The following is a 57671-nucleotide window of genomic DNA, read 5'->3' on the forward strand; positions in this document are numbered from 1 at the left end:
TCTCCATGCCCAACCCGAGCATGTCAACCGGATAACCCGTCTTCTCCGAAACGATCGCCAGCACAACCTCACCCGCCGGCGGACCAGCCGGAGCCGCAACGGGTACGGGGACCGGTGCGGCGACAGGAGGTGCGGGTACCGCGACGGGAGCGGCCACCGCGACGGGCGCTGGCGCTACCGGCGCAGGTGCAACGGGGGCGGGCGGCATCGGGGCGGGCGCCATCGGCGCCACTGGCGTAGCGACGACGGGTGCGGGCGCGATCGGGGTCAACACCTGTTGTGGCGTAACGCTCGGCAGCGCCCTCGGGGCCTGCGCAACACTTGTCGGCTCGCCGACGATGTGCGCCATCATCTCCGTGGACATATCCAGGAACGCCTGGTGGCTCTTCGTCACCACATCCATATAGCGCTGATGCTGCTCGGCAGTCTCCTTCTGGATGCTGTCGACGATGCTCCAGACATCGCCGGACAGCGGCGCCTCGATGACCTCCGCCTGTTGAAGAACCACCGGCGCCTGCTGCTGAACGACCGGTGCCTGCACCTGCGCTACTGGCGCCGGCGTGTGCACGGCGGGCGCCTCCATCCGCTGAACCGCGGGGGCCGGCGCGGGCGACTGTACGACTGCGGGCGGCGCGGACTTCACGCTCACCTGAGCGCGCTTCGGCTTGATCGACACCTTGCCGTCGACCGGCGGATAAGGCTTGCCAAGGTTCGCTCCTCCAACCTTGACGGCGTGCTTCGGTGCCGGAACGAACTTCTGCGGCTCGGCGTAGTGGTCGAACAGTGCAACAAGATCCAGCGCTACACCGTCGGCCGCAAGCGCAGCCAGGCCGCGATGCCAACCGCGCAGACCATCGGCCTTCGGGTCATCAAGGGCCACCGCCATGTGCGCCGAGTCGCCCAGGATCTTCCCGACCAACCCGGTCAGGACCCGACTGGGACCAACCTCGATGAAGCGGGTGACCCCGTCGCGGGCCATCGCCTCGATCATTTCGCGGAACCGGACCACCTGCTGAACCTGATCGCCGAGCTGAATGGCGACATCCTCGGTGTAGACCTGCGCAGTCGCGTTCGCGTAGACGGGGAAGTTCGGCTGCCCGATCTTCAGCGTCTTCAGATACGCGGTCAACGGCGCGCTGCTCGCGGCCACGATCTCCGAGTGGAACGCCGAGGCCACGGGCAGGCGGACTGCCGTCCAACCCTTCGACTTCGCCGCGGTCTGTGCCCATTCGATATCGGACGTGTATCCAGCCAGCACCACTTGGGTGGGCGCATTGTCGTTGGCGACGACCAGCGATCCCGACTCCGGCTGGGTATCCAGTAGCGCCCGCACGTCGTCGGCGGTCGCCGACACTGCCAGCATCGCGCCGTCCTTGCCTTGGCCCGCTTCGTTCATCAGCGTGCCGCGGGTGCGAGCCGTTTCGACCAGACTCTCGGTCGGCAGCACGCCCGCTGCCGCCAGCGCGGTGACTTCACCGAAGCTGTGGCCGGCGGCCGCTGTCGCGCTGACGCCGAGAACGTCGAGCAGCGCAAGTTGCGCGAGGCTGGTCGCGGCGATGGCCGGTTGAGCGTTGGCCATCGCGGTGAGCTCTGTCTTCTGTGCGTCCACCGCGGACGCGTCGAAGACCGGCTCCGGGAAGACGACGCCTGGCAGATCGGTGAGATCACCCTCGAGCCCGTCCCACACCGCGAGCGCCTCGGGGAAGGTGAGTGCGAGATCGCCACCCATCCCGACGTACTGGCTGCCCTGTCCGGGGAACAGGAAGGCTGTCTTGCCTTCGCGAGCCGGTCCGAAACCGACGGCGATGTTGGCGTCCTTGAGCTCAGCGGCCTTACCGTCAGCCAGCGCGCTGCACAGCCGGTCCGCCACTGCCGCAAGGGATTCGGCATCTGTCGCGACCAGACCCGCACGTGCGTGCTGCGAGACATCGAACGCTTCTGCGGCCTCGAATGCGATGCGGGCAAGGCTCTCGCCTGAGCGCGCAGCGGCGACGATGTCCGCGGCCCGCTTCTGCAGGTCGGCCTCGGACCCCGCGCTGAGCACCACGAGTTCGCTGGGCAGTGTCCGCAGCCGCTTGGCGCGATGCTCACCCTGGTACTCCTCGAGCGTCACGTGGAAGTTGCTGCCGCCGAAGCCGAATGAGCTGACCGAGGCACGTCGCGGCTGGTCACTCTTGCGCACCCAGGGCCGGGTCTGCGCATTGACGTAGAACGGCGAGTCCTCAATCCCCATTGCGGGGTTGGGTCGATCCACCTTCAGCGTCCCGGGCAGTGTCGAATGCTGCAGCGCCAGTACCGCTTTGATGAGTCCGGCAGCGCCGGCAGCGGCCTTGGTGTGGCCGATCTGGGACTTCACGGATCCAATCGCGATGCGCGCAGAACTGTCGGTGAACACCGACTTCAGTCCGGCGAACTCGGCCACGTCACCCGCTTTGGTCGCGGTGCCGTGGGCTTCGACGAGTTCAACAGTCGACGGGTCGTAGCCGGCGCGCTCGTAGGCGCGGCGCAGTGCCTTGGCCTGTCCTTCGGAACGAGGCGCGTAAACGCTGGATGCCTTCCCGTCAGAGGAAGAGCCCAGGCCACGAATGACCGCGTGGATCTGGTCGCCGTCACGCTCGGCGTCGGCGAGCCGCTTGAGGGCCACCATGCCCACGCCCTCGCCGATGATCGTGCCGTCGGCACCTGCGGAGAACGGACGACAGTCACCAGTCGCGGAGAATGCCGGCGTCTTGGAGAAGCACATGAACATCATCACGTCGTTCAGCGCATCCACGCCGCCGGTCAGCACCATGTCCGACTCGTGCAGATACAGCCTGTGCAATGCCGACTGCAGCGCCGAAAGCGAACTGGCGCAAGCGGCGTCGGTTACGAAGTTGGCGCCGCCGAGGTTGAGTCGGTTGGCGACGCGGCCGGCGATGACATTACCGAGCAGGCCCGGGAAGGTGCTTTCCTGCCACGGCACATAGTGATCCGCGATGTCCTGGCAGATCTCGTCCGCCTCGTCTTCCGGTAACCCGTTCTCCAGCATCGCTTTACGCCAGATCGGCCGCTGCATCCGCGAGCCCATCTGCACAACGAGTTCGGTCGTCGAGGCAACTCCGAGAACCACGTCAACACGGTCCAGGTCGACTTCGGCGCCTTCACGTTGCACCTGATCAAGCAGCTGCCTGGCTGCGATCAAGGCGAGGATCTGTCCGGTGTCGGTCGACGGTAATGCGTTGGGCGGCAAACCGAATTGCACCGGATCGAAGTTCACCGGGTCGATGAAGCCGCCGCGCTTGCAGTAGGTCTTGTCCGGCGCCTTGGGGTCGGCGTCGAAGTAATCCTCGATCAGCCAGTGTGAGGGCGGTACCTCGGTGATGGCGTCACGGCCGGCGGTGATGGTGCGCCAGAAGCCAGTTAGCCCCGACTCGCCAGGGTAGATCGCCGACATGGCGACCACCGCGATAGGAGTGGCAGTGGGCTGGTGCGTGTTGTCAGTCAAGAGATAACCCTTATCCGAGAGGACGTGGACGGAAATCAAAGGCGGAAGCCGGCATTGCGACGCCTGCGGAGCGAAGTTGTCCGGCGCGGGTCACGGTTGCAGCTCCCTCAAGTAGGTTGAGCGCAATCTGACGAACCGTGCGCGCCTCCACCGGTTCGAGGAAACTCCCCCGCACCCATTGGTTGAAGGCACCCATAGCCGGGCCGCACCAAATCTGGTAGTCGGCGCGGCGCGCAGTATTACCATCGCGGGCCCATTGCGAGCCCGTAAACAGATACCACCGGAATACAAGAGCCATCCGGTGTTTCGGATCCGCGGCCGCACGTTCCACCTGCCGCGGGTCGCTATTGGCGAAGAAGGCCTCAGTGTCCGCCCAGATATCGGCCACACTGCGCCCAAGCACCGACGTTTCCAGGTTCGCAAGCTCCTCCGGTGGCGCCTCCTCCAGCGAGGAATAGCGGCGGTAGAAGTCAGCCAGCCGGTGGCCGCGCTGAGCGAACATCGTGCCGCGCTTGAGGACCTGCACGGTCACGCCCATCTCGAACATGTCGGCGGCCGGCGCCATCGCCACGTCGGTGGATTCGGCCAGCCCCAGCAGCGTTCGCGCATCCGGCGACAAGCCGCTTTCCACCGCGGACTGATTGACCGAACCAGTCAGCACATAGGCAGCTCCGGCGGCGAACGCGGCCGCAACGGCCGCGGGCGTCCCCAGGCCACCTGCCGCACCGACGCGGGGCAGGACCGGGTAGCCATAGGCGGAAGCGATTTCGTCGCGCAGGCTGATGAGACGAGGGAGCAGCACAGACAACGCGCGGTTGTCGGTATGACCGCCCGAATCCGCTTCAGCTGTGATGTCCTCAGCGATCGGGATTTGGCTGGCCAACGTGGCTTCCTCGTTGGTCAGGCGCCCTTCGGCTACCAGTGCGCGCAACATTTCTTCCGGCGCCGGCGAGAGAAACTGTCGCGCGACCTCGTCTCGCGACACCTTGGCGAAAATGTGTCCAGCCCGGACCACCTGTCCGTTGGCATCGCGGCGCAGGCCCTTTGCGGCATACAGCACGATCGCGGGGGTGAGGCGCATGAAAGCCGAAGCCGAAACGTAACGAACACCCAGGCGGTGGAAAAGATCGACCGTCGCCATTTCCACGCCGTCGCTCTGGATGTTGTGGATCAGATTGGCGCCCCACCCGATGGAATCCCGTCCGAGAGCGCTCTGAATCTCCAGTACACCCGCTTCAACAGTGGCCAAATCCAGTCCGGCGCTGCCGTAGAAACCCATCACCCCGGCGCGCACAGCTTCGACGGTCATCATCGGTGTGGCAATGCCGCGGGCCATCTCGCCAACCACGTACGGGAATCGCACGCCGTGCGCCGCGGTGAAACTGCGCTCGCCCAGCCATTCGGGGTACATCGCCGGCAGGACGGCGATCAAGTCCTGGCGAAGGATCTCCGGCGTCAAGCCCGCTGCGTCGAGCACGATGGGGCGCGGCCCTTGAGCCGACGCCACGACAGCAACTGGGGTACGAATGAAAGCGAGCGCCTCGGCGACGTCCGATCTATTGGACAATGCAGTCGAGGCGCCGTTTGCCGGAGGAGATGTAGCCAACGAAGCGCGCATGGTGCGGCACTCTAATGCGTCACACCGTGCCAAGTCCCGGTTTTTGACGTTGCCGTCGATATTGGCAACTACCTTGGCTTGATCTCACAGCTCGCGTTGCTGGCTACTGGTTGAACGGTTGTTTTCGCTAAGTATCAAGTACACGCGCCACACGCGGTGATCCTTCGTGTATACACCCGATACGCGGCGGACGCCGCCGCTTGAGCGTGTGTCTGTGCAAGTGATCGAACCGCCGCCGGCCCGACAGAACCGCCAGGAATTGAACCAAGCCCATGGCCTGCAGTTCAGACACCAAGGTTGACGGTCTATTCGGGCGCCCGGCGATCAGATCAGCCGAGTACAGGCGTCACCGACGAAACAAAACCGCAGTCGACAGGCCCAAAGGCCAAAAATTTTTGGTAGTAGACCTTACCTTTGCCGAGCTCCGTGCCGAGCCAGCGCGAGCAAGCTTGATCTCATTATGTTCAGCCGCGGCTGCAGAACCCTGCCGACCAATGAGCGCTTCAGCGGTGAGCGTCGAACCACCAGCAGCGCACTGTCTCTCGGGCCCCAAACGTCTGTACCGCCGTTACAGCAGGGCGCAATGGTGTCCGAGTTAGTGTGCAACCCCGGACACTGCGCGGGGCCGGTTGCCACGTTGCTCGATCTGCACGTCAGCGCGTCGCAAAATTTACCTGAAACGTTAATTTCGGCCGTCGTCGGCTGTATGGTTCCCAAACGGCACAGGCACCTACGAGATAACGGCGGATGTCGATGAATCAAGTTCGAGGCAAGAGTGGCATGTTGGTCGGCGCGTTAGCCGTCAGCACGCTCGCGACCGGGACCCTTAACGGAGTCCCAAACGCTAACGCATCGTGCTTTTCTGCCTTCGGGCTCGGCAACGGCAACGGCTGCACCAGCAGCCTGACCACCATCGCGATCGGTATCGGTGACAACGCCGCAGCCGACGCTGCCAATGGTTTATTCGATGCTTCGATCGCAATCGGCAACAATGCCAACGCCAGCAATGGCGTCACCGCGTTCACCACGGCACTGGCCCTCGGTGACAACGCTACGGCAGCAGCGCTCGTCTCTGTACTCGGAATGGTCGCACAACTAGGGCCAGGCCAGGCGAGCAGCATCGGCCCGCTCAATCTCACTGTGGGTATCTCGACCACCGGCACTGGGACAGCACAGGCCAGCACCATCGGTATCGGCAACATCGCCGTGCAACTGGGTCCGGGCACTTCAGCAGCACTCGGCGCCCTCAGCGCCGCCCTCGGTACCTCGACTGGCGTAAACGGGACGGACACCACTGGCACTTCAGGCATCGGCAACCTTGCCCTCCAAATCGGGCCAGGCTCGGCCCAGACGATCGGCCTCATCAATGCCGCCATCGGCCTTGCGCCCGACGGCACCGGGCAGCAAAAGACCATCGCCGGCCTCTTCGCCACCCTCGGTCTCAACTTTCTCGGGGACAGCACAGTGCAGACGCAGGCCTTCTTCGGTGTCGCCGCGAACCTACTGGGTGTCAGCAGCAACGTATTAGCGGGCGGGATCTTGGCTGCCGCGGCGAACATTCTGGGCAGCAACAACACTGTTCAGACTGTCGGCACCGCCAGCACCAATATTTTGGATGGGGCGTTGGCCCTCGTCGGGAACGGCAACACCGTGACCGCCGGCCCCGGTCCGCTTGCGCTCGCCGCCTCGTTCCTTCAGGTCGCTTCCAATGTCCTCCAAAACGTCCCGGGCCTGAACTTCAACGGAAATAGCACCAGCTTGGCAGCAGCGGTCAACACCGCCGCCACCAAAACCACCGCTGCCGTGGTCCCCATGACCTCGACCGCCGCCACCTCGACCGCCGCCGAGTCGACCGCCGCCACCAAAACCACCGCTGCCGTCGTCCCCATGACCTCGACCGCCGCCACCTCGACCGCCGCCGAGTCGACCGCCGCCACCCCGACCGCCGCCACCGTGCCAGCGACGACCGCCAGCAGCGACACCAAGACCACTGCCGCGGCGACCTCAAACGACAGCAAAACCACCCAGACGACCCCGCACGTGGCCACCAAGAGTTCGACGGAACTGGCAAACTCGAGCGACACCAGCGGCAACGCCCCGGAGTCGGCCAGCTCAAGCGGGTCGAACGGCACCACCAACGGTGCGGCCGCCTCGACGAACTCCAAGTCCACCGGCAAGTCGATCGCCGGCGGAGCAAATTCCCACGTGGCTCCCAACAAAACCGTGGGTAAGGGTAACTCCAACGCCACCGGCCCCAAGCACGCGAAAAAGTAGCCAAATCGACGAAGCATCATAAGGAAGTCAGGGACAAGCGATGGCGCCCAAACACAGTGCAGCGAAACGAGCAAAGACTCAAGCACGCCGCACCAAGCCCCGGCACGCCGCTGAGCCGCAGTCCAGCAAAGTTGACACACTGCTCGGGATGGGCGCCATCGTCGGCGTCAGCATCGGCGTGTCGTTCGCAACCGGACCCGTGATCGCGCACGCTGCGCCCTCCACTGGCTCAGGTTCCACAGGTTCTGGTTCTACCGGCTCCGGCTCCACCGGTTCTGGTTCCACAGGCTCCGGCTCGACTGGCTCCAAGACAGGCTCCACCGGCTCGAAGACGGGAACCTCCGGTTCGACGTCGTCTGGCTCCACCGGCTCAACTTCCTCTGGCTCCACCGGCACGGGTTCGACGTCAACATCCGGGACTACTGGCACAGGTTCGACGTCCACTGGCACCACGCACGCACCAACGACCGGGACCACAAGCACCGCTACTACGCACTCACCAACTACCGGCACCGCCACCGCGTCGACTGGCACCGCCTCGACAGGCACCACGTCCACCGGCACGGCGGCAACCGGCACCACGGCGAAGAGTTCGACTAGCGCGGCCCTGGCACCACTGCTTGCAGTAGCCGCCGCCACCACTGGAGCCTCCACCACGGATGCTTCCACCAGCGCTGCAAGCACCAGCGCGTCACCCACCACCAGCGCCGCGACAACCAGCGCATCCCCCACAACCAGCGCCGCGTCAAGCACCAGCGCTGCCAGCACGAGCGCCGCAAGCACCAGCGCATCACCCACCAGCGGCGCTAGCGCACTTGCCGCCGTCACTTCAGCAAGTGCCTTGGCCGCGACGACGAGTGCATCGACCACGACGACCACCTACGTCCGTCCCCTCATCGGCAATGGTGCCGACGGGACCGCGTCCAGCCCGGACGGCCAGCCTGGTGGATGGCTCATCGGCAATGGCGGCGCGGGCTACTCGCCACCAGCGGGTTCCGGCCTGGCCGCCGGCAACGGCGGCGCCAGCGGTCTCATCGGCAACGGCGGAGACGGCGGTAACGGCGTTGACGGCGGTAACGGTGGAAATGGTGGGGCGGCAAGTTTGTGGGGCTCCGGCGGCAAGGGCGGGTCAGGCGGGAACGCCACCACAGCCGGCGGGTCCGGCGGCAACGGCGGAAACGGCGGCCAGGGTGGGTTGCTCGGCGGAGGAAATGGCGGCGTCGGCGGCGCCGGCGGGAATGGTCTGAGCGGAGGCAACGGAGGAAACGGCGGCACCGGCGGCACCGCCGGATATCTCAGCGCACCCGGCAATGGCGGCGCTGGCGGTAACAGCGACACCGGCACCGGTGGCAACGGCGGGATGGGCGGCAACGGCCTAATGGCCGGCGGAACCGGTGGAGCGGGTGGAACCGGCGCCAACGGCGGGGCCGGCGGCGAAGGCGGCACTGCAGACAACTTCGGATTTGGCAACGTCGTCGGCGGGAACGGCGGCCAGGGCGGTATCGGCACCGCCGGGTTCGGCGGGGCCGGCGGTGAAGGCGGCAACGCCATCATGGGGGTCTATGACTTCACGCTCGGCGGAAACCTTCCATCTCCGTGGGGTACGGCCACCGGCGGAAACGGGGGCGCTGGAGGTACCGGTACCACCATCGGTGGCGCCGGCGGCAAGGGCGGCAGCGCTTACAACTTCCAAACCGACGGCACACCCACCACCATCGGTGGCGCGGGCGGCGCCGGAGGCCAGGGCGGCACTGGCGCCGGAGGCAACGGCGGCCAAGGCGGCGGCGCGTTCGCAGCTCTGGTCGCGACTACGACGGCCGGGGCCGGCGGGGCAGCTGGCCCGGCCGGCACCGGCGCGGCCGGTTTGGTTGGAGCGACGGGCATAACCGGCACAATCACCGACCTCACCTCACCGCCCACCACTGTCACCAACACCGTGACCACGACGCCACCCACCGTGACGAGCACGGTCACTACGACGCCACCCACCGTGACGAGCACGGTCACCACCACACCACCGACGGTGACCAACACCCAAACCACGACCGCGACCGTCACGGCCCCACCGGTCACCACGACGGTGACCGCACCGCCAGTGACAACCACTGAAACCACGACGGCTCCGCCCGTCACCACGACCGCGACTGTCACGGCACCTCCGGTGACCAGTACGGAAACCACCACTGCCACAGCACCTCCGGTGACCAGTACGGAAACCACCACCGCGACGGTGACCGCACCACCAGTGACAACCACTGAAACCACGACGGCTCCGCCCGTCACCACGACCGCGACTGTCACGGCACCTCCGGTGACCAGTACGGAAACCACCACTGCCACAGCACCTCCGGTGACCACGACCGAAACCACGACCGCAACCTCAACAGTGACCTCGACGCCGCCTCCGGTGACCACCACCGAAACCACAACGGCGACAAGCACTGTCACCACAACCGAGACCGCACCTCCTGTGACAGTCACGGTGACCGTGACCACCACGCCGGGCCCCTAGCGGTCGAAGGGCAGCGGGCAAAGGGACACGCGCCCGTCGTACGCCTGCGTTGACCCTGCGCTGCAGGCGACAAATCCCTAGTGGGGTGCCGCCGTGGCCGCAGAGTCAATACGGGTTGTCTGGTCGATCCTCATATGGGGGCCCCTCTGTCACGGGGCAGGGTGAAGCGGCGGCCGTAACCGCCGTCAGGGCCGCCGCTTCGTTGTTGCCAGCACGCACCCGTCAATTGGTGCGGCGTGTCGATGGTGTTGGTCGACGAGAGGGGTCATGTCTCAAATACGGGGTTGGTTACCGCAGGCAGGACGGGACTTTCGGCAGAAGTGCACGACCTCTGCGAAGAATGAGCAGCAACCATCGTTGCATAGCAATCCTGTTGCGCAGCAATATGATTGGCTCAACAGGATCATCGCGTGTCAGTGGTGTCTTCCGCGTACCGAACTGGCACCGCTAATGATTCTGCGGCCAGGGCGACGTCCCCTCGACGTTTGCCGCCCTCACCGGAATTCAAGCATCCAAGCGGGCGAATTCTTTGCGCTGGTACTGCTGTCCGCACAGAGCCCTGCGGATCTTGCCGCTGGTGGTGACCGGAACCGAGCCCGGCGCTACCAGGACCAGATCCCCGACAGCAATGCCGTGCGCAGTGGAGATCGCCGACGTGACGTCACGCTTGATGGCGTTGAGCTTTTCCTTCACCTCGTCTTCGGAGTCGCCACGCTTCCTGACTTCCATCACAACGACAAGCTGCTCGATGCCGTCGTCCGGAACGGCGACCGCGGCGCACCGGCCGCCGGTGATGTCCGAGACCGTCCCCTCGATGTCTTCGGGGGCATGGTTGCGGCCATAGATGATCAGGAGGTCCTTGATCCGGCCCACCACGAACAGCTCCCCCTCCGAGAAGAAGCCAATGTCGCCAGTCCTCAGCCAGGGGCCTTCCGGTGTGTCCTCCGACGGATCCACAACCATGCCGCCGAAAGTGCGCGCGGTCTCCTCGGGTTTTTGCCAGTAGCCTTCACTCACGTTGTCGCCGCGCACCCAGATCTCGCCGGTCGTGCCCGCCGGGCACTCGGTGCGGGTCTCTGGATCAACGATCCGCAAAAGCGGTGACAACGCCGTTATGGGCCCGTCATAGCTGACCAGCGGTGTCCCATCGTCGCCGTCGCTTCGCTTGGCCTGGCCGGCACCCAGCGCATCGGTGTCGAAGTAGACGACCTTTATCGGGTCCTCCGGCCGTGGCGTCGACATGTACAGCGTCGCCTCGGCCATGCCATACGACGGCTGTATCACCTCTTCGCGAAGGTTGAAGCGGGCGAACCGATCGGTAAAGCGCTTGATCGTCACGGGCTGGACCCGCTCGGCACCGCTTTGGATGGTGTGCACACCGCCGAGGTCGAGCCCAGCCATGTCCTCGTCAGTGGTCTTCTTTGCCGCCAGCTCGAAAGCGAAGTTCGGCGCTGCCGTAAATGCACAGGGATTGGTTGCCAGCAGCTGCATCCAGCGTGCAGGTCGCTGGAGGAACGAGACCGGGCTGGTGAGCACAGCGGGAGTCCCCAACACAATCGGTGAGCAAACTCCCAAGATCAATCCCAAGTCGTGAAAGAACGGCAGCCACGACACAAACGTCAAGTCCGGCGGGGTGACCCCGCCATGCCTCGAGTAATCGGTTGTGATCTGTTGGAGATTGGTCAGAAGGTTTGTATAGGAAATCATTACGCCGGCCGGCGAACGGGTCGACCCGGACGTGTACTGCAAATACGCGGTGGCCCGGGGATCGTCGGAAAGGCAGTCTTCCGCGTCATCGAAGCTGACCCGGGCGTCCAGATCCAGCAAATCAACCTCGACGAGCGATGGCGCAGCCTGCCCGGGTTGCGGCGTAATGCTGCGGGCGGTCTCGGTCGCAACGGACGATGTCGTGAGAACGGCCACCGGCGACGCATCGCGCATTACCGAATCAACACGCTCATCGGTGACGCCGCCCATCGGGACAGAAAGCGGAACCGGAATGACTCCGGCCTGCAATGCACCCAGAAAGCCCAGGATGTATTCCAGCCCCTGTGGCGCGATGATCATGGCGCGATCACCGGGTGATGCACACAGCCTGAGCTCGCGCGCGACGTTGAGCACCCGTCGATACAACTGCGGCCATGTCAGGCTTAGCGGAACCCCGGCCCAGTCCTGCTCGTAGTCGAGAAACGTGTACGCCGTGTCGTCCGGTTGCAGACTGGCGCGTTCGCGCAGCAGCGCTGGTATAGAGGACTGAATCACCTGTGTCACGCCGTGCAAGTTACCGTAGCCGCCGCATCCGTCGCGGCCATATCTTCGGAATCGTCAATTTTGACCGCCGGCGAGATCCGCAGGCCAGTCGATCAACTGAGCCCACCAACGGCAGGCCGAGGCGGTGTCGTCCTACATGGGCGACTTCAAGCATTCCGCCCACGTAGCTACGGTGACTGCTAAATTGACGCCGGCGAAGGCATCGCCGGCGAGCGAGGGCGCCCGCGCGTCTGTCAAGCACCGGCGAGTCGTTGCTGTGAGGAGTCTAGATGGTTTCATTCGATGGTCGGCCGAGCGACTCGGGCTCGGCAAATCTCGAGCCCACGCCGAACATCAAGTCGACCACTCCAGTCGCTGTCATCGGAATGGCCTGCCGACTTCCCGGCGGTATCGACTCCCCCGAGCAACTCTGGGAGGCGTTGCTGCGGGGCGACGACCTGATCGCCGAAGTTCCGCGCGACCGCTGGGACAACGACGATTACTACGACCCCGAGCCAGGTGTGCCGGGTCGGACGGCATCGAAGTGGGGTGCCTTCCTTGACGACGTCGCCGGCTTCGATTCCGAATTCTTCGGGCTCGACGAGAGCGAGGCGACCGCGCTCGATCCACAGCACCGCCTGCTGCTGGAGGCCTCGTGGGAAGCGGTGGAGCACGCCGGTCTCACGCCCGACGCACTGCGCGGCTCACTGACCGGCGTGTTCATGGGACTTTCGCATCTCGACTATCAATTGATCAACGCCGACTCCGAAGTGATGGAGGGGCCATACGGCTTCCAGGGCAACGCACTGGCCATGGCGGCCGGGCGTATCGCCTCCACCCTCGGACTCCACGGTCCCGCGCTGGCGCTTGACACCGCAGGTTCCTCCGGCCTGTTCGCGGTGCACACGGCATGCCGCAGTCTGGGCGACGGCGAAAGCGATCTCGCGCTGGCCGGTGGCGCGTATGTCATGTTGGACCCGCGGAAGTACGTCGCGGGGACGGCGGCAGGACAGCTGTCTCCGACTGGGCGCTGCCATTCGTTCGACGCCGCAGCCGACGGATATGTGAGTGGCGAGGCTTCCGCGGTGGTGCTGCTCAAGCGCCTGCCTGACGCACTGCGGGACGGCGATCGGATCCTGGCCGTGGTGCGTGGCACGGCCGCCAACCAAAACGGCCACACTGCGGATACCTCGACACCGTCGGTGACCGCGCAGACCGCGGTGTACCGGGCGGCGCTGCAGGCAGCGGGCGTGGATGCGGGCAGCGTCGGCATGGTTGAGGCGCACGGTCCCGGCACCCCGCAGGGCGATCTCATCGAATACGCCAGCCTGAGTGAGGTATACGGCGTCGACGGCCCATGTGCGCTCGCGTCGGTGAAAACCAACTTCGGCCATACCCAGTCGGCCTCCGGAGTCCTCGGATTGATGAAGGCGGTCCTCGCACTACAGCACGGCGCCATTCCGCGGAATCTGCACTTCAGCCAGCTGCCAGATGAAATGGCCCGCATCGACACGAAACTTTTTGTGCCACAGGCAACTACAGACTGGCCGACGAACGGTCAGCATCCCCGCCGGGCAGCGGTGTCGTCGTATGGAGTGTCGGGAACCAATGTCCACGCCATTGTGGAGGCAGCTCCCGAGTCTGCGGAAACGGCTGCCGAAGCCCCAACATCGTTGACGCAACTGCTTTTCCCGCTTTCCGCGACCTCGGCCGCGGAACTGCGCCGCACCGCCGGCCGACTCGCCGACTGGGTGCAAGCACATGATGACGCCGCGTTGCCGGACCTCGCCTACACCCTGGCCCGTCGGCGCGCGCACCGCTCGGTACGCACCGCCGTCACTGCGGGCAACCGGCCCGAGCTTGCCAGCACTTTGCGCGAGGTCGCCGACGGTGATACCGCGTATCAGGCCACGTCCGGACAAGACGAGCGCGGACCGGTGTGGGTGTTCTCGGGACAGGGTTCGCAGTGGGCCCGCATGGGTGCCGACCTGCTCGCAAACGAACCGGTATTCGCAGCCACTGTCGCGCAGGTCGAGCCGCTCATCGCCCGCGAGTCCGGATTCTCGGTGACCGAGGCGATAACGGCGCCGGAGGTGGTTGCCGGCGATGACCGGTTGCAGCCGGCCGTGTTCACCATGCAGGTCGCGCTGGCGGCCACCCTGAAGTCGTACGGCGCACGTCCGGGCGCGGTTATCGGATATTCGATGGGTGAGGTCGCCGCGGCGGTGGTCTCCGGAGCGCTGTCATTGGAAGACGGGGTGCGCGTCATCTGCCGGCGTTCGCGGCTGATGTCCACCATCGCCGGTTGCGGCATCATGGCGTCGGTCCAACTGCCTGCCAAGCAGGTGCTTTCGGAACTGACGATGGGCGGCATCAAGGACGCCGTCGCCGGGGTGGTGGCCTCGCCGCAGACCACGGTGATCAGCGGTGCCACCGACACTGTTCGCGATCTGATGGCGGCGTGGGAACAGCGTGATCTGACGACCCGTCAGGTCGACATCGATGTTGCCGCGCATTCGCCTCTGGTCGATCCGATCCTCACCGAGCTGGCCGAAGTTCTCGCGGAGATCAAGCCGCTGACGCCGGAGATCCCCTTCTACTCGGCGACCGGCTTCGACCCGCGCGAGGAGCCGGTGTGCAACGGCAAATACTGGGTGAAAAATCTTCGCAACACGGTGCGGTTTGCCGCGGCGGTGCGGGCCGCCGCGGAGGACGGGTATCGGGTCTTCGCCGAGCTGGCACCACACCCCATGCTCACTGAGGCTGTTCAACAGACCGCTGTGAGTTTGGACGTGCCGCTGGCCAACTTCGCCAGCATGCACCGCGGACAGGAACTACCGGACGGACTGCGCGGCCTGGTAGCGGATCTATACAGTGCGGGCGCCGCGCTCGACTTCTCCGCGCTGTATCCGAATGGGCGGCTGTTGGATGCGCCGCTGCCGACCTGGGCGCACCACCGGCTGTGGTTGAGCCCCAATGACGGGAAAGCCCCCGCACATGGCGGCGCCACCGTTTCAGTGCATCCGCTGCTGGGCCAGCATGTGCACTTGCATGAGGAACCCGAGCGCCACATCTGGCAGGCCGACATCGGCACCGCCACTCAGCCCTGGCTGGACGATCACCGGATCCGCGATGTGGCTGTGCTCCCGGCAGCGGCTTACTGCGAGATGGCGCTGTCGGCCGCGGACATTGTGCTGGGGGAAGCTTCTGAGGTCCGCGACATCAGCTTCGAGCGGGCGCTGCTGATCGACGAGCAGACCCCGGTCGGCGCCTCGACGTCGCTGTCGTCACCTGGTGTCGTCGACTTCGTCGTCGACACCAACCAGGGGGGCGACCAGGCACGCCACGCTGTCGCAGTCCTGTACGCCGCAGAGGATGTGCCCCCGCCCGCTTACGACGTGCCCGCGCTACTCGCCGCGCATCCGCATCGCGAGGACGGCACCGAACTGCGCAAGGACCTAGACCAGCGTGGCGTTCAGTGCGGTCCGGCGTTCACCGGTCTGGCAGGCGTGCGGATTGGCGAGCAGCAAGCCGACACCGTGCTGGCCGAGGTCGCCCTGCCCAGCCGAATGCGTTCGCAACAGGGCGCTTACACCATTCACCCGGCACTGCTGGATGCATGTTTCCAATCGGTGGGAACCAGTCCGCACATCCAGGCCCTTGGCGACCAGGTACAGGGCTTGCCATTGGGCGTTCGACGACTGCGCTCCTACGGGCCTTCCCGCAACGCCTACTACTGCTACACGCGGGTGACCAGAGTCGATACCTCCGGGTTCGAGGCCGACCTCGACGTGCTCGACCAGGACGGGATGGTCCTGCTGAGGGTGCAGGGCCTGTTGTGCGGAACCGGCTTGTCCGAAACCGCCCAGAAGGATCGGCTCCTGAGCGAGCGGTTGTTGACCATCGAGTGGCAGCAGCGCGAATTACCCGAGGCGGGCGAGATCGATGCCGGAAACTGGCTGCTGATCAACACCACCACCCCGGACGTGGTGGCCACCAGTTTGAGCGACGCCTTGAAAAGCCATGGCGCACAATGCACTTCCATGTGCTGGCCACTACAAGACAGTGACCCGACGCCGTACGCAGACAAACTGGCCGGCGAATTCACCGGAGTGGCGATCCTCACGGGGCCGAAAACCGAAGGCGCCGTGGACCAGTCCCCGCGGCTGGGCAGCGAGTATGTGCAACATCTGGTGCGCATCGCCAGCGAATTACTACAGCTCCCGGGCAAGCTGCCGCAACTTGTCGTGGTGACCCGCGGCGCCCAGACTGTGCTGCCCGGTGATATAGCCAATCTGGAGCAGGGCGGGCTGCGTGGCTTGGTACGGGTGATCGGCGCCGAGTACCCGCAGTTGCACACCACTCAGATCGACGTGGACGACACCACCGATGCCGACCAGTTGGCAGGGCAACTTCTCAGCGTATCCGACGAAGACGAGACCGCCTGGCGAGACGGCTCGTGGTACGTGGCACGGCTGTGCACCGCTCCGCTGGCCCCCGAGGAACGCCGCATCACCGTCGCCGACCACGAGCGCGACGGTATGCGCTTGCAGATCCGCACACCAGGCGATCTGGAAACCCTGGAACTTATTGGCTTCGAACGGGTTTCACCGGGACCAGGACAGATCGAGGTCGCGGTCAGCGCATCCAGCATCAATTTCGCCGACGTTCTGGTCGCGATGGGCCTGTTCCCCAGCATCGAAGGGGACCTGCCCGAACTGGGTATGGACTTTGCCGGGGTGGTCACCGCCGTCGGTCCGGATGTCAACGACCATCACGTCGGTGACCGCGTCGGCGGGTTCTCGCCGAACGGCTGTTGGGGCACGTTCGTCACGTGTGACGCGCACCTTGCCGTCACCCTCCCGGAAAGCCTGAGCGACCACCAAGCCGTCGCGGTCTCCACCGCCACCGCCACCGCCTGGTACGGCCTGCATGAGCAGGCCCGGATCGCATCGGGCGACCGGGTCTTGATCCACTCCGCGACCGGCGGCGTCGGCCAGGCGGCCATCGCGATCGCCAAGGCCGCAGGAGCGGAAATCTTTGCCACCGCAGGTAACGAAGATCGTCGACAGTTGTTGCGCGACATGGGAATCAAGCATGTCTACGACTCACGCAGCACCGAGTTCGCCCAGCAGATCCGGCGCGACACCGACGGGTATGGCGTGGATGTCGTGCTCAACTCGCTGCCCGGCGCCGCGCAGCGTGCCGGATTCGAATTGCTGGCCATCGGCGGGCGTTTCATCGAGATCGGCAAACGCGACGTCTATGGCAACACCAGGCTGGGGCTCTTGCCGTTCCACCGCAATCTGACGTTCTACTACCTGGACCTGGCGCTGATGTCGCTCAGCCACCCCCAACGCGTTGGAGAGTTGCTGCGCACCGTGTTCCGGCTCGCGGCAGAGGGCGAGCTTCCGCCTGCGGAGTGTACCTCCTACCCGCTGGCCGACGCTGCCACCGCGGTCCGGGTGATGGGTGCGGCGCAGCACACCGGCAAACTCATTCTCGAGGTGCCCGGCGTCGGGCACAGCAGCGTGGTGATGCCACCGGAGCAGTCTCCGGCCTTCCGCCGCGACGGCGCTTACCTCATCACAGGCGGGCTCGGTAGTCTCGGATTGTTCTTGGCCGAGAAGCTGGCCACGGCCGGCTGCGGCCGCATCGTGCTCACCTCCCGTTCGCAGCCGACTCTCAAAGCGCTGGAAACTATCGAACTGATCCGGTCGATGGGTACCGACGTCGTGGTGCACTGCGGTGACATCGCCGAGCCCAGCACCGCACAGCAGCTGGTGGCCGCTGCAACCGCCACCGATCTGCCGCTGCGCGGTGTGCTGCATGCCGCGGCGGTGGTCGAAGACGCCACATTGCCGAACATCACTGGCGACATCGTCGAACGCGACTGGGCACCAAAGGTTTACGGTGCGTGGAACTTGCACTGCGCCCTTGAGGAAGCCGAGGCCGGCCAGCAGTTGGACTGGTTCTGCTCGTTCTCCTCGGCGGCCGCGCTGGTGGGCTCGCCGGGGCAGGGAGCCTACGCCGCAGCCAACGGCTGGCTGGACGCCTTCACGCGGTGGCGACGGGCCAACGGCCGCCCGGCCACCTCGATCGCCTGGGGCACATGGGGCCAGATCGGCTCCGGCGCCGTCCTCGCAGAGGACACCGGCGTTGCCATCGCTCCCGACGACGGCGCGTACGCACTCGAAGCGCTGCTACGGTACGACCGCGCCTACACCGGGTATGCACAGATCATCGGCACACCGTGGTTGACCACGTTCGCCCTGCGCAGCACCTTCGCCGAAGCCTTCCGCGCCACAGATCAAAACGCAACGGGCACAAGCAAACTGCGCGCGGAACTTGATGCGCTGCCCCACGACGAATGGCCCACTCGACTGCGGCTGCTGGTCGCCGACCAAATCAGCCTGATCCTGCGTCGCAATGTCGAGCCCGACCGGCCTCTCGCCGAGTACGGCGTTGACTCGCTCGGAGCCCTCGAACTACGCACCCGCATAGAGGCCGAAACGGGAATACGCCTCACTCCGAGTGATGTCGCCGTTGGCACCGTGCGTGGTTTGGCGGAGGTGCTATACGAAAAGTTGGCACCTACAGACAGCGACGCGTCAGCCTAGCCGGCATCCATGACGCCGACCGCCGACGGGGCATCATCGCCATGCGATGCGAGACAGAAAGTTTGGGAGGATCATGAACGCCATTCTTAGAGTGAGCGCGTTGGGCTTCGGCCAGCTCGTCACGATCGGGTTGCTGCTATTCATACCGGCAGGCAAGGTCAACTACGGGCAGGCATGGGCGTTCCTGGCGATTTTCGCGCTGACGGCCTGGCTACCCAGCATCTACCTGCAGGTCACCAATCCCGTTGCCCTGCAACGGCGGATGCGGAGCGGTCCGATCGCTGAAGGCCGGGCGGTGCAGAAGATTGTCATGCTGGGCCTCTACGGATCGCTGGTGGCTATATGCGTGGTCAGCGCTCTTGACCATCGCTTCGGCTGGTCGTCGGTACCGTTGGCGCTCTGCGTGATCGGCAATGTGCTGGCAGGTGCCGGCCTGCTTGTGGCGGTTGTGGTCGCCGTTCAGAACACCTACGCGTCCACAACCGTTCAGGTGGAGTCGGGCCAAAAGGTCGTCAGCACCGGCCTCTATGGTCTCGTGCGGCACCCCATGTACACCGGCAACGTAATGATATTGGTAGGCCTGCCCCTAGCCCTTGGCTCTTTGTGGGCACTCGCCTTCGTCATCCCTGGGGTTGCCGTACTCGCCGCACGTATCCAGGATGAGGAGAAGCTGCTCGGCGCCGAGTTGGCCGGATATGACGAATACACCCAGAAGGTCCGTTCACGCCTGATCCCACAGGTGTGGTGAGGGCTCGACTCCTACTCGAAATGTGCTGGGCCGATTGAGTCGGTGTAGCCGACCAGTACCGGCCGCGACCGGCCGGCTGTGCGCGCTAATGTCTTCGCACGCCGGGAAGTGTCTCGCCTCATTCCCGCCAAGTACGTAGCGGCACGAAGTTAACGCACCTGAGGCGAATCACTCGAAGCCAGGGATACTGACAAACCCGCGGGTGTACTTAATGAGAAGTGCGCGAAGCGATTCGTCGTCCATCGCGGTGGATGCCGGATGGATGACCGCCATGCTGATTGCACCAGAGATCATCGCGGCGGCGATGCGGCCCTCATCGTCCCGTTCGCCGACCAGCGCGCAGTAAAGGCGTTCGATGAACTGTTGGAACGGAGAATATTCAGACAACAGACGTGCAATGACCGGGTCGAACTGCAGGGAACTCGCTCGTCCACGCTCGGCGACAGCCAGATCGATGACGGTTGTCAAGAGCATTGCCTGAGCACGCGGGAGACCTTCTGACAGCTCCGCCACGATCAGCGCATCCTCGAGCTTACCCAGCTGCCGCGCGACCAGTGCTATGACGAGATCTTCCTTCGCCTTGAATTGACGGTATACCGCCCCTTTCGTGATGCCGAGCGCGTCGGCGATCATTTGATACGAAGTGGCGGCCACACCGTGAACTGCGATGAGGTCCAGCGCAGCGTCGAGAATTCGCATCTGGGGTGCACTGGCTGGCACAGAGAAACACCGCACGGGCGCCTCGTCAGTACGACTCATTGTCCAAACATACTTGGCGCGCCAACAGCGAAGACAACTTCTGGCGGCGTCGAACGCAGAACCACCGGACCGGTCCGAAATATCTGCAAGATCGATTTGCCGAAACTCCGTGCGGTATGTGCTCGTCAGCTTTACAGTCTACGACTGTGTACCGAACTGTAGCCGTGCGTCAGTTCGGCTACCGTTGGATGTCGAGGTCGCGACTCGATGACTTGCCGCAACTGCTGGCGCCGTCGGAAGCAGCTCAGAGGGGATCTCCGGTTCCGACGGGCAGTGCTCACGCGTTCCGTGGCGGAGGCGGTCGAATCCGCCGGTGGTCTGATTTGTTATCGGGCGACGGCGGCTGGGGCGTGACCGTGATTCGCCCCGCTCAGCAAGCTCAGGTAAGAAAGGTGCAATTCAGGTGACGGATCTGCAAGTGCGGAAGCTGCGATTCGGTTTCGATGAGTATCCCGTTCCTTTCATCTGGAATCCGTCCGATGCGGCCTTCTCCTGCGCAGGCAACATGCTGTCCTTCATGTTTCTCGCTATCGAGAAGATGATCACCGCAACGGTCCACGAGGCGATGCCCAAGATCACTGACCCCGAGGTCGCGGAAGAGGCTCTGGCGTTCGTCCGCCAAGAAGGCCAGCACAGCATGGCGCACCGTCAGCATGTGAAGGGGCTGATCAAGGCCTACCCCGTCCTGCGGGAGACCCTCGATGAGGTGGTGGCAATTTATGACGATCTGACCGCCAACACGCCGTTGAAGTATCGGTTGGCTTATATCGCCGATCTGGAGGCAACGTTCACACCGACGTTCACCATGATGCTCAACAACGCCCACAAATTGTTCGCCCCCGGCGACGATCGCGTGGCCTCGTTGTTCCTATGGCATTTCGTCGAGGAAATCGAGCACCGCAGCTCTGCCCTGATCATCTATGACGACGTCGTCGGCGACCGGTGGTATCGCATGCGGGTCGCACCGTCGGTTTTCCAACACGGCGCGGCAGCGATGGTGACAGTCGTCGACAGCTTCAACAAAAACATCCCGGTCGAGCAACGAAAAGTCGACGCGACATCGATGTTCGGGCGAGAGGTCAAACTTATACTCACGCAGCGGTTTCCATGCCTGAAGGGGTTCCGGCGGTTCGACATCCCCGACTACGGACCGGTCCCGAAAATGTATCCGCATATACCGCGCCGAGAGCAGGCAGCCACCGCAATCAGGGTTATGCGCACCCAGATTCCAGGTCACAGTCCCGGCAAACACAAACTACCTCCCCTCGCTGTTGAATGGCTTGCCCGCTACCATGCCGGCTACGACGTCACCCGGTGGTACACCACAGCACGGGACCACGCGTCATAAGGTTGGTGCGCGCGACCAGCCGGCTCAAGGTGTTCACGGTCGGGGCGGCATCATCGGCATACGGTACGGGACAAAAGGTTTGGGAAGATTGTGAACGCCGTCCTTAAAGTGATGGCCTTGGGCCTTGGCCAACTCGTCTCGATCGGGCTGCTGTTGTTCTTGTCGGCAGGAACGTTCGATTACTGGCAGGCATGGGCGTTCCTGGCGGTGCTCGCACTTTCGGCCGTGATACCCAGCATCTACTTGCAGCTCACAAATCCCGCCGCGCTCGAGCGACGGATGCGTGGCGGGCCGGCGGCAGAGGCCCGAACTGTGCAAAAGATCGTCATGGCCGGCTTGTACCTATCGCTCGCGGCGATGTGCGTGGTCAGCGCCCTGGACCATCGATTCGGCTGGTCGGCGGTACCGACGGCAATCTGCTTGGTCGGTGATGCTCTGGTAGCCGCCGGCCTAGCTGTGGTCGTCCTGGTGGTCACTCAAAACAGCTATGCGTCCACAACCGTCCAGGTGGAAGCAGGCCAGAACGTCGTCTCCACCGGTCTGTATGGGCTGGTCAGGCACCCCATGTATACCGGCAATACGATTGTGCTGGTGGGCCTGCCTCTCGCACTCGGTTCGTACTGGGCGCTCGCCCTCATCGTGCCTGGCCTCTTGGTGCTCGCCACCCGCATCCGCGACGAGGAGAGGCTGCTCCAGGAAGAGTTGATGGGCTACCGCGAGTACACGCAGGCGGTTCGCCATCGCCTCGTACCGTGTGTCTGGTAGCAGCTACAAGGCGCGCCGAACCCACTGCGGGAACGTCTTTCACTCAGTCGGCACATCCGCGCACTCGCCGGCTGAGGCTTCTGACCGTCGGTGCGTCGAACACATTGGTGACCGCGAGGTGGGTTCCCAGGGCCGCGTTGATCGCGGCGACCGCACGCATCGCGGACAGTGAATCGCCACCCAGATCGAAGAAGGATTGATCGACCCCGACCCGCTCCGCCCCCAGCAGTCGGGTGTAGATGTCTGCCACGATCCGCTCCGCCTCGCTGGCCGGGGGCCGATTCGCATCGGCGACGTCGCAATGCCCGGATGCGATCGCCGACTCAGCTGCCGGCATCGCCTTGCGGACCTGCCCTTCCCAGACCCCGATGGATGCCAACGGCTGATTCGGTTCGGCGGTCATGGCCTCCAGCACTTGCTCGAATCGTTGCATCAGTATCTCGATACTGGCGGCCTCGAATACGTCAGTACGGAATTGGACGTGAAGAACCAGTTCCGGGCCCGGCACGGCTTGGATCGTGAGCGGGTAGTGGTAACAGTCGCGGCTGTCGACGTCGGTGATGGTCAGGTCGTCGGTGCTGGACATGATGGCGGTGTCGATGGGGTAGTTCTCGTAGACGAAGGCAGTGTCGAACAGCTTTGCCTGACCGACCGCTCGGTGAATCTCGTTAAGCCCCAGGTGTTCGTGGTCGAGTGTCTGATTATGCACCTTGTGCAACTGATCGAGCAGATCAGCGGTGGTGGTCGTCGGCTCAATCCTCGCGCGCATCGGCACCGTGTTGATCAACAAACCGATCATCGCATCTGCGCCGGCCACCTCTGCCGGCCGACCCGACACCACCACGCCGAAGGCGACATCACGTTGACCGGTGATAGCCATCAACAGCTGTGCCCAGGCAGCCTGCAGGACGGTGCTCACCGTGGTGTGGTGGGTACGCGCCAGTTCGTTCAACGCCAGCGTGGTCTGCTCCGGAACCCGCAGCGAGGTAACGTTTCGCGGACCCAACCCCAGGTCTGGCGGACCGACCAAGGTCGGAGTGTCGAAGCCCGCCAACACTTCTCGCCACGCATCGCGGGCAGCATCGAGGTCACGCTCGGCCAGCCAATCGACGAAGCGGCGGAACGGCACCGGTGCCGGCAGGCGCTGGCGGTAGTAGCCGGCGAACACCTCCCCCAACACGATCGGCAACGACCACCCGTCGAGCACGATGTGATGACTGGTCAACACCAACCGATGCTCATCGACACCGGTACGGATCAACACCGCCCGCATCGGGGACTCATTCGCCAGATCACATACCGCCGCACGCTCACCCGCACACAACCGCTCCATCCGCTCATCGCGGTCCTGGGCCTCACGGCCGACATCGACATACTGCCAAGGCAATTCGGCATCCGTCAGGATCACTTGGACCGGTTCGTCGAAGTAGATTCGCGGGTCCTGCCCACCGGCCGGCTCACAGAACCGCGCGACCAGATTGGGATGACGTTGGACGGCCGCCTGCACGGCCTCCTGCAGCCGGTACCGGTCGAGCCGGCCGTTCAACGTGACACCTATCTGCACCGCGTACACGTCATCGCCACAACTGTGAGCGACGTTGGCGTGGAACAACAATCCCTGCTGCAAAGGTGTCAGCGGCAGAACGTCGGCGACCTCGTGTGTCTGGCGCAGGTCATCGATCTGGTGCTGAGTCAGCCGCGCAGGGGCGATATCCGACGGGGTCAATCCCCCACCGCCGTCGCGCACATGCGCGCAGATGCCGGCCAGGGCGTCGAACCACAGCCCGGACAGCCGGGTGACCTGCGCGTGGTCCAGTGCCGAGAGCGCCCACGTCCACCCCGCCCGCAAACGGGGACCACCGACAGTGTCCACGGTGCCGGCATTGAGTTCGACGGTGTGCGCCAACGGCATCGGGACCGCCGCGGCCACACCGGTGAGCGCCCCACCGTCCTGGGCAACCCGCCACAACTCAGCAGAGACCTCACCGGCACCCATCCGGCCCAGATAGTTGAACCCGATCGCCGGGTCGGCGCCGGCCAGATCGACATCACAGTTCAGGTAGCGCAACAGCCCGTACGTCACGCCGTCCGGCAACGCCCGTAGTTGCTCCTTGGCGCCCTTGACGATCGGCCCCAAGTTCACATCACCGGCAAGCACCCGTTCCCAGTCCAACCCACCGACCGTGAGAGATACCGGGTACTTGGTGGTGAACCAGCCCACCGTCCGCGACAAATCGACAACGTCCCCACCGTCGGACAACTCTTCTTGGCGCCCATGGCCTTCGGCGTCGATGACAACCGGAGAGCCTGCGCTGCCGAGGAATTCGGTCAGCGCCAGCCCGAACGCAATCAACAGAATGTCATTTATCCCGGCGTGAAACGCCGCCGGAACCTCCCCCAGCAGCATCCGGGTCGTCTCGACATCCAACTCCACCGACAGACTGCCGGCGTTGGCATAAGTGTCCACCTCCGGGCGCACCGCCGGCAACGCGGCGGGCACCGCTGCGATCTGCCGCCACGCCTTAGCCGTGCTCACGACCTCCGGGCGATACGCATGCTCAACCAGGACCTGCGCCCACCGGGCGAAGGATGTCCGCGGCGCAGGTAACGCCACCGGCTGACCCCCACGATGCTGAGCCCACGCGAGATTGAAGTCCTCCAACAGGATTCGCCACGACACCCCATCAACCGCCAGATGATGCACGATCACCAACAACTGACCATCACAGGGCACCCACAGCGCGCTGACCATCGCCCCTGCCGCGGGGTTCAGCCGTGCTCGGGCCTTGGTGACCGCATCGTCGGTCAACACGTCGACGGTGTGCAGGCACGTGCGGGCATCCACCGCCCCCGGCTCGGGCACGCTCAGCGACCAACGACCGGCACCCGCTTGCGCGTCTTGGGCGGAGACGCGCAGCCGCAACATGGCATGTCGATCCAACACCGCCTGCAACACCACCACGACATCAGCCTCGGTCACCCCAACCGGCGCCTGAATCAACACGCTCTGGTTGAACTCATCAACCAGGCCCTGAAAATCGCGCAGCCACTGGATGATTGGCGTCGCCGACACCGGCCCGATGCCTTCGTCGACCACCTCATCATCACCGTCGACGACCATCGCAACCCGAGCCAAACCGGCCACCGACTGCTCAACGAACACATCCCGCGGCCGGAACACCACCCCCGCCGCACGGGCCCGCGCCACCACCTGCATCGACAAAATGCTGTCGCCGCCGAGTTCGAAGAACGAATCGTTCACCCCGACCCGCTCCACGCCCAGCACATGCGCGAAGATTCCGGCCACGATCTCCTCGACCGCATCCGAGGGTTCCCGATATACATCGGTAGCCCGATACTCCGGCGCCGGCAACGCTTTTCGATCAAGTTTGCCGTTGACCGTCAACGGCAACTCCTCCAACACCACCACCGTGGCAGGAACCATGAACTCGGGCAACCGATCTGCCAGTGCGGTACGCGCCGCCACCGGGTCCACATCGCCGGTCACATACCCCACCAGACGCTTGTCCCCCGGACGGTCTTCGCGGGCGATCACCACCGCCTGCTCGACACCATCCACGTCGCTGAGCGCGGCCTGGATTTCGCCGAGTTCGATGCGATACCCGCGAACCTTGACCTGCTCATCGGCGCGCCCCAGATACCGCAACTGACCATCGGCACCCCACGACACCAAATCTCCGGTGCGATACATCCGCGACCCCGGCGCCCCGAACGGACATGCCACGAACCGCGATCCGGTCAACGGCGCCCGCCGCCAATATCCCACTCCCACACCAGCACCGGCGATATACAACTCCCCGACCACACCGGCGGGCACCGGACGCAACCACCCGTCGAGCACGAACAACGCCGCCCCCGCCACCGGCGACCCGATCGGCGGAACACCCGAGCCGGCCGCCAGCGGCGCACTGATAGTGGCATACACCGTGGTCTCGGTCGGCCCGTAACCGTTGACCATCACCCGCCCCGGCGCCCACCGATCCACGACGTCGACGGGGCAGGTCTCACCGGCCACCATCAACGCCACCGAACCTAACCCAGCCGGCTCCAACGCCCCCGCCGCCGAGGGCGTCTGACTCAACACCGTCACACCCTCGGCCACCAACAACTCCTGCAGATCCCGCGGCGAGCGCACCACCTCGTCGGGTACCACCACCAGCCGGCCGCCATGGAGCAACGCCCCGAAGATCTCCCACACCGAATAGTCGAACGCCAACGACGAGCACTGCGACCACACTTGCCCCGGCGCCAATTCCACGCCGGCGTCGAGTCGATCGAACAACTGGGTCACATTCGCGTGGGTGACCGCCACTCCTTTCGGCACCCCGGTGGTGCCCGAGGTGTAAATCAGATGCGCGATGTCATCGGGCGCCGGCACCGACAGCGGCGTGCAGAGTTGGCTATCGATAGCGGGGTCGTCGACATCGATGACAAGCACATGGCGGCCGTCGAGCCGGTTGGCCAACCCGGCGCTGGTGATCGCGGCGATTGGTGCGGCATCGGCGAGCATGAACTCGACCCGTGCCTGCGGCAGTGCGGGGTCGATCGGCAGATAGGCTGCCCCAGCCTTGAGTATCGCCAACATCGCCACGATCGCCTCGGCCGACCGTTCCAGCAGCAGCGCCACACACCCGCCTGGGCCCGCACCACACCCAGTCAGCAAGTGCGCCAACCGATTCGATGCGTCGTCCAGTTCACGATAGGTCATGGAGCGGTCGTCAAAGGTCAGCGCCGCCGCCTGCGGCGTTCGAGCGACCTGCGCGGCGAACACCTCGGGCACCGAGACCGGCTCCCGCGGGGTTTGCGTCAGTATCGCCCGGTTGCCCAAGTCATCGAGACGGGCGTGCTCATCCTCGTCAAGCACATCCACCGACGACAACGGTTGCGCCGGGTCGGTGGTCATCGCCACCAACACCCGCTCCAACCGCCGGGCCAACGATTCAACGGAAGCTTCGTCGAACACATCCGTGCGGTATTCGACCCGACCACCGATGCCGGCCGGATCACCAGCCTCGGTCCGGTGTTCCGCCAACGAGAGCGACAGGTCCATCCGAGCGGTTTGGGTGTTCACCGGCATCGAAGAGATGGCCAGATCACCCGACGCCACCCCCACGCTCGAGGAATCGTTGGTACCGGCGGGCAGGTTCTGCCAGGCCAACATCACCTGAACCAACGGATGATGCGTCAACGACCGGGCCGGATTGAGCCGCTCCACAACCACTTCGAAGGGCACATCCTGATGCTCGTAAGCGGCCAAGCTTCGCGAGCGCACCTGGCCCAAGAGCTCGTCGACGGTGGGATCACCGGTTAAGTCGACGCGCAACACCAAGGTGTTAACGAAGAAACCCACCAACTCATCGAGCGCCGGATCACGCCGACCCGCGATCGGAAAACCCACCGCCACATCAGAACTCGCGCTAAGTTTGCCCAACAACACCGCCAGGGCGGCCTGCACCACCATAAAACTGGTCACGTTATGCTCACGCGCCAACCGAGCAACCCGCTGCTGCAGATCCGCCGACCAGTCCACCTCCACACTCGCCCCGCGATAATCGGCCACCTGCGGATAGGGGCGATCTGTCGGCAACGCCAACCGGTCCGGCAACCCCGCCAACGCATGCTGCCAATACGCCAACTGCCCCGCGATCGGGCTCGCACTATCGGCTAAATCACCGAACTGCCCCCGCTGCCACAACGTGTAATCCACATACTGCACCGGAAGATCCGCCAACCCCGGACCCTGACCCGCGCAACGCGCCGCATACGCCAGCCCCAGATCCCGGGTCAACGGCGCGATCGACCAGCCGTCGGCGGCGATATGGTGCACCACCGCCACCAACACATGCTCACTATCAGCAATACGGAAAAGCCTGGCCCGCAACGGAATCTCCACCGCCAAATCGAACGCGTGGCACACCACCGCGTCGATGGCCCCCTCCAGCTCGCCTTCCGACCATCCGGTCGCATCGACAACCTGCCAATCGAAATCCGCCTGGTCAGCAGCCACCACAACCTGCTGCGGCACACCCTCAACAGCGGCGAGAAGCGTCCGCAAACTCTCATGCCGACCCACCACATCCCCCAGCGCCGCACCCAACGCATCGGCATCCAGTGGCCCCGTCAACCGCAGCGCTACCGCCATGTTGTAAACCGCTGTGGGGCCTTGTAATTGGTCGAGGAACCACAACCGCGACTGCGCAAACGACAACGGCACCACCGCAGGCCGCTCCACCGCCACCAAGGGCTTGAGCCGGCCCTCGCCCGCCCGGATGCGAGGCGCCAACTGCGCCACCGTCGGCGCCTCGAACACGGTGCGCACCGCAAGGGCGGCATCCATCCCCGCATTGACCGCAGCGATCAGGCGCATCGCCGACAACGAGTCACCGCCGAGTTCGAAGAACGAATCGTCCACCCCGACCCGATCCAGCCCAAGCACCTGAGCATAAATCCCGGCCAGGATCTCCTCGGTCAGGGTGCTCGGAGCGCGATAACCGGCCCTGTCCTGATACTCCGGCGCCGGCAACGCCTTTCGATCAAGCTTGCCGTTGACCGTCAACGGTAGCGCATCGATGGCCACGATCGCCGAGGGAACCATGAACTCCGGCAACCGATCAACCAGCGCGGCACGTGCGGCACCGGTGTCCACATCGCCGGTCACATACCCCACCAGACGCTTATCCCCCGGACGGTCCTCGCGGGCGATCACCACCGCCTGCTCAACACCATCCAATCCGGCCAGCACAGTTCGGATTTCGCCCAGCTCGATCCGATACCCACGAATCTTGACCTGCTCATCGACGCGCCCCAGATACCGCAACTGACCATCGGCACCCCACGACACCAAATCTCCGGTGCGATACATCCGCGACCCCGGCACCCCGAACGGACACGCCACAAACCGCGACCCCGTCAACGGCGCCCGCCGCCAATACCCCACTCCCACACCAGCACCGGCGATATACAACTCCCCAACCACACCGGCGGGCACCGGCCGCAACCACCCATCGAGCACGAACAACGCGGTGGTCGGTGGCGGCGAACCGATAGGCGCCACCCCCGCCGCTGCCGACCCCCGCCCCATCGGAGCGGTGATCGCCGCGTACACGGTGGCTTCGGTGGGGCCGTAGGCGTTGATCATCATCCGCCCGGGCGCCCACTCGTCGACGACCTCCGATGGGCAGGCCTCGCCGCCGAGCAGCAGCGCCACCGACTCCAGTCCTTGCCGGCGCAGTGCCGCGACCGCGGACGGGGTTTGAGTGAGGACGTTGACGTGCTCGCGCACCAGCAAGGCATGGAAGTCCTCCGGCGAACGGACCACCTCATCGGGCACCACCACCAGCCGTCCGCCGGCCATCAGTGCCGCCCAGATCTCCCATACCGAGAAATCGAAGGCATACGAATGGCACTGCGTCCACACCTGCGCCGCCGGCAGGCCAATGGGCGGCGAATCCGCCAGATGGGCGAGATTGCGGTGGCTCAGCGCCACCGCTTTCGGGGCGCCGGTGGTGCCCGAGGTGTAAATCAGATACGCAATGTCATCGGGCGCCGGTGCCGGCAGCGGCGTGCGGGGTTGGCTCTGGATAGCGGAGTCGTCGACATCGATGACCAGTACATGGTGGCCGTCCAGACGGTCAGCTAGCCCGGCCGCGGTGATCACGGCGCTTGCATCGGCGTCGCTCAACATGAAGTCGACCCGTGCCTGCGGCAGCGCCGGATCGATCGCCAAGTACGCCGCCCCGGTTTTCAGTATCGCCAGCATCGTCACCACGGCGTGCGCCGAGCGCTCCAACAACAACGCCACGCACCCACCAGCGCACACACCGCGGTCAATCAGTAGATGTGCCAACCGATTCGACGCCTCATCGAGTTCGCAATAGGTCATCGACAGGTGGCCGGAGGTCACCGCCACCGCTTCCGGGGTTCGGGCAACCTGTGCGGTGAACAACTCGGGCACCGAGACCGGTTCCGGCGGCGCCTGCGTCAGGACCGCACGATTACCCAGCACATCCAGCGCGGCGCGCTCGCCGTCGTCGAGTACATCCACCGACGACAACGGCTGCGCCGGGTCGGTGGTCATGGCCACCAACACCCGCTCCAACCGCCGGGCCAACGATTCAACGGAAGCTTCGTCGAACACATCGGTGCGGTATTCCACCCGACCACCGATGCCGGCCGGATCACCAGCCTCGGTCTGGCGTTCGGCCAACGAGAACGACAGGTCCATCCGAGCAGTCTGGGTGTTCACCGGCATCGGAGAGATGGCCAGATCACCCGACGCCACCCCCACGCTCGAGGGATCGTTGGTACCGGCGGGCAGGTTCTGCCAGGCCAACATCACCTGGATCAGTGGGTGGTGGGCCAGTGACCGGGTGGGGTTGAGTCTTTCGACGAGGACCTCGAAGGGCACGTCCTGGTTTTCATAGGCGGCCAGGCTGCGCTGCTGCACCTGCGCTAACAGCTCAGCGACGGTCGGATCACCGGTTAAGTCGACGCGCAACACCAAGGTGTTGACGAAGAAACCCACCAGCTCATCGAGCGCCGGATCACGCCGACCCGCGATCGGAAAACCCACCGCCACATCAGAACTCGCACTCAACGTGCCCAACAGCACCGCCAACGCGGCCTGCACCACCATGAAACTGGTCACGTTATGCTCACGCGCCAACCGAGCAACCTTCTGCTGCAGATCCGCCGGCCAGTCCACCGCCACACTGGCCCCGCGATAATCGGCCACCTGCGGATAGGGGCGATCTGTCGGCAACGCCAACCGGTCCGGCAATCCCGCCAACGCATGCTGCCAGTACGCCAACTGCCCGGCGATCGGGCTACCGCTATCGGCCAGATCACCGAACTGCGCACGCTGCCACAACGTGTAATCCACATACTGCACCGGGAGATCCGCCCAATCGGGAGACTGCCCCACGCAGCGGCTGGCATAAGCCATACCCAGATCGGCGACCAACGGGGCGATCGACCAGCCGTCGGCAGCGATATGGTGCACCACCGCCACCAACACATGCTCACCATCAGCAATACGGAAAAGCCTTGACTGCAAAGGGATCTCCGTGGAGATATCAAACAGATGGCCGACCACGGCATCGATGGCGTCATCGAGTTGGATCTCCGACCAGCCGGTTGCATCGACAATCTGCCAACCGAAGTCAGCCCCATCGGCCTCGTGCACCCGCTGCCGGGCTACCCCACTGGGGGCCTCGATCAACGTCCGCAGGCTCTCATGCCGACCCACCACATCCCCCAGCGCCGCACCCAACGCATCGGCATCCAGTGGCCCCGTCAACCGCAGCGCTACCGGCATGTTGTAAACCGCTGTGGGGCCTTGTAATTGGTCGAGGAACCACAACCGCGACTGCGCAAACGACAACGGCACCACCGCAGGCCGCTCCACCGCCACCAAGGGCTTGAGCTGGCCCTCGCCCGCCCGGATGCGAGGCGCCAACTGCGCCACCGTCGGCGCCTCGAACACGGTGCGCACCGCAAGGGCGGCATCCATCCCCGCATTGACCGCAGCGATCAGGCGCATCGCCGACAACGAGTCACCGCCGAGTTCGAAGAAGGATTGGTCGGTGCTGACGCGTTCGAGCCCAAGCACCTGAGCATAAATCCCGGCCAGGATCTCCTCGGTCAGGGTGCTCGGAGCGCGATAACCGGCCCTGTCCTGATACTCCGGCGCCGGCAACGCTTTTCGATCAAGCTTGCCGTTGACCGTCAACGGTAGCGCATCGATGGCCACGATCGCCGAGGGAACCATGAACTCCGGCAACCGATCAACCAGCGCGGCACGTGCGGCACCGGTGTCCACATCGCCGGTCACATACCCCACCAGACGCTTATCGCCCGAACGGTCCTCGCGGGCGATCACCACCGCCTGCTCAGCACCATCCAATCCGGCCAGCACAGTTCGGATTTCGCCCAGCTCGATCCGATACCCACGAATCTTGACCTGCTCATCGACGCGCCCCAGATACCGCAACTGACCATCGGCACCCCACGACACCAAATCTCCGGTGCGATACATCCGCGACCCCGGCACCCCGAACGGACACGCCACAAACCGCGACCCCGTCAACGGCGCCCGCCGCCAATACCCCACTCCCACACCACCACCGGCGACATACAACTCCCCGACCACACCCGCCGGCACCGGCCGCAACCACCCATCCAGCACAAACAACGCCGCCCCCGCCACCGGCGAACCGATCGGCGGAACACCCGACCCCGCCGCCAGCGGCGCACTCATCGACACACACATCGTGGTCTCGGTCGGGCCGTACCCGTTGACCATCACCCGACCCGGCGCCCACGCATCAACCACCTCGGCAGGGCAGGCCTCACCGGCCACCATCAACGCCACCGAACCCAACACGGCCGGATCCAATGCGGCCACCGCCGAGGGTGTCTGACTCAACACCGTCACACCCTCGGCCACCAACAACGCCTGCAAATCCTGCGGCGAGCGCACCACCTCATCGGGCACCACCACCACCCGGCCGCCATGGAGCAAAGCCCCGAAGATCTCCCACACCGACACGTCGAACGCCAACGAATGACACTGCGACCACACCCGATCCGGGCCCATCGGCAAAGCGCCCGCCCACGACACCAACAACCCGGTGACACTGCCGTGAGTAACCGCCACCCCCTTGGGCACCCCCGTGGTGCCCGAGGTGTAAATCAGATACGCAACCTCACCCGGGGACGGCACCGGCAGCGGCGTGCAGGGTTGACTCCCGATCGCGGGATCATCCACATCGACGACCAGCACATCGTGACCGCCCACCCGGTCAGCCAACCCGGCCGTGGTGATGACCACGATCGGCGCGGCATCATCGAGCACAAACCCGACCCGCGACCCCGGCAATCCCGGATCGATCGGCACATACCCCGCCCCGGCCTTAAGCACCGCCAACAACGCCACGATCGCCTCGGCCGACCGCTCCAGCAGCACCCCCACACACCGTCCCGGACCAGCACCACACCCAACCAACAAGTGCGCCAACCGATTCGACGCCTCATCCAACTCGCCATAACTCATGCAGTGGCCCTCGGAGGTCACCGCCACCGCCTGTGGGGTTCGGGCGGCCTGCGCGGCGAAGACCCCGGGCACCGACACCGGTTCCGGCGGCGTCTGCATCAGGACCGCACGATTACCCAGCACAGCTAGCGCGGCGCGCTCAACGTCGTCGAGCACATCCACCGACGACAACCGCTGCGCCGGGTCAGTGGTCATCGCCACCAACACCCGCCCCAACCGCCCAACCAACGCTGCGACAGACGCCTCATCAAACACATCAGTCCGGTATTGGATCCGCAGGTTCAGCACGTCACCGGGCATGGCTTGGATCGTGAGTGAGTAATGGTTGTACTCGTGGTTGGTGAGTTCGGTGATGGTCAGGTCGTCGGTGCTGGCCATGGTGGTGGTGTTGATGGGGTAGTTCTCGTAGACGAAGGCGGTGTCGAACAGTTGGTGGTGGCCGCTGAGGTGGTGAATCTCGTTGAGCCCCAGGTGTTCGTGGTCGAGTGTCTGGTTACGGACCTTGTGCAACTGAGCGAGCAGATCAGCGGTGGTCGTGGTCGGCTCAATCCTCGCGCGTACCGGCACCGTGTTGATCAACAAACCGACCATCGCATCCACGCCGGCCACCTCGGCCGGCCGGCCTGAGACCACCGCACCGAACACGACATCACTGCGGCCGGTCAACCCCATCAACAGCTGCGCGAACGCCGCCTGCAACACCGTGCTCACCGTGGTCTGACACGACCGCGCCAACTCCGCCACCGCCGCAGTGGTCTGCTCGGACAACCCGAACATCGCGGTCGCCCGCGGGCCCGGCCCGACGCGATCGGGCGGACCCACCAGCGTCGGAGCATCGACACCGGCCAACACCTCGCCCCAGACGGCGCGGGCGCCATCGACGTCGCGGTCGGCGAGCCAATCGACGAACCGGCGGAACGGCACCGGCGCGGGCAGCCGCTGGCGGTAGTAGCCGGCGAAGACCTCACCCAACACAATCGGCAACGACCAGCCATCGAGCACGATGTGATGACTGGTCAACACCAACCGATGCTCATCAACACCGGTACGGATCAACACCGCCCGCATCGGAGACTCATTCGCCAGATCACACACCACCGCACGCTCACCCGCACACAACCGCACGATCCGCTCATTGCGGTCGAGTCCATCACGGCTCAGATCAACGTACTGCCAAGGCAATTCTGGTTGAGTCGACAGAATCTGAACGGGCACCTCGAACCGGTCGACGAACCGCGCGGCCAAGTTCGGGTGCCGAGACACCACCGACTGCACCGCATCCCGCAGCCGGTGGTGATCGAGTCGGCCGCTCAAAGTCAGATCGAGCTGCACGGCATACACATCGTCGTCGCCAGAACTGTGAGCGACGTTGGCGTGGAACAACAATCCCTGCTGCAGGGGTGTCAACGGCAAAATATCAGCCACCCGATACTGCGCGCCCAGGTCATCGATCTGGCACTGAGTCAGCCGCGCAGGCGCAATATCCGACGGGGTCAACCCGCCCCCACCACCACGCACATGCGCGCAGATACCGGCCAGAGCGTCAAACCACAGCCCGGACAGGCGGGTGACCTGGACGTGGTCCAGTGCCGAGAGCGCCCACGTCCACCCCGCCCGCAAACGGGGACCATCGACAGTGTCCACGGTGCCGGCGTTGAGTTCGACGGTGTGTGCCAACGGCATCGGGACCGCCGCGGCCACACCGGTGAGCGCCCCACCGTCCTGGGCAACCCGCCACAAATCAGCAGAGACCTCACCGGCACCCATGCGGCCCAGATAGTTGAACCCGATCGCCGGATCGGCGCCGGCCAGATCGACATCACAGTTCAGGTAGCGCAACAGCCCGTACGTCACGCCGTCCGGCAACGCCCGTAGTTGCTCCTTGGCGCCCTTGACGATCGGCCCCAAGTTCACATCACCGGCGGCCACCTGGCCCCAATCCAACCCACCGACGGTCAACGCCACCGGGTACTTGGTGGTGAACCAGCCCACCGTCCGCGACAAATCAACATCGGCCAGTTCTTCCTGACGCCCGTGGCCTTCCGCGTCGATGACGACGGGTGCCCCTGCGGTGCCCAGGAATTCGGTCAACGCCAGCCCGAACGCGATCAACAGAACGTCGTTGATCCCGGCATGGAACGCCGCCGGCACCTCCCCCAGCAACATCCGGGTCGTCTCGACATCCAACTCGGTCGACAAACTGCCGGCATTGGCATAGCTGTCCACCTCCGGGCGCACCGCAGGCAAGGCTGCCGGCACCGCCGCGATCTGCCGCCAGCACTCCGCGGTGTTCACCACCTCCGGGCGATACGCATGCTCAACCAGGACCTGCGCCCACCGGGCGAAAGATGTGCGCGGCGCGGGCAGCACGACCGGCTGTCCCCCACGATGCTGGACCCACACAAGGTTCAAGTCCTCCAACAGGATTCGCCACGACACCCCATCAACAGCCAGATGATGCACGATCACCAACAACTGGCCAGTGGCGGCCGACCACAGGGCGCTGACCATCACCCCGGCCGCAGGGTTCAGCCGCGATCGAGCCTCGATGACCGCGTCGTCGGTCAACACGTCAACGGTGTGCAAGCAGGTGCGGGCATCCACCGACCCCGACTCGGGCACGCTCAAAAGCCAAGCACCGGCACCGTCGTCCTCGACACGCATGCGCAACATGGCATGCCGATCCAGCACCGCTTGCAACACCACCAGCACGTCAGCCTCAGACACCCCAACCGGAGCCTGAATCAACACGCTCTGGTTGAACTCATCGACCGGACCCTCAACATCGTGCAGCCACGAGATGATTGGAGTCGTCAGCAGCGGGCCGATGCCTTCGTCGACCGCCTCACCATCACCGTCGAGGACCGTCGCAACCCGCGCCAGCCCGGCCACCGACTGCTCTACGAACACATCCCGCGGCCGGAACACCACCCCCGCCGCACGCGCCCGCGCCACCACCTGCATCGACAAAATGCTGTCGCCGCCGAGTTCGAAGAAGGATTGGTCGGTGCTGACGCGTTCGAGTCCGAGGACTTGGGCGTAAATCCCGGCCAGGATCTCCTCGGTCAGGGTGCTCGGAGCGCGATAACCGGCCCTGTCCTGATACTCCGGCGCCGGCAACGCTTTTCGATCAAGCTTGCCGTTGACCGTCAACGGTAGCGCATCGATGGCCACGATCGCCGAGGGAACCATGAACTCCGGCAACCGATCAACCAGCGCGGCACGTGCGGCACCGGTGTCCACATCGCCGGTCACATACCCCACCAGACGCTTATCGCCCGAACGGTCCTCGCGGGCGATCACCACCGCCTGCTCAACACCATCCAATCCGGCCAGCACAGTTCGGATTTCGCCCAGCTCGATCCGATACCCACGAATCTTGACCTGCTCATCGACGCGCCCCAGATACCGCAACTGACCATCGGCACCCCACGACACCAAATCTCCGGTGCGATACATCCGCGACCCCGGCACCCCGAACGGACACGCCACAAACCGCGACCCCGTCAACGGCGCCCGCCGCCAATACCCCACTCCCACACCAGCACCGGCGACATACAACTCCCCGACCACACCCGCCGGCACCGGACGCAACCACCCATCCAGCACAAACAACGCCGCCCCCGCCACCGGCGAACCGATCGGCGGAACACCCGAGCCGGCCGCCAGCGGCGCACTCATCGACACACACATCGTGGTCTCGGTCGGCCCGTACCCGTTGACCATCACCCGACCCGGCGCCCACGCATCAACCACCTCGGCAGGGCAGGCCTCACCGGCCACCATCAACGCCACCGAACCCAACACGGCCGGATCCAATGCGGCCACCGCCGAGGGTGTCTGACTCAACACCGTCACACCCTCGGCCACCAACAACGCCTGCAAATCCTGCGGCGAGCGCACCACCTCATCGGGCACCACCACCACCCGGCCGCCATGGAGCAACGCCCCGAAGATCTCCCACACCGACACGTCGAACGCCAACGAATGACACTGCGACCACACCTGATCCGGGCCCATCGGCAAAGCGCCCGCCCACGACACCAACAACCCGGTGACACTGCCGTGAGTAACCGCCACCCCCTTGGGCACCCCCGTGGTGCCCGAGGTGTAAATCAGATACGCAACCTCACCCGGGGACGGCACCGGCAGCGGCGTGCAGGGTTGACTCCCGATCGCGGGATCATCCACATCGACGACCAGCACATCGTGACCGCCCACCCGGTCAGCCAACCCGGCCGTGGTGATGACCACGATCGGCGCGGCATCATCGAGCACAAACCCGACCCGCGACCCCGGCAATCCCGGATCGATCGGCACATACCCCGCCCCGGCCTTAAGCACCGCCAACAACGCCACCACCGCCCGAGCCGACCGCTCCAGCAGCACCCCCACACACCGTCCCGGACCAGCACCACACCCAACCAACAAGTGCGCCAACCGATTCGACGCCTCATCCAACTCGCCATAACTCATACAGCGGCCCTCGGAGGTCACCGCCACCGCCTGTGGGGTTCGGGCGGCCTGCGCGGCGAACAACTCGGGCACCGACACCGGTTCCGGCGCGGGCCCCGACAGCACTGCCCGGTTACCCCACCCATCAAGACCAGCACGCTCACCGGCATCCAACACATCCACCGACGACAACCGCCGGCCCGGGTCAGCGGTCATCGCCACCAACACCCGCCCCAACCGCCCAACCAACGCTGCGACAGACGCCTCATCAAACACATCAGTCCGGTATTGGATCCGACCACCGATGCCGGCCGGATCACCAGCTTCAGTCCAGCGATCTCCGAGGAGGAATACCAAATCCATTTGGGCGGCTTGGGTATTCACCGGTATCCGGGCGACCTCCAGATCGCCCAAGACCAAGCCCTCTGCAGGGTCGGCACCTAGTCCGGGCAAGTTCTCCCAGGCCAATGTCACCTGGATCAGTGGGTGGTGGGCCAGTGACCGGGTGGGGTTGAGTTTTTCGACGAGGACCTCGAAGGGCACGTCCTGGTTTTCATACGCGGCCAGGCTGCGCTGCTGCACCTGGGCCAGCACCTCAGCGACGGTCGGATCGCCGGTTAAGTCGACGCGCAACACCAAGGTGTTCACGAAGAATCCGACCAACTCATCAAGTGCCTGGTCACGGCGCCCCGCAATCGGAAAGCCGAACGCCACATCAGAACTCGCGCTCAAAGTGCCCAGCAGCACCGCCAACGCAGCCTGCATCACCATGAAGCTGGTGACGTTGTGCTCACGCGCCAACCGAGCAACCCGCTGCTGCAGATCAGGCGACCAGTCCACCTCCACACTCGCCCCGCGATAATCGGCTACCTGTGGATACGGACGATCTGTAGGCAAGGCCAGTCGGTCCGGCAGTCCTGCCAACGCGTTCTGCCAGTACGCCAACTGCCCAGCGATCAAGCTGTCCCCGTCGTCCAAATCGCCGAACTGCGCACGCTGCCACAACGTGTAATCCACGTACTGCACCGGAAGATCCGCCCAGCCCGGAGCCTGCCCCACACAACGAGCCGCATACGCCACGCCCAGATCCCGGGTCAATGGGGCGATCGACCAGCCATCACCCGCGATATGGTGCAACACCGCCACCAACACATGCGCACCATCACCGACTCGGAAAAGCCTGGCCCGCAACGGAATCTCCACCGCCAGATCAAACGCGTGGCACACCGCGGCGTCGATGGCCGCGTCGAGTTGCCCTTCCGGCCAACCCCTCGAATCGACAATCTCCCAACCGAAATCCAACTGATCAGGGGACAGCACCACCTGCCGGGGAATCCCCTCGGGCGCCGCGATCACCGTCCGCAGGCTTTCATGCCGGCCCACCACATCGGCCAGCGCCGCACCCAACGCGTCGGTATCCAGGTGCCCGGTCAGCCGCAGCGCTACCGCCATGTTGTACACCGGTGAGGGGCCTTGCAATTGGTCGATGAACCACAACCGCGACTGCGCGAACGACAACGGCAGCACCGCGGGCCGCTGTTGCACCGTCAACGCGGCCCCCACCCGTTCCCCGGCATGCGTGCTGATCCATTCGGCCAACCCAGCCACGGTCGGCGCGTCGAACAACACCCGGATCGGGACCTCAACGCCCAGCTCCGCCCGGACCCGCGAGATCAAACGCGTCGCCGATAATGAATGCCCACCCAGATCGAAGAACGAATCGTCGATACCGACCCGCGTCGCCCCGAGAACTTCGCCGAACAATGCGGCCAACAACCGTTCCCGCGGGTCACGTGGCGCCCGATACGCCACCCCACTGACGAACTCCGGTGCCGGCAACGCTTTTCGGTCAAGCTTGCCGTTCACCGTCACCGGCAACGACCCCAGCACCATGATCGCCGCCGGCACCATGAACTCGGGCAACCTGGCGGCCACAAAGTCACGCAGTTCAGCGGACCGTTCAATGGCCGACGGATCATTGACGGTCCCGGCGAGGGAACCGTTGCGGGCGGCGGAGGGCAGGTACAGATCCGACAGCACGGGCAGCGCGGCGCCATTGGCCGGCTCGGGGATCCGCGTGTAGATGAGGTCCACCCAACCCGCGGTCGGCGACCAGGTCACCGCTGTGGCGTAGCCCAATTCCTGCCCCAGCAGATGACACTGGTGCGGCAACACCGCATCGAGTACGGATACGCCGGCACGTAACTCAGTGACGCGCACCCGATCACCGGCCCGCGCCAACGCCCGCGCCAGCGCCACATCGGGCCATACCGCGGCATTGGGCACCCCGGTGACACGCAGCTCCGGACGATGGTGCGACCGAAGATATTCCCTCAACTTGACGAGGCTGCCGAACCGCTGCCACGGTTCCGACGGTAGGTCCGCAGCCGAGCGCACCGGCACCGGCGCCTTGCGCAGCACCACCTCATACCGATAACCGCTCAGTTCGTTGACCGCACCCATCCGCTTGAGCTGCACATCGACCGCAGCGATGTCGGGAAGATGCTGCGGCAACGCGGCAAAGAACTCCGGCGCCAACAACAGTTCCTGCTCGGCCAGCATTTCCCGGCGCACCCGCTCCCGCATCACCGCAGCGGTGTCCTCGCCAGTGGAGGTGTCGGCACACATCACCCCGGTGGTGAACTCCCGCAACAACGACAAGTTCCGCACATCACCGATGAACAACGCCCCGCCCGGCGCCAGCAGCCGCATCGCCACCGCCAACACATCCAGCAGATACCCCGCGCTCGGGAAGTACTGGACCACCGAGTTGAGCACCACCACATCGAAATGCCCCGCCGGCAACCCCTCGGCCACATCGGCCGGCTGCACCCGCAACCGCACCCGATCACCCCACGGCTGCGCCGCCACCGCCGCCTGCAGTGTCTGAATCGTCGGCGCGGAAAAGTCCGTACCCCAATACTGCTCACACGCCGGGGCCACCTGCGCGAGCAACAGCCCCGTACCCACCCCGATCTCCAACACCCTTTGCGGCTGCAGAGCCAGGATCCGATCGACGGTGGCCGCCTGCCATTCGTGCATCTGCCCCAACGGGATCGGCGCCCCGGTGTAGCTGCTGTGCCAGCCCGCGAAGTCCTCCCCCAACGCGGCCGCCGGCGCACCCTCGGTGAATGTCGAACCCGAATACAGCCCCTCATACAGGCCGTGCCACTGCTCGACCAGCTGCGCTTCCCGTTCAGGTTCGCGGACCAGCATCATCTCCCGGTCCAACACCACATATCCCACCAACTGCTTATCGCTGACCCCGTCGCCAGCAGCGGCCGTGGTTGTGTGGGTGACCGCCACCGCCTGCCCCACCCGGGGATGAGCGGTCAGCGCAGCCTGCACCTCGCCGAGTTCGATGCGGTACCCGCGCACCTTGACCTGCTCATCAGCACGCCCCAAATACCGCAACTGCCCATCCGGACCCCACGACACCAGATCCCCGGTCCGATACATCCGCGCCCCAGACCCCCCGAACGGACACGCCACAAACCGTGTTGCGGTCAACCCGCCCCGCCGCCAATACCCCACTCCCACACCACGACCCGCCAAATACAACTCACCGACCACCCCCGCCGGCACCGGACGCAACCACTTGTCCAACACAAAGAACGCCGCCCCCGCAGTCGGCGCACCGATCGGGGGCGCACCCGACCCCACTGTCAGCGGCGCGCTCTTGCACAGCCACATCGTCGTCTCGGTCGGACCGTACACATTGACCATCACCCGACCCGGCGCCCACCGATCCACCAACTCCAGCGAACACGGTTCAGCACCGATCACCAACGCCGTCGACTCCAACCCCTCAGTCGGCAGCACCGCAACCGCAGACGGAGTCTGGGTGAGCACACTGACCTTTTCACCGACCAACAACGCATGGAAATCATCCGCCGACCGGGCCACCGCATCGGGCACCACCACCAGCCGCCCACCATGGAGCAACGCACCCCAGATCTCCCACACCGAGAAATCGAACGCATAGGAATGGCACTGCGACCACACCTGCCCCGGCGCCAACTCCACCCCGATCTGCAGCGAGTCAAACAACTGAGTGACATTGCGCTGAGTGACCGCCACCCCCTTGGGCACCCCCGTGGTGCCCGAGGTGTAAATGATGTGGGCCATATTGTCGGCGGCCGGCATCGGCAATGGGGTCGCGAGCTGGGATCGGATCACGGGATCGTCCACATCGACGATGACCGACACGTCATGCCCGTCCAGTCGCGACCGCAATTCGGCGGTGGTGACGACCGCGATGGGCGCGGCATCGGCGAGCATGAACCCGATTCGCGCCGTGGGCGACGCCGGATCGATCGGAACATACGCCGCCCCGGTTTTGAGTACCGCCAGGATCGCCACGATCGCCTCGGCCGAGCGGGAGAACAGGACCGCCACAGTCGCACCCGGGCGCGCACCACACTCAGTCAGCCAGTGCGCCAACCGATTCGACGCCTCATCCAACTCCCGATACGACCACGAGCGGCCACCACAGGTCAGCGCCACCGCCCCCGGAGCACGCGCCACCTGCGCGACGAACACCTCGGGCACCGTCACCCCCACCGGCGCGGGCCCCGAAAGCACCGCGCGGTTGCCGAACTCATCAAGGCGTGCACGCTCAGCCTCGTCGAGTACATCCACCGACGACAACCGCTGCCCCGGGTCGGCGGTCAGCGCCACCAACACCCGCTCCAACTGTCGGGCCAGTGTTTCAATGGTGGCTTCGTCGAAAACGTCGGTGCGGTACTCCACCCGGCCGCCGATCCCGGCAGGATCACCAGCCTCGGTCCAGCGATCTCCGAGAAAGAACACCAAATCCATTCTGGCGCTACGGGTATCCGCCGACAGTTCGCTGACCTGCACATCACCCAGATTCAGCCCGTGCGCAAGATCGTCGTTGTCGTACCCGGGGAAGTTCTGCCAACCCAACATCACCTGAATCAGCGGATGATGAGCCAGCGACCGGGTCGGGTTGAGCCGCTCCACAAGCACTTCGAAGGGCACGTCCTGGTTTTCGAAGGCGGCCAGACTGCGCTGCTGGACCTGCGCTAACAGCTCGGCCAGGGTGGGATCACCGGCCAGATCGACCCGCAACACCAGCGTGTTGACGAAGAAACCCACCAGCTCATCGAGCGCCTGATCACGCCGCCCCGCGATCGGAAACCCCACCGCCACATCAGAACTCGCACTCAATCTGCCCAACAGCACCGCCAGGGCGGCCTGCACCACCATGAAGCTGGTCACGTTATGCTCACGCGCCAACCGAGCAACCTTGTGCTGCAGATCGGGCGACCAGTCCACCGCCACACTGGCACCGCGATAGTCAGCTACCTGTGGATAGGGACGATCCGTCGGCAACGCCAACCGCTGCGGCAACCCCGCCAACGCCTGCATCCAATAACTCAACTGCCCGGCGATCAGGCTGTCCCCGTCGCCCAGATCGCCGAATTGTCCACGCTGCCACAACGTGTAATCCACGTACTGCACCGCCAAATCCGCCCACCCCGGACCCTGACCGGTACAACGAGCGGCGTAAGCGATCCCTAGATCGCGGGTCAACGGCGTGATCGACCAACCATCCCCCGCGATATGGTGCAGCACCGCGACCAACACATGCTCATCGTTGCCGACACGGAAAAGCCTGGCCCGCAACGGAATCTCCACCGCAAGATCGAAGCGATGAAGCGTCACCTCTTCAACAGCACGATCCAACTCCCCCACCGACCAGCCGGTCGCATCGACAACCTGCCAACCGAAATCAGCCCGATCCGAGTCGATCACAACCTGCTGCGGCACACCCTCAACAGCGGCGAAAAGCGTCCGCAGGCTCTCATGCCGGCCGACCACATCCGACAGCGCCGCACCCAAGGCGTCGACGTCCAGGTGTCCGCAGATCCGATAGGCGACCGGCATGTTGTACGTCGCGACTCGTCCCTCGAACCGGTTGAGGAACCACAACCGGGACTGGGCGAAGGACAGCGGCACTGCCGCGGGCCGCTCGGCGGCCACCAAGGGCTCGAGCCGATCCGCGCCCGCACCAACGCGGGCCGCCAGTTGGGCGACCGTCGGCGCCTCGAATAGAGCGCGCACCGAAGGACGCAGATCGAGACCGGTATTGACCGCAGCGATCAGGCGCATCGCCGACAACGAGTCACCGCCGAGTTCGAAGAACGAATCGTCCACCCCGACCCGATCCAGCCCCAGCACCTGAGCATAAATCCCGGCCAGGATCTCCTCGGTCAGGGTGCTCGGAGCGCGATAACCGGCCCTGTCCTGATACTCCGGCGCCGGCAAGGCCCGCTTATCCAGCTTGCCGTTAACCGTCAACGGCAACACATCCAACACCACCACCGCAGCCGGAACCATGAACTCCGGCAACCGATCAGCCAGCGCAGCCCGCATCGAAACCGGATCCAAGGAGGCTGAATCCCCGGTGACATATCCCACCAGACGCTTGTCCCCCGGACGGTCCTCGCGGACAATCACCGCCGCGGTTTCGACCGGCGGATAGGCCACCAAAGCCGCTTCGACCTCACCGAGTTCGATGCGATACCCACGAATCTTGACCTGCTCATCGGCACGTCCCAGATAGCGCAACTGCCCGTCCGCGCCCCAACACACCAGATCCCCGGTGCGATACATCCGCAATCCCGGAGCCCCGAACGGGCACGCCACAAACCGCGATCCCGTCAGCCCGGCCCGGCCCACATAGCCGACTCCCACACCGCGGCCCGCTACATACAACTCCCCGACCACACCGGAAGGCACCGGGCGTAACCACGCATCGAGGACGAACAGCGCCGCGCCCGGCACCGGCGATCCGATCGGCACCACACCCCGGCCCGGCTTCAACGGCGTAGTCCACGCCGGTCCCATCGTCGTCTCAGTTGGGCCGTACCAATTGATCATCACGTGCCGAGGCGCCCAGCGATCCACCAACTCCGCCGGACACGCCTCACCGGCCACCACTAACGCTACCGGTCCCAAACCCACAGGCGAGAGCACGCCTGCCGCCGACGGGGTCTGGGTGAGCACGCTGACCTGTTCAGCGACCAGCAATGCGTGGAACTCGTCCGGTATGCGCGATACCGAATCGGGCACCACCACCAACCGGCCGCCGTGCAACAGCGGACCCCAGATCTCCCACACCGAGAGGTCGAAGGCATACGAATGGCATTGTGTCCAAACGCCTTCCCCCGGAAAGTGGGCGGGCAGTGTCTCCATCAGTTGAGTGACGTTGTGGTGGGTGATGGCCACCCCCTTGGGCACCCCGGTGGTGCCCGAGGTGTAGATCAGGTACGCGATGTCACCCGGCGCCGGCAGGGGCCGTGGTGTGCAGGGTTGGCTCTCGATCGCGGGATCATCCACATCGATGACAAGCACATGGTGGCAGTCGAGCCTAGAGCACAGCCCCGCAGTAGTGATCACGGCGACCGGCGCGGCATCATCGATCATGAAGTCGACCCGTGCCTGCGGCAGCGCCGGATCGATCGGCACATAGGCCGCCCCAGCCTTGAGTACCGCCAACATCGCCACGATCGCCTCAGCCGACCGGGACAACAGCAGCGCCACACACTGTCCCGGGCCAGCGCCGCGTCCAGTCAGCAAGTGCGCCAACCGATTCGACGCCTCATCCAGTTCGCGATAGGTCATGGAGCGGGCGTCGAAGGTCAGCGCCGCCGCCTGCGGGGTTCGGGCCACCTGCGCGGCGAACAACCCGGGCAGCGCGACCGGCTCCGGCGGCGCCTGCGTCAGGACCGCACGATTGCCCAACTCATCAAGACGGGCGCGCTCACCCTCGTCGAGCACATCCACCGACGACAACCGCCGCCCCGGATCAGCGGCCATCACAACCAACACCCGCTCCAACCGGCCCGCTAAATCCGAGGTGTTGAAACGTGAAAACGGTTGCCCGGCACCGGCGGTAGTGAATGACTGCTCGTCACCGACGCCGAGAAAGAACAGCCCGAAGTGATCTACCGGGCCGTAGGTAGTGTAGGTCGCCGTCGTCGGAGCACCACCGAGCTCTAACGCGATTCTGGCCGGCACAAAATTGAGAACTACCCGATTCCTCGCCGGCCCTGGGCCGCGAAGGTTACCAGCACCCTCTTCGAGGAGGCGGACTGGAAACCGCTGATGTTTCAACGCTTCTCGCGTTCGGGTGTCCACGTGGTTGCAGAAATCGGCGATTGAAGATTCCGACGATGGGTTCAATACCAGCGGAACAACCCCGGCAACCATCCCGGGAAGTAGCTTCGACCCAGGGTGCACTCGCCTGCTGACCGGGAAGTCGAGAACCACTTCCGAACCGCCAGCACCGAACCCACTCACCAGGAGTGCGCAGGCCGCCGTGAGAACCGATGTTCGACGGACACCCAACTCTTTGGACAGCGCTTTGATGCGGCCGACGACGGACGGGTCCAATTGAACCGACGCAGACGGCCAATACGATTCGCTTTCGCCCGCACCTCGGGGTAACTGATGATCCGGTGCGTGTCCCGCTGGAAGGTTCTCGCTCCAGTAGGCCCGATCTTCCAGATAATCGGCGGACGCTTCGTATTCCAATTCGCTGTTGACCAGATCCTGCAGCGAGCCGAAGAACGCGGGAGGGACGGGCCTGCCAGAAACGACTGCGGAGTAGATGGCCGCAATCCGCCTGCCTACCAGCGCAATACCCGATCCGTCTGTGATGATGTGGTGGAAGCACCCGAACCAGTAATGCTCGTCCGCTCGCGTCCGAAATAGCGCGAATTTGAACAGCGGGCCGGTGAGCGGCATCAACGTACGTTGGATCGACTCAGCTATCCCACGTGCTTCCTGCACGGGATCGCGCGAGCCGCAGAGGTCATAGAAGGCCAACTCGACGTCCGGGTTGTCGATCGCCCGCTGGAAGACCTGGCCATCAACCTCGAAGAAGGTGGCCCTGAATGGTTCGGCCTCTTGCAGTGCTTGCCGGATCGCCCGCTCGAGGTGATCGCGTACTACGGTCCCATCGATTCTCACGAAGAGACCGAGCTGCCATTCCGTACCGGAGTGACCTAATTCCTGACCCAGCCATATATCCAGCTGGCCGCGCGTCAATGGAACCGCGCCGTCGTCAAGCTCCATCTGACCCCCAATCCGCACGCTTAACCCAACAGCCGACCCGCGGGCTGTTCGCTCAGACTCAACGTCATCGGCGCGGTTTTAAAGGTCGCCACCCGAACCCACGACGGGGCCGTCGTTCTCCGAGTCGGGCTGTCCGCCTACCCGCCGGCCGAGACTTCTGGCCGTTGGGGCATCGAACAAGGTGGGCAGAGTCAGCTCGACTTCGAGGGTTGCGTTGATCGCGGCGACTACCCGCATCGCCGAAATCGAATCGCCACCCAGATCGAAGAACGAGTCATCCGCCCCGACTCGATCCACGCCCAACACGTGGCCGTAGATGCAGCACAAGATCTGTTCAACGTCGGTGGACGGTTCGCTGTAACCGACTGCGGTGTCGCGTTTTTCGAGCGTCGAGGAAGCCGCCACCCGTGGCCCGTCCCAAGAGCCCAGTGGGGCCAGCTGCTGGCCAGGATCGGTCGCCATGGCCACCAGCGCCTGGTCGAGGTACCCGATCAGTCGCCGAATGCTGTTGTCGTCGAACACATCTGTTCGATACTGGATCCGAAGGTCCAGCTCGCTGCCCGGCACGGCTTGGACCGTGAGCGGGTAGTGGTAGTAGTCGCGACTGTCGACGTCGGTGACCGACAACCCGTCCGCACCCGACAACACTGACGTGTCGGTTGGATAGTTCTCGTAGACGAAGACTGTGTCGAACAGTCTGTCCTGGTCGGCGATTCGGTGAATCTCGTTGAGCCCCAAATGCTCGTGCTCAAGTGTGCGACCTCGGCTGTCCTGCAGCTGATCGAGCAGACCAACGATGGTGGTGTCGGGAGAGATATTCACCCGCATTGGCACCGTGTTGATCAACAGGCCCACCATCGCATCCGCGCCGGCCACCTCGGCCGGCCGACCCGAAACCACCACACCGAAAGCGACATCACGCTGGCCGGTCATGGTCGACAGCAACTGCGTCCAGGCAGCCTGCAACACCGTGCTGACGGTGGTGTGGTGGGTACGCGCCAGCTCGTTCAACGCCAGCGTGGTCTGTTCCGAAACCCGAAGCGAGGTAACGTTTCGCGGCCCCACCCCCAGGTCCGACGGGCCGACCAAGGTCGGAGTATCGAAGCCCGCCAACACTTCTCGCCACGCGTCGCGGGCAGCATCGAGGTCCCGGTCAGCCAGCCAACCGACGAACCGGCGGAACGGCACCGGCGCCGGCAACCGCTGCCCGTAATACCCGGCGAACACCTCCTGCAACAACACCGAGAGCGACCAGCCGTCCAGCACGATGTGGTGATTGGTCAGAACAAGGCGGTGCTGATCGGGTGCGATGCGGATCAACATCGCCCGGAAGGCCGTCTGCTCGGCGAGATCACAGACCGCAACGCGCTCGGACGCGCACAACCGCTCGATTTGCTCATCGCGGTCCCGGGCCTCACGGCTGAGGTCGACGTACTGCCATGGGACCACCGGATCGGCCGGAATGACCTGGACGGGCTCGTCGAAGTAGATTCCCCGGTCGCTGCGCTCCTGCCCACCGGCCGGCTCACAGAACCGCGCCACCAAATTGGGGTGGCGTTCGACCGCGGCCTGCACGGCCTCTTGCAGCCGGTACCGATCGAGTCGGCCGTTCAACGTGACGCCCATCTGCACCGCATACACATCGTCGCCAGAACTGTGAGCGACGTTGGCGTGGAACAACAATCCCTGCTGCAGCGGTGTCAACGGCAGAACGTCGTCGACATCGTGTGCCTGGCACAGGTCGTCGATCTGCTGCTGAGTCAGGCGGGCGGGCGCGATATCCGATGGCGTCAATCCGCCACCGCCGCCGTGCACATGCGCGCAGATACCGGCCAACGCGTCGAACCACAACCCGGACAGGCGGGTGACCTGTTCCTGGTCAAGGGCTGACAGAGCCCACGTCCACCCGGCCCGCAGGCGCGGGCCGTCGACAGTTTCGACCGTGCCGGCATTGAGTTCGACAGTGTGCATCAACGGCATTGGGACAGCCGCGGCGGCGCCCGTCACCTTCCAGCCGTCCTCACGCATCTCCCAGATGTCACCTGACGCCTGGCCGCCACCGCCACTCATACGACCGAGATAGTTGAACCCAATCGCCGGGTCCGAGCCGGTCAGATCGACATCACTGTTGAGGTAGCGCAGCAGACCGTAGGTCAGACCGTCCGGCAGCGCCCGCAACTGCTCCTTGGCGCCCTTGATGACCGGCCCCAGATTCGCGTCGCCGGCAAGCACCTGACCCCAATCCAACCCACCGACGGTCAACGCCACCGGGTACTTGGTGGTGAACCAGCCCACCGTGCGCGACAAATCGACATCGGCGATTTCTTCTTGGCGCCCATGGCCTTCCGCGTCGATGACGACCGGAGAGCCTGCGGTGCCCAGGAATTCGGTTAGCGCCAGCCCGAACGCGATCAACAGAATGTCGTTGATCCCGGCATGGAACGCTGCCGGCACCTCCCCCAGCAACATCCGGGTCGTCTCGACATCCAGCTCGGTCGACAAGCTCCCGGCATTGGCATAGGTGTCGATCTCGGGTTGAACCGCAGGCAACGGTGCGGGCACCGCCGCGATCTGCCGCCACGCCTCCGCCGTATTCACGACCTCCGGCTCATACGCGTGCTCGGCCAAGATCGACGCCCACCGCGCGAACGATGTACGCGGCGCAGGTAATTCGGCCGGCTGCCCGCCGTGGAGCTGGGCCCACGCAAGGTTGAAGTCCTCCAACAAGATTCGCCACGACACACCGTCAACAGACAAGTGGTGCACGATCATCAGCAACTGACCGACAGAGGGCGCCCACAGCGCACTGACCATCGCCCCAGCCGCGGGGTTCAGCCGTGCTCGGGCCTCGATGACCGCGTCGTCCGACAACACGTCAACGGTGTGCAAGCAGGTGCGGGCATCCACCGACCCGGCCTCAGGCGCCGTCAGCGACCAGCCCCCAGCACCGTCGTCCTCGACCCGCATGCGCAGCATGGCATGGCGATCCAGCACCGCTTGGAGCACCAACAGCGCATCAGCCTCGGTCACCCCGACCGGAGCCTGAATCAACACGCTCTGGTTGAACTCATCGACCGGACCCTGAACATCGTGCAGCCACGAGATGATCGGGGTCGCCAGCAGCGGGCCGACGCCTTCGTCGACCTCATCAGCGTCGCCGTCACCGACCGTCGCAACCCGGGCCAGACCAGCTACCGTCTGTTCGACGAAGATGTCGCGCGGCCGGCACGACACGCCAGCGGCTCGCGCCCGCGCCACCACCTGCATCGACAAGATGCTGTCGCCGCCCAACTCGAAGAACGACTCGTCCACACCGACCCGCTCCAGGCCCAACACCTGCGCGTAGATCCCGGCCAGGATCTCCTCCACCGCATTCGACGGAGCGCGGTAGGAATCGACGTCCTGATACTCCGGCGCCGGCAAGGCCCGGGTGTCCAATTTGCCGTTCACCGTCAACGGCAACGCATCGATGGCCACGATCGCCGAGGGCACCATGTACGACGGCAACCGATCACCCAATGCGGCGCGCGCGGCGGCGGTGTCCACATCGCCGGTCACATACCCCACCAGACGCTTGTCACCCGCACGGTCCTCGCGGGCGATCACCACCGCCTGCACAACACCATCCAATTCGCTGAGCGCAGATTGGATTTCGCCGAGTTCGATCCGATACCCGCGAATCTTGACCTGCTCATCGGAGCGTCCCATGTAGCGCAGCTCACCGTCGGCGCCCCACGCCATCAGGTCGCCGGTGCGATACATCCGCGCCCCGGGCTCGCCGAACGGGCAGGCCACAAAGCGAGTGGCGGACAACCCTGCCCGGCCGATGTAACCGTCGGCGACCCCGCCGCCGGCCACATACAACTCGCCGACCACTCCCTGCGGCACCGGCCGCAACAAGGTGTCGAGGACGAAGAAGCCGAGGTGGCCCAGCGGCACACCGATGGGGCTGACCGCGCTGTCGGCATCGTCGGCCACGATCTCCCGGAACGACGCATGCACCGTCGTTTCCGTGATGCCGTACATGTTGATCAACCGCGGCGAGCCCGGAGGATGATTCTCCAGCCACGCCCGCATCCGTTGTGGTTCAAGCGCTTCCCCACCGAACACCACAGCCTCGAGCTTCAGTTCGGCACCAAGCTCGGGGTTTGCGGCGTCTGCGGTCTGCAGCGCATAGAACGCCGATGGCGTTTGACTCAGGACACCGACCTGCTCGGACACCAGCAGGGCGTGCAGATCTTCCGGCGAGCGCACCACCGCATCGGGGACCACGACCACGCGGCCGCCGAAGAGCAGAGCGCCCCAGATCTCCCACACCGAGAAGTCGAATGCCAGGGAATGGCACTGCGACCAGACGAGCCCGGTGAGGTCCATGTCGGCGTCCAAGGTCTGCAGCAGACGAATCACGTTGCGATGCGGAATCGCCACACCCTTGGGTTTTCCGGTGGTGCCGGAGGTGTAGATGATGTACGCGATGTCGTCCGCGCCCGGCTCCGGCAGGGCTACGGTGGTATCGACAGAGGGGTCGATCAGCTCGTTCGCATCGATAACCGAAATACCTTGCCCGTCAAGCAGTTCCGCCAGTGCGGCGGTGGTAACCGCGGCCACCGGCTTGGCATCGCCGAGCACGAACTGGCGCCGCGACTCGGGCACCGCGGGATCGATCGGAACGTAGGTGGCTCCGGTCTTGACCGCCGCCACCATGGCCACGATCGCCTCGGCCGAACGCGGCAACAGCAGCGCCACCCGTTGTCCTGGCCCAGCACCGCGACTGGCCAACACGCGCGCGGCCCGATCGGCCGCCTCGTCCAGTTCGCGGTACGTCATCGACGAGCCCTCGAAGGTGACCGCCAACGCGTCTGGGGTGAGCGCCGCCTGGGTGGCGAACCTGGACGCGATCGATTCCGCACTGCTGACCGACTCGGTCAGCACCGCCCGGTTCCCGACTTGGTCGAGGCGGGCGTGCTCGGCGGCATCCAGAACATCCAGCGCCGAAAGGTGTTGCGCCGGATGCGTGGTCAACTCTTCGAGCACCCGCTGCAACCGGTCGACCAGTGTCTGGACGCTGGCGGCATCGAATACGTCGGTGCGGAATTCCACACCCCCACCGATCCCGGTGGGTTCGCCGGCCTCGTTCCAACTTTCGGCGAGGTTGAAGGTGAGATCCATGCGGGCTGTCTTGGTGTCCACCACCATCGGTTCGACCTGCAGATCACCCAGTGACAATCCGGCGGCGTCGCCGGCCTGCCAACCAAAGTTCTGCCACGCCAACACAACCTGCACCAGCGGATGATGCGCCATACTGCGGGTCGGCTTGAGCCGCTCGACCAGCACCTCGAACGGCACGTCCTGATGCTCGTATGCAGACAGGCTGCGTCGGCGCACCTGGGCCAGCAGATCGGCGAAGGTGGGATTACCACTCAGGTCGACGCGCAACACCAACGTGTTGACGAAGAAACCGACGAGCTCATCAAGAGCGGTGTCACCGCGACCGGCGATCGGGAAGCCCACTGCCACATCGTTGTTGGCGCTGAGGTTCGACAGCAGCACCGCGAGAGCGGTTTGCAGGACCATGAAGGGGGTCGCGTTGTGCTCGCGCGCCACCTGGGTGACCTGTTGCTGCAACTCGGCCGGCCAGTCCACGTCGATGCGGGCACCACGGTAATCCGCCACCAAGGGATAGGGCCGGTCAGTGGGTAGCTGCAACTGCTCCGGCATACCCGCCAGGGCGTCTTCCCAGAACGCCAACTCCGCCGCGATCCGGCTGTCGGGATCGGACAGATCACCCAGCCGCGAACGCTGCCACAGTGTGTAGTCGACGTACTGCACCGCCAGATCCGCCCAGCCGGGAACCTCCCCGGCCGACCGGCTCGCATACGCGACACCGAGGTCACGCACCAGCGGCGCGATGGACCAACCGTCAGCTGCGATGTGGTGGACCACAGCCACCAGCACATGCTCATCGGCTCCGACCCGGAAAAGCTGAGCCTGCATTGGGATTTCGGTTGCCAGATCGAACGTGTAGCGCGTCGCCGCCTCGATGGCATCGACCAACTGGCTTTCCGACCAGCTGGTGGCGTCGATCACAGCCCAGCCGAAATCGGCAACGTCGGTTGGTACTACGAGCTGCTGGGGTACACCTTCGACAGCAGGGAACCGCGTGCGAAGGCTTTCCTGGCGGTCCACCACGTCGGCCAGAGCCGCACCCAACGCGTCGGCATCCAGTTGCCCCTGCAGCCGCAGTGCCACCGGCAGGTTGTAGATCGGCGACGGCCCCTGGAGCTGATCGACGATCCACAGCCGGTTCTGGGCGAAGGACAGCGGCACGACGTCGGGCCGCGGGCCTGCTACCAGTGGCTCGGAAAGAGTCTCGTCCCCGGAGATGCGGGGCGCCAACTGGGCGACGGTGGGCGTTTCGAACAGCACACGCACCGGGAGACCGGAACCGAGGCTGTTGTTGACCGCCGCGATCAGCCGCATCGCTGACAGCGAATCACCGCCCAGGTCGAAGAACGAGTCGTCCACCCCGACGCGGTCGGTACCCAGCACCTGAGCGAAGATGCCCGCCAAAATCTCCTCGGTGGGAGTGCTTGGCGCACGGTAGTTTTCAGCATCCTGATAGTCAGGAGCGGGCAGTGCCCGCCGGTCCAGTTTGCCGCTGACCGTCAGCGGCAGCGAGGACAACTCCATCACCGCGGCCGGAACCATGTAGGCCGGTAGCCGCTCGGCCAGCGCTACACGTACCTTGACGGGATCCGCCGTACCGGTGAAGTAACCCACCAGACGTGGGTCTCCGGGGCGGTCCTCGCGAGCGATCACCACAGCCTGCTCGACCCCGTCGAGTCCGGCCAACACGGCCTGGATTTCGCCGGGCTCGATCCGGTAGCCACGGATCTTGACCTGCTCGTCGGCACGCCCCAGATATTGCAGCTGTCCATCGGCACGCCAACGCACCAAGTCTCCGGTGCGATACATGCGCTTTCCAGGCGAACCGAAGGGGCAGGCCACAAACCGCGAGGCCGTCAGATCGGTGCGTCCGATGTACCCGACACCAACACCGCGCCCGGCGACATACAACTCGCCGACCACGCCTTCGGGCACGGGACGTAACCGCTCGTCGAGGACGAACAGCGCGACGGTCGGCGGCGGTGCACCGATCGGTACCTCCGCGCCGACTGCCAGGGGCGCACTCATCGTGGCGTACACCGTGACTTCGGTTGGGCCGTAAGCATTTACGACCACCCTGCCGGGAGCCCACTGGTCCACGACCTCGGGCGGGCAGGCCTCACCGCCGAGCAACAGTGCCACCGACTCCAACCCGCGCGGGTTCAGTGCGGCCACCGCCGACGGCGTTTGGGTGAGCACGTTGACCTGTTCGCTGACCAGTAATGCGTGGAAGTCCTCCGGCGAGCGGACCACAGCGTCGGGCACCACCAACAGCCGTCCGCCACCGAGCAGCGCGGCCCAGATCTCCCAGACGGAGAAGTCGAAAGCATACGAGTGGCACTGCGTCCACACTTGGTCGGCAGGCAGGGCCGGATGCGCCGAGTCCGCCAGGTGGGCCAGGTTACGGTGGCTGAGGGCAACACCTTTGGGAGTACCGGTCGTGCCCGACGTGTAGATCAGGTAGGCGATGTTGTCCGGGTCCGGTGCCGGCAGCGCGGTGCTTGGTTGCGTCTGGATCGAGGGATCGGCCAGATCCTCCACATCGACGACAGCCACGTCGTATCCATTCAGCCGCGGCCGCAAGGCAGCCGAGGTGACGACCGCGACCGGTGCGGCATCGGTGAGCATGTATTCGATGCGGGCTTCCGGTAGCGCGGGGTCGATGGCGACGTACGCCGCCCCGACTTTCAGCGCAGCCAGCATGACGACGACGGCTTCGGCCGAGCGCTCCAGCAGCAACGCGACACAGTCGCCGGCCCCGACACCACGGCCGGACAGCAAGTGCGCGTATCGGTTTGCCGAATCCTCCAGCTCCCGGTAGGTCATCGACACGTCGCCGGATGTCAGCGCGACGGCCTGCGGGGCACGAGCGACCTGCGCGGCGAACAGTTCCGGAACCGACACGGCATCTGACCCGGACCGGGTCAGCACCGCACGATTACCTACCTGGTCAAGACGCGCGTGCTCAGCCGAATCGAGCACATCGATCGACGAAATCCGTTGAGCCGAGTCGGCGATCATGGCCACCAACACCCGCTCGAGCCGCCCGACCAGAGTTCCGATGCTGGCAGCGTCGAAAACGTCGGTGCGGAATTCGACCATCCCGTCGATCCCTCTGGCTTCGCCGGTGTGGGTACAGCGTTCGCTCAACGAAAATGCGAGATCCACACGGGCGGTGTGGGTGTCGAGCGGGAGTTGCGTGACCTGCAAGTCCCCCAGGGCCAGCGCAATGTCTTCGCTGGTCTCCCCGGGCAGGTTCTGCCAGCCCAACATCACCTGGACGAGCGGATGATGGTTGAGCGATCGAGTGGGGTTGATCCGCTCGACGACCACTTCGAAGGGCACGTCCTGGTTCTCGTACGCGGCCAGACTGCGCGTCCGCACCTGATCCAGAAGATCGGCAACAGTCGGGTCACCGCTGACGTCAACCCGCAACACCAAGGTGTTGACAAAGAATCCCACGAGGGCGTCGAGGGCAGGGTCTCGGCGCCCGCCGATCGGGAATCCCACCGCCACATCGGAACTCGCGCTGAGCCTGCCCAACAGCAGTGCCAGGGCGGCCTGAACCAGCATGAAACTGGTCGCGTTGTGCTCGCAAGCCACCTGAGCGATCTGCTGCTGCAGCTCGATGGGCCATTGCCAGGAGAAGATCTCGCCGCGCTGGTCTGCCACCGGCGGATACGGCCGGTCGGTCGGCAACTGCAGACGCTCAGGCATGCCGGCCAGCGCGTCTTGCCAGTACGCCAGCTGCGCGGTGATAAGACTGTTGCCGTCGTCCAAGTCACCGAACTGTGCACGCTGCCACAGCGTGTAATCGACGTATTGGACCGGTAATTCGGCCCAGACGGGGTTCATCCCCGCGCTTCGGCAGACGTAGGCTACGCCCAGGTCCTGCACCATCGGGCCCATCGACAAGCCGTCGGCAGCAATATGGTGCGCCACGGCCACCACCACATGGTCGTCGTCGCTGACGCGGAAAAGCCTCGCCTGCATGGGAATCTCGGCGGCCAGGTCGAATGAGTGGAGCGCAACCGCGTCGACAGCGTCATCGAGTTGGGTCTGCGACCAACCGGATGCGTCGACGACATCCCAACCGAAGTCAGCTTGCTCGGCGGGCACCACCAGCTGCTGAGGTACCCCGTCGGGCGCCGCGAACATGGTGCGCAGGCTCTCATGACGGCCAACCACGTCGGCCAACGCTGCACCCAGCGCCACGGCATTCAGGTGGCCTTGCAACCGCAAGCCCACCGCCATGTTGTAGGTCGGCGACGGCCCCTGCAGCTGGTCGAGGAACCACAACCGGTTCTGCGAGAACGACAACGGAATCACCGCCGGCCGCTCCATGGGCCCCAACGGCCTCAGCTGATCGTCGTCCCCGCCGATTCGCAGCGCCAACAGCGCAACTGAAGGCGCCTCGAACAGCGCCCGCACCGAAAGGTGAGTGTTCAAGCCGGTATTCACCGCGGCGATCAAGCGCATCGCCAGCAGCGAATCCCCGCCCAAGTCGAAAAACGAATCGTCGACGCCAACCCGACTCAGACCCAGAACCTTGGCGTAGATCCCAACCAGGATTTCCTCGACTGCGGTCGCCGGAGCCCGGTAGGTATCGATGTCGGCGAACTCCGGTGCCGGCAGGGCTCGTCGGTCGAGTTTGCCGTTGACCGTCAACGGCAACGCGTCGATCACCATGATCGCAGCCGGAACCATGTACTCCGGTAGCCGCTCGGCCATCTCCGCGCGCGTAGTGGCCGGATCCGCTGTGCCGGTGATGTAACCCACCAGGCGCTTATCGCCGGGACGGTCCTCGCGGGCGATCACGACCGCCTGCTGAACTCCGTCCACACCGGCCAGCACTGTGCGGACCTCGCCGAGTTCGATGCGGTACCCGCGGATCTTGACCTGCTCATCGGCGCGGCCCACATACCGCAGTTCGCCATCTGCGCCCCACCACACCAGATCCCCAGTGCGATACATCCGGTCCCCCGGCACGCCGAACGGGCAGGCCACGAAGCGCGACGACGACAACCCCGGCCGTCGCCAATACCCAAGCCCTGCGCCCGTACCGGCGACATACAAGTCACCAACCACGCCGGCCTGCACCGGTCGCAACCACTGGTCCAGCACGAAAAACGCGTAGCTCGGCAATGGGACGCCTACCGGGCTCACATCGTTGTTGGTGTCTCCGTCGACGATCTCCCGGAACGAAGCATGCACCGTCGTTTCGGTTGTGCCGTACAGGTTGAACAGACGCGGTGAGCTTGGGTGGCTGTCCAGCCAGGTCCGAAGACGTTGTGGCTCAAGCGCTTCGCCGGCGAATATCACCGCTTGCAGCTTCAGCTGACGTGCGATCTCGGGCTGCAGCGCGTCCGCGGTCTGTAGTGCGTAGAACGCCGACGGCGTCTGGGAGAGGACGCTGACCTGTTCGGCGGCCAGCAGTGCGTGGAGTTCTTCCGGCACACGCGCCACCGACTCGGGCACCACCACCAGGCG

At 65.0% G+C, this 57671-nt stretch carries 12 protein-coding genes and 1 pseudogene (1 of these 13 running past the window's edge); 6 read left to right on the forward strand and 7 right to left on the reverse strand.

Annotated elements, in window-relative coordinates; all coding sequences use genetic code 11:
* Positions 1 to 3484: beta-ketoacyl synthase N-terminal-like domain-containing protein (locus M2432_RS24200; RefSeq protein ID WP_280829385.1), on the reverse strand; the 3484-nt coding region annotated here is incomplete at its 3' end.
* A gap of 10 nt (positions 3485 to 3494) precedes the next feature.
* Entirely contained in the window at positions 3495 to 5102 is a 1608-nt protein-coding gene (locus M2432_RS24205; RefSeq protein ID WP_280829386.1) for a PfaD family polyunsaturated fatty acid/polyketide biosynthesis protein, read from the reverse strand.
* Between the two features lie 753 nt (positions 5103 to 5855).
* On the opposite strand from M2432_RS24205, the gene M2432_RS24210 reads away from it, so the two are divergent.
* On the forward strand, positions 5856 to 7376 hold the full coding sequence (locus M2432_RS24210) for a hypothetical protein (protein WP_280829387.1): 1521 nt from the start codon (positions 5856 to 5858) through the stop codon (positions 7374 to 7376).
* A 78-nt stretch (positions 7377 to 7454) separates the two neighbouring features.
* On the opposite strand, the gene M2432_RS24215 is transcribed toward M2432_RS24210, so the two are convergent.
* Positions 7455 to 8246, reverse strand: coding sequence for a hypothetical protein (locus tag M2432_RS24215; RefSeq protein ID WP_280829388.1), 792 nt, complete (start codon positions 8244 to 8246; stop codon positions 7455 to 7457).
* On the opposite strand from M2432_RS24215, the gene M2432_RS24220 reads away from it, so the two are divergent.
* Positions 8218 to 9888 carry a PGRS repeat-containing protein gene (locus M2432_RS24220; protein WP_280829389.1) on the forward strand — a complete coding sequence of 557 codons (1671 nt, stop codon included), beginning with the start codon at positions 8218 to 8220 and terminating at the stop codon, positions 9886 to 9888. The genes M2432_RS24215 and M2432_RS24220 overlap by 29 nt on opposite strands.
* 504 nt (positions 9889 to 10392) lie before the next feature.
* Here the strand turns inward: M2432_RS24220 and M2432_RS24225 are convergent.
* Entirely contained in the window at positions 10393 to 12150 is a 1758-nt protein-coding gene (locus M2432_RS24225; RefSeq protein ID WP_280829415.1) for an AMP-binding protein, read from the reverse strand.
* A 278-nt stretch (positions 12151 to 12428) separates the two neighbouring features.
* On the opposite strand from M2432_RS24225, the gene pks2 reads away from it, so the two are divergent.
* Both pks2 and M2432_RS24235 read left to right on the forward strand, forming a co-directional pair.
* Positions 12429 to 18758: a sulfolipid-1 biosynthesis phthioceranic/hydroxyphthioceranic acid synthase gene (pks2, locus tag M2432_RS24230; protein ID WP_280829390.1), complete on the forward strand. Its 6330-nt coding sequence runs from the start codon at positions 12429 to 12431 to the stop codon at positions 18756 to 18758.
* Positions 18759 to 18831: 73 nt separating this feature from the next.
* Complete coding sequence (locus M2432_RS24235) at positions 18832 to 19506, forward strand: isoprenylcysteine carboxylmethyltransferase family protein (RefSeq protein WP_280829391.1); 675 nt, start codon at positions 18832 to 18834, stop codon at positions 19504 to 19506.
* A gap of 168 nt (positions 19507 to 19674) precedes the next feature.
* Here M2432_RS24235 and M2432_RS24240 read toward each other — a convergent pair whose 3' ends face one another.
* Positions 19675 to 20265, reverse strand: coding sequence for a TetR/AcrR family transcriptional regulator (locus tag M2432_RS24240; RefSeq protein WP_280829392.1), 591 nt, complete (start codon positions 20263 to 20265; stop codon positions 19675 to 19677).
* 403 nt (positions 20266 to 20668) lie between these two features.
* Between M2432_RS24240 and M2432_RS24245 the strand changes: the two genes are divergently transcribed.
* Positions 20669 to 21613, forward strand: a complete 945-nt coding sequence (locus M2432_RS24245; RefSeq protein WP_280829393.1) for a metal-dependent hydrolase — start codon at positions 20669 to 20671, stop codon at positions 21611 to 21613.
* A gap of 90 nt (positions 21614 to 21703) precedes the next feature.
* Positions 21704 to 22378 carry an isoprenylcysteine carboxylmethyltransferase family protein gene (locus M2432_RS24250; RefSeq protein ID WP_280829394.1) on the forward strand — a complete coding sequence of 225 codons (675 nt, stop codon included), beginning with the start codon at positions 21704 to 21706 and terminating at the stop codon, positions 22376 to 22378.
* Positions 22379 to 22421: 43 nt separating this feature from the next.
* On the opposite strand, the gene M2432_RS24255 is transcribed toward M2432_RS24250, so the two are convergent.
* Both M2432_RS24255 and M2432_RS24260 read right to left on the reverse strand, forming a co-directional pair.
* A complete protein-coding gene (locus M2432_RS24255; RefSeq protein WP_280829395.1) occupies positions 22422 to 47015 on the reverse strand; it encodes a non-ribosomal peptide synthase/polyketide synthase in 24594 nt (8197 codons plus the stop codon).
* 78 nt (positions 47016 to 47093) lie between these two features.
* Positions 47094 to 57671, reverse strand: a pseudogene (locus tag M2432_RS24260) (amino acid adenylation domain-containing protein); it runs 5100 nt beyond the window's last position.

The organism is Mycobacterium sp. OTB74 (assembly GCF_029892685.1).
Taxonomy (GTDB): domain Bacteria; phylum Actinomycetota; class Actinomycetes; order Mycobacteriales; family Mycobacteriaceae; genus Mycobacterium.

What these genes read in the sequence shown, in the direction of transcription:
- M2432_RS24205 (WP_280829386.1), bottom strand. Translation starts at nt 5,102, where the DNA reads ATGCGCGCTTCGTTGGCTACATCTCCTCCGGCAAACGGCGCCTCGACT.
- M2432_RS24210 (WP_280829387.1), top strand. Translation starts at nt 5,856, where the DNA reads ATGAATCAAGTTCGAGGCAAGAGTGGCATGTTGGTCGGCGCGTTAGCC.
- pks2 (WP_280829390.1), top strand. Translation starts at nt 12,429, where the DNA reads ATGGTTTCATTCGATGGTCGGCCGAGCGACTCGGGCTCGGCAAATCTC.
- M2432_RS24235 (WP_280829391.1), top strand. Translation starts at nt 18,832, where the DNA reads ATGAACGCCATTCTTAGAGTGAGCGCGTTGGGCTTCGGCCAGCTCGTC.
- M2432_RS24240 (WP_280829392.1), bottom strand. Translation starts at nt 20,265, where the DNA reads ATGAGTCGTACTGACGAGGCGCCCGTGCGGTGTTTCTCTGTGCCAGCC.
- M2432_RS24255 (WP_280829395.1), bottom strand. Translation starts at nt 47,015, where the DNA reads ATGGAGCTTGACGACGGCGCGGTTCCATTGACGCGCGGCCAGCTGGAT.